The 55,543-nt window shown below is 60.3% G+C and carries 54 protein-coding genes (1 of these 54 running past the window's edge); 27 read left to right on the forward strand and 27 right to left on the reverse strand.

The window, feature by feature from the left end:
• Positions 1–105: 105 nt before the first annotated feature.
• Together ACIPL2_RS10800 and rep are read right to left on the reverse strand one after the other, a co-directional pair.
• On the reverse strand, positions 106–678 hold the full coding sequence (locus tag ACIPL2_RS10800) for a xanthine phosphoribosyltransferase (RefSeq protein WP_007934646.1): 573 nt from the start codon (positions 676–678) through the stop codon (positions 106–108).
• A 56-nt stretch (positions 679–734) separates the two neighbouring features.
• Positions 735–2,744, reverse strand: a complete 2,010-nt coding sequence (gene rep, locus ACIPL2_RS10805; RefSeq protein ID WP_059403900.1) for a DNA helicase Rep — start codon at positions 2,742–2,744, stop codon at positions 735–737.
• Positions 2,745–3,011: 267 nt separating this feature from the next.
• Between rep and ACIPL2_RS10810 the strand changes: the two genes are divergently transcribed.
• Positions 3,012–4,685, forward strand: a complete 1,674-nt coding sequence (locus ACIPL2_RS10810; RefSeq protein ID WP_401355886.1) for a putative bifunctional diguanylate cyclase/phosphodiesterase — start codon at positions 3,012–3,014, stop codon at positions 4,683–4,685.
• Positions 4,686–4,799: 114 nt separating this feature from the next.
• On the opposite strand, the gene ACIPL2_RS10815 is transcribed toward ACIPL2_RS10810, so the two are convergent.
• Positions 4,800–6,194 (reverse strand): NorM family multidrug efflux MATE transporter, encoded by a 1,395-nt coding sequence (locus ACIPL2_RS10815; protein WP_401355888.1) that lies wholly within the window; start codon positions 6,192–6,194, stop codon positions 4,800–4,802.
• 177 nt (positions 6,195–6,371) lie between these two features.
• Between ACIPL2_RS10815 and ACIPL2_RS10820 the strand changes: the two genes are divergently transcribed.
• From ACIPL2_RS10820 to ACIPL2_RS10830, 3 genes are all read left to right on the forward strand, one after another.
• Positions 6,372–7,292 (forward strand): LysR substrate-binding domain-containing protein, encoded by a 921-nt coding sequence (locus ACIPL2_RS10820; protein ID WP_401355890.1) that lies wholly within the window; start codon positions 6,372–6,374, stop codon positions 7,290–7,292.
• Between the two features lie 185 nt (positions 7,293–7,477).
• Positions 7,478–9,454 (forward strand): methyl-accepting chemotaxis protein, encoded by a 1,977-nt coding sequence (locus ACIPL2_RS10825; protein ID WP_401355892.1) that lies wholly within the window; start codon positions 7,478–7,480, stop codon positions 9,452–9,454.
• Positions 9,455–9,691: 237 nt separating this feature from the next.
• Positions 9,692–10,906 (forward strand): aldose 1-epimerase family protein, encoded by a 1,215-nt coding sequence (locus ACIPL2_RS10830; protein WP_401355894.1) that lies wholly within the window; start codon positions 9,692–9,694, stop codon positions 10,904–10,906.
• A gap of 15 nt (positions 10,907–10,921) precedes the next feature.
• Here the strand turns inward: ACIPL2_RS10830 and ACIPL2_RS10835 are convergent, their stop codons facing one another.
• The 5 genes from ACIPL2_RS10835 to ACIPL2_RS10855 form a co-directional block, all read right to left on the reverse strand.
• Positions 10,922–12,454: a Fic family protein gene (locus tag ACIPL2_RS10835; protein WP_401355896.1), complete on the reverse strand. Its 1,533-nt coding sequence runs from the start codon at positions 12,452–12,454 to the stop codon at positions 10,922–10,924.
• Positions 12,455–12,631: 177 nt separating this feature from the next.
• A complete protein-coding gene (locus tag ACIPL2_RS10840) occupies positions 12,632–14,125 on the reverse strand; it encodes a YifB family Mg chelatase-like AAA ATPase (protein ID WP_401355898.1) in 1,494 nt (497 codons plus the stop codon).
• Between the two features lie 178 nt (positions 14,126–14,303).
• Entirely contained in the window at positions 14,304–14,474 is a 171-nt protein-coding gene (locus tag ACIPL2_RS10845) for a hypothetical protein (protein ID WP_401355900.1), read from the reverse strand.
• A 34-nt stretch (positions 14,475–14,508) separates the two neighbouring features.
• The gene (locus tag ACIPL2_RS10850; protein ID WP_401355902.1) at positions 14,509–14,967 is read right to left on the reverse strand and encodes an N-acetyltransferase; all 459 of its coding nucleotides are present in this window, start codon (positions 14,965–14,967) and stop codon (positions 14,509–14,511) included.
• A gap of 573 nt (positions 14,968–15,540) precedes the next feature.
• Entirely contained in the window at positions 15,541–15,807 is a 267-nt protein-coding gene (locus ACIPL2_RS10855) for an accessory factor UbiK family protein (protein ID WP_401355905.1), read from the reverse strand.
• Positions 15,808–16,226: 419 nt separating this feature from the next.
• On the opposite strand from ACIPL2_RS10855, the gene glnK reads away from it, so the two are divergent.
• The 4 genes from glnK (at position 16,227) to sutA (ending at position 19,004) form a co-directional block, all read left to right on the forward strand.
• The gene (glnK, locus tag ACIPL2_RS10860; protein ID WP_002555808.1) at positions 16,227–16,565 is read left to right on the forward strand and encodes a P-II family nitrogen regulator; all 339 of its coding nucleotides are present in this window, start codon (positions 16,227–16,229) and stop codon (positions 16,563–16,565) included.
• A gap of 35 nt (positions 16,566–16,600) precedes the next feature.
• Complete coding sequence (locus ACIPL2_RS10865; RefSeq protein WP_401355907.1) at positions 16,601–17,938, forward strand: ammonium transporter; 1,338 nt, start codon at positions 16,601–16,603, stop codon at positions 17,936–17,938.
• A 214-nt stretch (positions 17,939–18,152) separates the two neighbouring features.
• Positions 18,153–18,578 (forward strand): secondary thiamine-phosphate synthase enzyme YjbQ, encoded by a 426-nt coding sequence (locus ACIPL2_RS10870; RefSeq protein ID WP_401355908.1) that lies wholly within the window; start codon positions 18,153–18,155, stop codon positions 18,576–18,578.
• A 102-nt stretch (positions 18,579–18,680) separates the two neighbouring features.
• A complete protein-coding gene (sutA, locus tag ACIPL2_RS10875) occupies positions 18,681–19,004 on the forward strand; it encodes a transcriptional regulator SutA (RefSeq protein WP_059403917.1) in 324 nt (107 codons plus the stop codon).
• A 199-nt stretch (positions 19,005–19,203) separates the two neighbouring features.
• Here sutA and ACIPL2_RS10880 read toward each other — a convergent pair whose 3' ends face one another.
• Genes ACIPL2_RS10880 through ACIPL2_RS10905 form a run of 6 tightly spaced genes read right to left on the reverse strand, consistent with a single transcriptional unit; the run spans position 19,204 to position 23,811 of the window.
• Positions 19,204–19,908 (reverse strand): HAD family hydrolase, encoded by a 705-nt coding sequence (locus ACIPL2_RS10880; RefSeq protein WP_401355910.1) that lies wholly within the window; start codon positions 19,906–19,908, stop codon positions 19,204–19,206.
• Positions 19,905–20,804 (reverse strand): tyrosine recombinase XerC, encoded by a 900-nt coding sequence (gene xerC / locus ACIPL2_RS10885; RefSeq protein WP_090178141.1) that lies wholly within the window; start codon positions 20,802–20,804, stop codon positions 19,905–19,907. The genes ACIPL2_RS10880 and xerC overlap by 4 nt, the downstream gene beginning before the upstream one ends.
• 2 nt (positions 20,805–20,806) lie before the next feature.
• Complete coding sequence (locus ACIPL2_RS10890) at positions 20,807–21,532, reverse strand: DUF484 family protein (RefSeq protein ID WP_401355913.1); 726 nt, start codon at positions 21,530–21,532, stop codon at positions 20,807–20,809.
• A gap of 13 nt (positions 21,533–21,545) precedes the next feature.
• Positions 21,546–22,376 carry a diaminopimelate epimerase gene (gene dapF, locus ACIPL2_RS10895; protein ID WP_401355916.1) on the reverse strand — a complete coding sequence of 277 codons (831 nt, stop codon included), beginning with the start codon at positions 22,374–22,376 and terminating at the stop codon, positions 21,546–21,548.
• 4 nt (positions 22,377–22,380) lie between these two features.
• Positions 22,381–23,628, reverse strand: coding sequence for a diaminopimelate decarboxylase (gene lysA / locus ACIPL2_RS10900; protein WP_401355918.1), 1,248 nt, complete (start codon positions 23,626–23,628; stop codon positions 22,381–22,383).
• A 9-nt stretch (positions 23,629–23,637) separates the two neighbouring features.
• Complete coding sequence (locus ACIPL2_RS10905) at positions 23,638–23,811, reverse strand: lipoprotein (RefSeq protein WP_401355921.1); 174 nt, start codon at positions 23,809–23,811, stop codon at positions 23,638–23,640.
• Positions 23,812–24,163: 352 nt separating this feature from the next.
• Here ACIPL2_RS10905 and cyaY point away from each other — a divergent pair, with 352 nt between their 5' ends.
• From cyaY to rnk, 3 genes are all read left to right on the forward strand, one after another.
• The gene (gene cyaY, locus ACIPL2_RS10910) at positions 24,164–24,496 is read left to right on the forward strand and encodes an iron donor protein CyaY (protein WP_401355923.1); all 333 of its coding nucleotides are present in this window, start codon (positions 24,164–24,166) and stop codon (positions 24,494–24,496) included.
• Between the two features lie 4 nt (positions 24,497–24,500).
• The gene (locus ACIPL2_RS10915) at positions 24,501–24,719 is read left to right on the forward strand and encodes a DUF1289 domain-containing protein (RefSeq protein ID WP_401355925.1); all 219 of its coding nucleotides are present in this window, start codon (positions 24,501–24,503) and stop codon (positions 24,717–24,719) included.
• 269 nt (positions 24,720–24,988) lie between these two features.
• Positions 24,989–25,399 carry a nucleoside diphosphate kinase regulator gene (rnk, locus tag ACIPL2_RS10920; RefSeq protein ID WP_401355928.1) on the forward strand — a complete coding sequence of 137 codons (411 nt, stop codon included), beginning with the start codon at positions 24,989–24,991 and terminating at the stop codon, positions 25,397–25,399.
• A gap of 5 nt (positions 25,400–25,404) precedes the next feature.
• Here the strand turns inward: rnk and ACIPL2_RS10925 are convergent, their stop codons facing one another.
• From ACIPL2_RS10925 to ACIPL2_RS10935, 3 genes are all read right to left on the reverse strand, one after another.
• The gene (locus ACIPL2_RS10925; protein ID WP_401355930.1) at positions 25,405–28,251 is read right to left on the reverse strand and encodes a class I adenylate cyclase; all 2,847 of its coding nucleotides are present in this window, start codon (positions 28,249–28,251) and stop codon (positions 25,405–25,407) included.
• A gap of 191 nt (positions 28,252–28,442) precedes the next feature.
• Positions 28,443–28,688 (reverse strand): TIGR02647 family protein, encoded by a 246-nt coding sequence (locus tag ACIPL2_RS10930; RefSeq protein WP_401355933.1) that lies wholly within the window; start codon positions 28,686–28,688, stop codon positions 28,443–28,445.
• A 202-nt stretch (positions 28,689–28,890) separates the two neighbouring features.
• Positions 28,891–29,175, reverse strand: a complete 285-nt coding sequence (locus tag ACIPL2_RS10935; protein ID WP_007894899.1) for a hypothetical protein — start codon at positions 29,173–29,175, stop codon at positions 28,891–28,893.
• Positions 29,176–29,299: 124 nt separating this feature from the next.
• On the opposite strand from ACIPL2_RS10935, the gene ACIPL2_RS10940 reads away from it, so the two are divergent.
• Complete coding sequence (locus tag ACIPL2_RS10940) at positions 29,300–29,959, forward strand: glutathione S-transferase family protein (RefSeq protein WP_401355936.1); 660 nt, start codon at positions 29,300–29,302, stop codon at positions 29,957–29,959.
• A gap of 127 nt (positions 29,960–30,086) precedes the next feature.
• Here ACIPL2_RS10940 and argH read toward each other — a convergent pair whose 3' ends face one another.
• Entirely contained in the window at positions 30,087–31,481 is a 1,395-nt protein-coding gene (argH, locus tag ACIPL2_RS10945; protein WP_010465079.1) for an argininosuccinate lyase, read from the reverse strand.
• 458 nt (positions 31,482–31,939) lie between these two features.
• Between argH and ACIPL2_RS10950 the strand changes: the two genes are divergently transcribed.
• The 7 genes from ACIPL2_RS10950 to rsd all read left to right on the forward strand — a co-directional run bounded on the left by ACIPL2_RS10950 (position 31,940) and on the right by rsd (position 38,476).
• Positions 31,940–32,686 carry a LytR/AlgR family response regulator transcription factor gene (locus ACIPL2_RS10950; protein ID WP_401355938.1) on the forward strand — a complete coding sequence of 249 codons (747 nt, stop codon included), beginning with the start codon at positions 31,940–31,942 and terminating at the stop codon, positions 32,684–32,686.
• Between the two features lie 135 nt (positions 32,687–32,821).
• Positions 32,822–33,763: a hydroxymethylbilane synthase gene (gene hemC / locus ACIPL2_RS10955; RefSeq protein WP_401355941.1), complete on the forward strand. Its 942-nt coding sequence runs from the start codon at positions 32,822–32,824 to the stop codon at positions 33,761–33,763.
• Complete coding sequence (locus ACIPL2_RS10960) at positions 33,760–34,527, forward strand: uroporphyrinogen-III synthase (RefSeq protein ID WP_401355944.1); 768 nt, start codon at positions 33,760–33,762, stop codon at positions 34,525–34,527. Before hemC ends, ACIPL2_RS10960 begins: the two co-directional genes overlap by 4 nt.
• Positions 34,528–34,543: 16 nt before the next feature.
• Entirely contained in the window at positions 34,544–35,698 is a 1,155-nt protein-coding gene (locus ACIPL2_RS10965; RefSeq protein ID WP_401355947.1) for a uroporphyrinogen-III C-methyltransferase, read from the forward strand.
• Positions 35,695–36,927, forward strand: a complete 1,233-nt coding sequence (locus tag ACIPL2_RS10970; protein ID WP_401355949.1) for a heme biosynthesis protein HemY — start codon at positions 35,695–35,697, stop codon at positions 36,925–36,927. Before ACIPL2_RS10965 ends, ACIPL2_RS10970 begins: the two co-directional genes overlap by 4 nt.
• Positions 36,928–37,287: 360 nt before the next feature.
• A complete protein-coding gene (locus ACIPL2_RS10975) occupies positions 37,288–37,839 on the forward strand; it encodes a disulfide bond formation protein B (protein WP_401355951.1) in 552 nt (183 codons plus the stop codon).
• Positions 37,840–38,017: 178 nt separating this feature from the next.
• Positions 38,018–38,476 (forward strand): sigma D regulator, encoded by a 459-nt coding sequence (gene rsd, locus ACIPL2_RS10980; protein ID WP_401355953.1) that lies wholly within the window; start codon positions 38,018–38,020, stop codon positions 38,474–38,476.
• A gap of 78 nt (positions 38,477–38,554) precedes the next feature.
• Here the strand turns inward: rsd and ACIPL2_RS10985 are convergent, their stop codons facing one another.
• Entirely contained in the window at positions 38,555–39,220 is a 666-nt protein-coding gene (locus ACIPL2_RS10985) for an FKBP-type peptidyl-prolyl cis-trans isomerase (RefSeq protein WP_401355956.1), read from the reverse strand.
• 193 nt (positions 39,221–39,413) lie between these two features.
• Here ACIPL2_RS10985 and ACIPL2_RS10990 point away from each other — a divergent pair, with 193 nt between their 5' ends.
• Positions 39,414–40,658 carry an AlgP family protein gene (locus ACIPL2_RS10990; protein ID WP_401355959.1) on the forward strand — a complete coding sequence of 415 codons (1,245 nt, stop codon included), beginning with the start codon at positions 39,414–39,416 and terminating at the stop codon, positions 40,656–40,658.
• On the opposite strand, the gene ACIPL2_RS10995 is transcribed toward ACIPL2_RS10990, so the two are convergent.
• The gene (locus ACIPL2_RS10995) at positions 40,655–41,122 is read right to left on the reverse strand and encodes a TIGR02444 family protein (protein WP_401355962.1); all 468 of its coding nucleotides are present in this window, start codon (positions 41,120–41,122) and stop codon (positions 40,655–40,657) included. The two genes, ACIPL2_RS10990 and ACIPL2_RS10995, sit on opposite strands and share 4 nt — an antisense overlap.
• A 50-nt stretch (positions 41,123–41,172) precedes the next feature.
• Between ACIPL2_RS10995 and ACIPL2_RS11000 the strand changes: the two genes are divergently transcribed.
• From ACIPL2_RS11000 to ACIPL2_RS11010, 3 genes are all read left to right on the forward strand, one after another.
• Positions 41,173–43,083, forward strand: coding sequence for an ATP-binding cassette domain-containing protein (locus ACIPL2_RS11000; protein ID WP_401355964.1), 1,911 nt, complete (start codon positions 41,173–41,175; stop codon positions 43,081–43,083).
• Positions 43,083–43,664 carry a mechanosensitive ion channel domain-containing protein gene (locus tag ACIPL2_RS11005; protein ID WP_401355966.1) on the forward strand — a complete coding sequence of 194 codons (582 nt, stop codon included), beginning with the start codon at positions 43,083–43,085 and terminating at the stop codon, positions 43,662–43,664. The genes ACIPL2_RS11000 and ACIPL2_RS11005 overlap by 1 nt, the downstream gene beginning before the upstream one ends.
• A 227-nt stretch (positions 43,665–43,891) precedes the next feature.
• On the forward strand, positions 43,892–44,524 hold the full coding sequence (locus ACIPL2_RS11010; RefSeq protein WP_401355968.1) for a LysE family transporter: 633 nt from the start codon (positions 43,892–43,894) through the stop codon (positions 44,522–44,524).
• 127 nt (positions 44,525–44,651) lie between these two features.
• Here ACIPL2_RS11010 and ACIPL2_RS11015 read toward each other — a convergent pair whose 3' ends face one another.
• From ACIPL2_RS11015 to ACIPL2_RS11035, 5 genes are all read right to left on the reverse strand, one after another.
• On the reverse strand, positions 44,652–45,395 hold the full coding sequence (locus ACIPL2_RS11015) for a penicillin-binding protein activator LpoB (RefSeq protein WP_401355971.1): 744 nt from the start codon (positions 45,393–45,395) through the stop codon (positions 44,652–44,654).
• A 3-nt stretch (positions 45,396–45,398) separates the two neighbouring features.
• Positions 45,399–45,986 (reverse strand): penicillin-binding protein activator LpoB, encoded by a 588-nt coding sequence (lpoB, locus tag ACIPL2_RS11020; RefSeq protein WP_401355973.1) that lies wholly within the window; start codon positions 45,984–45,986, stop codon positions 45,399–45,401.
• Between the two features lie 39 nt (positions 45,987–46,025).
• Positions 46,026–46,397, reverse strand: a complete 372-nt coding sequence (locus ACIPL2_RS11025; RefSeq protein WP_401355975.1) for a DUF1425 domain-containing protein — start codon at positions 46,395–46,397, stop codon at positions 46,026–46,028.
• Between the two features lie 15 nt (positions 46,398–46,412).
• Complete coding sequence (locus ACIPL2_RS11030; RefSeq protein WP_401355977.1) at positions 46,413–47,807, reverse strand: COG3014 family protein; 1,395 nt, start codon at positions 47,805–47,807, stop codon at positions 46,413–46,415.
• Between the two features lie 207 nt (positions 47,808–48,014).
• On the reverse strand, positions 48,015–49,415 hold the full coding sequence (locus ACIPL2_RS11035) for a COG3014 family protein (protein ID WP_401355979.1): 1,401 nt from the start codon (positions 49,413–49,415) through the stop codon (positions 48,015–48,017).
• A gap of 152 nt (positions 49,416–49,567) precedes the next feature.
• Between ACIPL2_RS11035 and ACIPL2_RS11040 the strand changes: the two genes are divergently transcribed.
• The gene (locus ACIPL2_RS11040; RefSeq protein ID WP_401355982.1) at positions 49,568–51,466 is read left to right on the forward strand and encodes an FTR1 family protein; all 1,899 of its coding nucleotides are present in this window, start codon (positions 49,568–49,570) and stop codon (positions 51,464–51,466) included.
• A 140-nt stretch (positions 51,467–51,606) separates the two neighbouring features.
• Positions 51,607–52,062 (forward strand): YaiI/YqxD family protein, encoded by a 456-nt coding sequence (locus ACIPL2_RS11045; RefSeq protein ID WP_401355984.1) that lies wholly within the window; start codon positions 51,607–51,609, stop codon positions 52,060–52,062.
• A 121-nt stretch (positions 52,063–52,183) separates the two neighbouring features.
• Here ACIPL2_RS11045 and elbB read toward each other — a convergent pair whose 3' ends face one another.
• Positions 52,184–52,852: an isoprenoid biosynthesis glyoxalase ElbB gene (elbB, locus tag ACIPL2_RS11050; RefSeq protein WP_401355987.1), complete on the reverse strand. Its 669-nt coding sequence runs from the start codon at positions 52,850–52,852 to the stop codon at positions 52,184–52,186.
• 116 nt (positions 52,853–52,968) lie between these two features.
• Between elbB and ACIPL2_RS11055 the strand changes: the two genes are divergently transcribed.
• The gene (locus tag ACIPL2_RS11055; RefSeq protein ID WP_401355989.1) at positions 52,969–54,204 is read left to right on the forward strand and encodes a sterol desaturase family protein; all 1,236 of its coding nucleotides are present in this window, start codon (positions 52,969–52,971) and stop codon (positions 54,202–54,204) included.
• Here the strand turns inward: ACIPL2_RS11055 and ACIPL2_RS11060 are convergent.
• Positions 54,185–54,808: a DedA family protein gene (locus ACIPL2_RS11060; RefSeq protein WP_401355991.1), complete on the reverse strand. Its 624-nt coding sequence runs from the start codon at positions 54,806–54,808 to the stop codon at positions 54,185–54,187. The genes ACIPL2_RS11055 and ACIPL2_RS11060 overlap by 20 nt on opposite strands.
• 208 nt (positions 54,809–55,016) lie before the next feature.
• Between ACIPL2_RS11060 and hemB the strand changes: the two genes are divergently transcribed.
• Positions 55,017–55,543, forward strand: the 5' portion of a protein-coding gene (gene hemB / locus ACIPL2_RS11065; protein ID WP_401355993.1) for a porphobilinogen synthase. The gene runs 487 nt beyond the window's last position; 527 of the gene's 1,014 nt are visible here — the first part of the coding sequence; its start codon is at positions 55,017–55,019; its stop codon lies beyond the right edge, outside the window.

The raw sequence follows: 55,543 nt of genomic DNA on the forward strand, positions 1-55,543 counted from the left end.
GTGGGCGCCGGTTTTGGCGCGATGGGCTTTTTTTATTAAATTATTTATTACACACCCCCCCCCCCCCCCCCAAGCCCGCTCCCACATTGGTTTTGCGGTGTGGCTTTATTCGATGAAGGTTACAACGCCATCCTTGAGCGACTGCACCCGCGCCAACGATTCAACCCGATAACCCTGTGCATCCAGTTCCGCACGGCCACCCTGGAACGACTTCTCGATCACGATCCCCAAGCCCGCCACTGTAGCGCCGGCCTGTTTGATGATCGAGATCAGCGCTTGCGAGGCCTTACCGTTGGCCAGGAAGTCATCGATGATCAGCACGCGGTCGCTGCTGGTCAGGTGGCGTGGGGAGATGGCCACGGTGCTTTCGGTCTGTTTGGTGAACGAGTAAACGGTTGCCGACAGCAGGTTTTCGGTCAGGGTCAGGGACTGATGCTTGCGCGCAAAAATCACCGGCACGCCCAGGTTCAGGCCGGTCATGATCGCCGGCGCGATGCCCGAAGCTTCGATGGTGACGATCTTGGTGATGCCCGAATCCTTGAACAGCGTGGCGAATTCGTCGCCGATCAGCTTCATCAGGGCCGGGTCGATCTGGTGGTTCAGAAAGGCGTCGACTTTCAGGACCTGGTCGGAAAGCACGATGCCTTCTTCGCGGATTTTCTTGTGCAGTGCTTCCATGAAGCTTTCCTCTAATGACGCCTGTGCGTCCAGGGCTGGTTAAAAAGTAGTCGATTCTAGCGCTTTAACATCGCGCGTATGTCCGCCAATGCGGTGTTGCCGCGAACGGCTTTGACTTCAACGGGGGTGTCGTCGGTGCCTTCCCAGGCCAGGTCGTCCGGCGGCAGTTCATCGAGGAAGCGGCTGGGGGCGCAATCGATGATCTCGCCGTATTGTTTACGCTTGGCGGCGAAGGTGAAGGCCAACGTCTGACGCGCGCGGGTAATGCCCACGTAGGCCAGGCGCCGCTCTTCTTCGATGGTGTCGGCTTCGATGCTGGAGCGGTGCGGGAGGATTTCCTCTTCCATGCCCATGATGAACACGTAGGGAAATTCCAGGCCCTTGGAGGCGTGCAAGGTCATCATCTGCACACCTTCGGCGCCGTCTTCCTCTTCCTGCTGACGTTCCAGCATGTCGCGCAGGACGAGTTTGCCGATGGCGTCTTCGACGGTCATCTCGCCTTCTTCGTCCTTCTCCAGCGTGTTTTTCAACGCCTCGATCAGAAACCAGACGTTACCCATGCGGTAGTCGGCGGCCTTGTCGCTGGAGCTGTTGGTGCGCAGCCAGTTCTCGTAGTCGATGTCCATGACCATGCTGCGCAGGGCCGAGATCGGGTCTTCGCCGGCGCACTGCTCGCGGACCCGGTCCATAAAGCGCTTGAAGCGTGACAGGCGATCGGTAAAGCGCGCATCCAGATGTTCGCCCAGGCCGATTTCGTCGGTGGCGGCGTACATCGAGATTTTTCGCTCGGTGGCGTAGTTGCCAAGCTTTTCCAGCGTGGTCGAACCGATCTCCCGGCGTGGGACGTTGATCACCCGCAGGAAGGCGTTGTCATCGTCCGGGTTCACGATCAGGCGGAAGTAGGCCATCAGGTCTTTCACTTCCTGGCGTCCGAAAAAGCTGTTGCCGCCGGACAGTCGGTAAGGAATCTGGTGGTGCTGCAACTTCAGCTCGATCAGCTTGGCCTGGTAGTTGCCGCGATACAGGATCGCAAAGTCGCTGTACGGCCGGTCGGTGCGCAAGTGCAGGGTCAGCAGTTCCACGGCCACACGCTCGGCTTCGGCGTCTTCGTTACGGCAGCGGATCACGCGGATTTCGTCGCCGTGGCCCATCTCGCTCCACAACTGTTTTTCGAATTCGTGCGGGTTGTTCGAGATCAGCACGTTGGCGCAACGCAGGATGCGGCTGGTGGAGCGGTAGTTCTGTTCCAGCATGACGACTTTCAGGGACGGGTAATCGTCCTTGAGCAACATCAGGTTTTCCGGGCGGGCGCCGCGCCAGGCGTAGATCGACTGGTCGTCGTCGCCCACCACGGTGAACTGGTTGCGCGTGCCGATCAGCAGTTTCACCAGCAAATACTGGCTGGCGTTGGTGTCCTGGTATTCGTCCACCAGCAGGTAGCGGACTTTGTTCTGCCACTTTTCGAGGATGTCGGCGTGTTCCTGGAACAGCTTCACCGGCAGCAGGATCAAGTCGTCGAAGTCCACCGCGTTGAACGCCTTGAGCGTGCGCTGGTAGTGGGTGTAGACGATGGCGGCGGTCTGTTCCTTGGGGTTGCGCGCATTTTCCAGGGCTTCGGCCGGCAGGATCAGGTCGTTTTTCCACGAGCCGATCATGTTCTTGATCTCGTCGACGCCGTCGTCGCCCGCGTATTCCTTCTGCATGATGTCGGTCATCAGGGCTTTGACATCGGTCTCGTCGAAGATCGAGAAACCCGGCTTATAGCCCAGCCGCACGTGTTCCTTGCGGATGATGTTCAGGCCCAGGTTGTGGAAGGTGCAGACCGTCAGGCCGCGGCCTTCGCCGCCCTTGAGCAGCGTGCCGACCCGTTCCTTCATCTCGCGCGCGGCCTTGTTGGTAAAGGTCATGGCGACGATGTACTGGGCGCGGATGCCACAATTCTGGATCAGGTGCGCAATTTTGCGGGTGATCACGCTGGTCTTGCCGGAGCCTGCGCCGGCGAGCACCAAAAGAGGGCCGCCGACGTAGCTCACGGCTTCTTGCTGCCGGGGATTGAGTCGGGACATACAGGATTGTCGGAAGTCGTTTGCGAAATGGGCCGGCATTTTAACAGGCTCAGCGAATTGTGCTGCTCTCTCCGACTTGTGACGCAGCACGCGATCTCTAATTGCCGGTTTTGTTACTTTCACGCAGGATGCGCCGTGGATTTGCATCTAATGTTCGTCATTCCTGATGCACAACGCCACGTTTGATAATTGATGTCATTTGGTCATTGGTTAGCGGCGCGGCATAATGCCCTCCGCCTACATCTTTGCAGAGTCTAGGGAGCTAGCTTGTCTACGCCTGTCGAACCCTTGCGTTTGCTGCTACTGGCCGAAGAGCCGGCGTGGGCAGCGTTGTTGCGCGAGTGTCTGGCTCCGATGGGGAGCTCGGCCGTGCTGATCAGCGCGCCGAGCTGGGAGTCGGTCAGCAGCCTGTTCGATGACAACCGCAGCGCGGTGTTGTTGACGATCCCGGCGCTCCAGCCTTTGCCTGGCCAATGCAACCTGCCGACCGTGTTGCTGCTGGAGCATGAGCCACTGACGCCACCCGACGGTGTGAGCGACTGGCTGGTGCGCGACCTGCTCGACCCAGGCATGTTGCGCCGTTGCCTGCGCCATGTGCGCGAGCGTGGCTTGCTGGAAAACACCCTGCAACGGCTGGCCGAGCAAGACCCATTGACCGGCATCGCCAACCGCCAGGGTTTCCAGACCTTGCTGGCGGCGCGCCTGGTGGAAAACGACGGTCGCGGTTTGGCCCTCGGTCACCTTGATCTCGACAACTTCCGTCACGCCAACGACGCCCTCGGTCATCAAGCCGGCGACCGCTTGATCCTGCAAGTGGTCGCGCGGCTGAAAAGCCAGCTTGAGGCCGGCGATCAATTGGCGCGGCTGGGCAGCGACGAGTTCGCCCTGCTGATCGACACCCGCCGCGCCCCGCAACGCGCCGAGTGGATGGCCGAACGCATCACCGAAGCGTTGGCCGAACCTTATTGGGTCGACGGCGAAAGCCTGTTGATCGGTTCCAGCCTCGGCATCGCCCACGCCCGCGCCCAGGCCGGTGCCGACCCGCTGATGTGGCACGCACACATCGCCATGCAGCAGGCCAAGAGCACGCAGGGCTGCACCTTTCACATCTTCAACGAACGCATCAACCGCAATGCCCGCAGCATGGCCGACCTCGAAAGTGAACTGCGTCGGGCGTTGCGTCGCGATGAGCTGGAATTGCATTACCAGCCACGCCTGAACCTTGAGGACGGGCAGATCGTCGGCCTTGAAGCCTTGGTGCGCTGGCGTCATGCCGAGCGCGGGTTGCTGCCGCCAAGCGAATTCGTGCCGTTGGCCGAGCAAAGCGGTTTGATCGTGCCGCTGGGTTACTGGGTGATTTCCCGTGCGCTGCGTGACATGCAGGCGCTGCGCGAACAGGGATTGCCGGCGCTGCACATGGCGATCAACCTGTCGTTCCGGCAGTTCCAGGACAGCCAATTGCTGTCGACCCTGAGCCGGCTGATTGCCGAGCGTGGTGTCGAGGCGCAATGGCTGGAATTCGAACTTACCGAAACCGCGGTCATGCGCCGTAGCGATCTGGTGAAGCAAACCATGGACGCCCTCGGGCGCCTGGGTGTGCGCTTCTCCCTCGACGACTTCGGCACCGGGTTCTCCTCGTTCGTGCACCTCAACAGCCTGCCGATTGCCTTGCTCAAGGTGGACAAGAGTTTTGTCGGCGGCATGGAGGGGCGCGAGGAAAATCGCAAACTGGTGCACGCGATGATCAACCTGGCTCACAACCTCAACCTTGAAGTGGTCGCCGAAGGTGTGGAAACGGCTGAGCAGCTGGAGTTGTTGCGCGGGTTCGGTTGCGATCAGGTGCAGGGGTATCTGATCAGCAAGCCATTGCCGTTGGCGGGGTTGATTGAGTACCTGACCTTCGACAGCAGCCAGCAGCCGCCACTGGAAGTCGTGGTTTAACCCCTCTGGACAGAACCTGTAGGAGCGAGGCTTGCCCGCGAAGGCGTCGTATCAGTCGACATTGTTGTTAACTGACACGGCGCCTTCGCGGGCAAGCCTCGCTCCTACAGGGGCTCATTCGGCCTGAATGGCCTCGAAGCGTTGTTGTGCCGGCTCCCGTCGAATCATCCGCTTCATCTTCCACTCAAACGCCAACGTCAGACTCACCGCCGCGCACGCCAGCCCCAGCGCCAATCCCCACCAGACACCCGTCGGCCCCCAGTGCAAATGGAAGGCCATCCACCAAGCGGCCGGTGCCCCAATCAGCCAATAGCAACCCAGGCCCACGAGGAAGGTGGTCTTGGCATCCTTGAGCCCGCGAATACAGCCCATCGCGATGGTTTGCGTGCCGTCGAACAGCTCGAACCACGCCGCCACCGCCAACAGGCTCACCGCCAGGTTGATGACGTCGCGAAACGCCGGGTCGTTATGGTCCAGAAACAAACCGATCAACTGGTTCGGCAGCAGCCAGAAGACCATCGCAAAGCCGAGCATCGCCGCCGCGCCGAAGGCGATACCGACCCGGCCGGCCAGCCGCGCATCGAGCAATTGCCCGGCACCATAGTGCTGGCCGATGCGCATGGTGATCGCATAGGAAATGCCCGCCGGGACCATGAACGCCACCGAGACGATTTGCAGGGCAATCTGGTGGGCACCCAGTTGCGTGCTGCCCATGGTGCCCATGCACAGCGCGGCGAAGGCAAACAACCCGACTTCCACCGCATAGGTGCCACCGATGGGCAGGCCCAGGCGCCACAGTTCTTTCAAGTACTGACGGTTGGGCCGCGACAGGCCCTGGCGCAATGGATAAGCGTCGTAGGCAGGATGCCGACGAATGTGCAGTGCCAGCGCCACGGCCATCAGGTTGGCAACAATCGCGGTCACCAGGCCAATGCCCACCAGACCCATTTTCGGCAAGCCGAACATGCCGGTGATCAACGCATAGTTGAGCAGGAAGTTGGCCACGGTGCCGCCGAGGCTGATCATCATCACCGGCGTCGCCCGGCCGATGGCGCTGGTGAAACCGCGCAGGGCCATGAAGCTCAGGTAGCCCGGCAGGGCGAACGGCAGGATCAGCAGGAACTGCCCGGCCGCCTGAACGTTGGTTTCGGTCTGCCCGAACAACAGCAACACCGGTTTGAGGTTCCACAGCAGCAGCCCGGCCACCAGCGCCATCAACCACGCCAGCCACAATCCGGCCTGGGTCAGCCGCGCGGCACCGACGATGTCGCCGGCGCCCTGACGGATCGCCACCAGGGTGCCGACCGCCGCGATTACGCCGATGCAGAAAATCGACACGAACGAGTAGGTCGCCGCACCCAGTCCGCCACCCGCCAGGGCTTCGGGACTCAGGCGCGCCATCATCAAGGTGTCGGTGAGGACCATCAGCATGTGCGCCAACTGCGAGGCAATCAACGGCCCCGCCAGCCGCAAGATGGCCCAGAGTTCAATACGCGCTGGATGCTTCATGATCATCACGCTCGGCTTTTTTAGAGAAGAAGGAAAGTCCAAAGAGATCTGGAAGGGTCGATTCTCGGCGCTCTGGAGGGTTTGCACAAAGGGATAAAAAGGATGGGTTGCATGATTAAAACTCATGCTGGTGAGTTTCTGATAGTTTGTGGGAATCCCGCTATAGGAGCTTTCCGAATGTCTCGTCGTCTCCCTCCCTTGTATGCCCTTCGCGCATTCGAAGCGGCGGCGCGGCATAGCTCATTCACTCGCGCCGCCGAAGAATTGTCGATCACCCAAAGCGCGGTCAGTCGGCACATTCGTACGCTTGAAGAGCATTTCGCCTGTCGGCTTTTTCACCGCAGTGGGCGCAACCTGCAACTGACCGAGTCGGCGCGGCTGATCCTGCCCGGCATTCGCGAAGGCTTCACCGCACTGGAACGGGCCTGCAATACCCTGCGTGCCGAAGATGACATCCTGCGCATGAAGGCACCGTCGACCCTGACCATGCGCTGGTTGCTGGCGCGGCTCAGTCGCTTCCGCCATCTGCAGCCGGGTAACGAGGTGCAGTTGACCAGTGCGTGGATGGACATTGATTCGGTGGACTTCAACCACGAACCCTTCGACTGCGCCGTCATCCTCAGCAACGGAAATTTCCCACTGGACTGGGAGGCGACATTGTTGTTCCCGGAAGAATTGATTCCAGTGGGCGCGCCCAATCTGCTGGACGACCAGCCGTGGGACGTTGCACGCCTGGCCAGCACTGAGCTGCTGCACCCGGCACCGGACCGTCGTGACTGGCGCAATTGGCTGGAGCGCATGGACCTGGCTGATCAGGTGTCGCTCAAGGGCGGGCAGGTGTTCGACACGCTGGAACTGGGCATGATCGCCGCCGCCCGAGGGTACGGCGTGTCGATGGGTGATCTGCTGATGGTGGCGGAAGATGTGGCGCAGGGACGTTTGAGTCTGCCGTGGCCGACGGCTGTCGCCAGTGGTGAAAAATATTACCTGGTCTGGCCGAAAACCCGCCCCGGTGGCGAGCGTATGCGTCGGCTCAGCGATTTCCTGCAGGGCGAAGTCCGGGCAATGGAGTTGCCGAACGTCGAGCACTTGAGCTGAATCGATAGAGCCGCCGCAACAGTGGCCTTGAGCTATATCCCGGTGAACGACTCAAGTATTCAGGTTTGCCGCCGAAAATCTGCACATGGAACCTTCGTGCAGGTTCGACGTATTCCCCATCATTGGAAATTTTGCTGAGTGTGCGTCTGGATCAGGATGATCCGGCCACTCGGCCAGGAGCTGTCATGACTCAACCTCGTGCCCGGATCGCCTCACAGCTTGGTTTTGCACTTGCCGTGATACTGGCGATTGTCATCAGCGGCAGCACCGTGTTCGCCCTGCGCTCGCTGGACACGGCCAACCTCGCCACCCGCGAGGAGCACCTGGCCAGCGAGGCCCGCTTGCTGGCCGATCAATTGAGCACCTTTCACGGCACGCTGCGTGAAAGCACCCAGCGCCTGGCCGGCCTGTTCGAGAAACGTTTTAGCGCGGGGCTGAGCGTGCATCCGGACGAACCGGTGGTCGTGGCCGGCGCCCAGACGCCGGGTCTGCACTTGGGCAGCGAAGTGCTGAACAACAACTTCAAGGAAGTCGACGAGTTCAAGCAAATGACGGCGGGTGTCGCCACGGTGTTCGTGCGCAGCGGCGAAGACTTTGTTCGAGTTAGCACAAATGTCAGCAAGCAGGACGGCAACCGTGCCATTGGCACTCTGCTCGACCACGCGAACCCGGCTTACGCCCGGTTGATGGCGGGGCAGAGCTACGTGGGTCGATCCTTGCTTTTCGAACGCTTCTACATGTCGCAATACACTCCCGTACGCGACAGCAGCGGTAAGGTCATTGCCGTGCTGTACGTAGGATTCGATTACACCGACGCGCAGAACGCGCAATTCGCCAACCTCAAACGCTTCCGCATCGGCCAGACCGGTTCTCTGGCGTTGCTTGATGAGCAGAACAAATGGTTGGTGCCGATCGCCGGCGTGCAAGCACTGGATCGGGCCGTCCCGGCGATCAATAGTCTGGCGAAGACGCCGGGCAAAGGTGAGTTCTGGAGCGACACGTCCGAAGACTTCTACAGCATTGCTGTGCCCTTCGAAGGCGGACCGTGGTCGGTGGTGGCAAGCATGCCGAAAACCGAAATTAGCGCCGTGACCTGGAGCGTCGGCATCCAGTTGGCGATCGGCAGTCTGCTGGCGATGTTGATCGCCGTGGGGTCGGCGGTCTGGCTGCTGCGCAGCAAACTCGCGCCGCTGGGTGATCTGGTGCGTCAGGCCGAAGCCTTGGGCGCCGGTGATTTGAGCGTGCGGTTGAACGTGTCGAGCAACGACGAGATCGGTCAACTGGCCCGCGCCTTCAACCAGATGAGCCAAGCCTTGTCGACCATGGTCGAACACATTCGCAAGGCCTCGCAAGAGGTCAACAGCCGTGCCCAGGCGTTGTCCGGCCTGTCCGGTGGCGCCTATGAAGGGATGGAGCAGCAGTCCGGCGAGATCACCAGCATGGCCGGCGCCGTGGAAGAATTCAGCGCCACCTCGTTGAACATTGCCGACAACATGGGCAGCACCCAGCGACTCGCTCAGGAAAACGCACAGCAAACCCAGATCGGTCGTACATCGATGGACGAAGCGTCCTCGTCCCTGGAACAAATTGCCGGCGCGCTGAACAGCACCGCCACCGTGATCAATACCTTGGGGCAGCGCTCACAGGAAATCGGCGGCATCGTCGGGGTGATTACCTCGATTGCCGAGCAGACCAATTTGCTGGCGCTCAACGCTGCCATCGAAGCCGCCCGGGCTGGCGAGCAGGGGCGTGGGTTCGCGGTGGTTGCCGATGAAGTTCGCAACCTTGCTTCACGCACTCGTCAGGCGACGGACGAAATTTCCGGGATGATCCAGAGCATCCAGCAGGAAACCGGCAACGCTATCAGCACCATGGAACAGGGCAATGTGCTGATGCAGGAAGGCCTGTCGCGCAACGCCAACGTCGCCACGGCGTTGGCGCGGATCGATGAGCAGAGCCGCTCGGCCGGCCAGCAATTTGCAGCGATCACGACGGCGACCCAGGAACAAAGCAGCACCGCGACCCTGCTCAGCAGCAACCTGCAAAGCATTGCCTTGGCGAACAGCGAGCAGCGCGAGGTTGTTTCCAATCTGGCCATCACCGCCAAAGAGCTGGAGAAGCTGGCGGCGGACTTGCGGCATGAGGTTGACCGGTTTCGCTAAGGTGCCTTTGAAATAGCCTTCGCGAGCAAGCCCGCTCCCACAGTTAACCGAGTCGTTGCTAAGCATGCGATCGAATGTGGGAGCGGGCTTGCTCGCGAAGGGATCGATTTGATTCCCCGGTTTCGACCCAAAAACCCGCATCACTATCAATTTGCCTTCGATGTAGTGCTTTTTAAGCTTGATGAATCGTTTCAGCAAGTCTATAAAAACCGCACAACTCCAAGAAAGGCTCCCACCATGTCCCCGCTCAAACTCGCAATAACCCTCGGCGCGCTGACCGCTGCCTCCCACGCCATGGCCTGGGATTACGTGCTGCTCGACACCGACAAAGCCGCCCAGAACTGGCAAATCACCAGCCAGCAACTCGGCGTAAAAACCGACAAACCCTTCTCCGTGACCCTGCGCACTTTGCATGGCGGTCGGCAGGAGGGCGTCAGCATCGTCGACATCGATAACGGCACCCTGAAACTCTCGGTAGTGCCCACCCGCGGGATGAACGTCCTGCAAGCGTCGGTCGGCACTGTGCGCATGGGCTGGGATTCGCCGGTCAAGGACGTGGTCAATCCGTCCTTCATCGAACTCAACGGCCGCGGTGGTCTGGGTTGGCTTGAAGGCTTCAACGAACTGGTCACCCGCTGCGGTTACGAATGGGTCGGCCACCCCGGCATGGACAACGGCGAACTGCTGACCTTGCACGGTCGCGCCGCCAACATCCCGGCCAGCACAGTCACCCTGCACATCGACGAAAAACCGCCCTACGCCATCAGCCTGCGCGGCGAGTTGAAAGAACAGGCGTTCAAGAAAGTCGACTTCTCGGTACTCACCGAACTCGTCACCGAGCCGGGCAGCGTAGCGTTTGCCCTCAACGACACGCTGACCAACAACGGCGACTACCCGAAGGAATATCAGGCGCTGTATCACAGCAACTTCAGCACGCCGTTCCTGGAGCAGGGCGCGCGTTTTGTTGCGCCGGTGAAACAGGTGTCGCCGTTCAATGACAAGGCCAAAGGGGACCTGCCGGACTGGCAAACCTATCGCGCACCGACCAAGGATTACGACGAGACGGTTTACAACGTCGTGCCGTATGCCGATGCCAAGGGCGATACGCTGACCGTGCTGCATAACAAGGCGGGCAGCCTTGGGGTGTCGGTGGGTTTCAACACTCAGCAGCTGCCGGTGTTCTCCCTGTGGAAAAACACCGACACACAAGGGCAGGGCTACGTCACCGGTCTTGAACCGGGCACCAGTTTTTCCTACAACCGCCGGTATCAACGGCCGCTGAACCTGGTGCCGACGATTGGCCCTAAAGAGCAGAAACAGTTTCAGATCAGCTACAGCTTGCTGGCGGATAAAGGGGCTGTGGATAAGGCGTTGAGTCGGGTGAAAGAAATTCAGGGTGGGCGGGAGACGGAAGTGCGACAGGCGCCGTTGGTGGATCTCACCAAGGAGTGACGCCTGCTGAGTTCTTCACCTCAACTCGCTAAAGGCTTCTTCAACGGCGCGCGCGATCCGTTCTCCCAACTCTGGTTTCTCTGTCAGCAGCGGATAACGCTTGAGTAATTTATTGGAGAGCGCGTATCCGTTTTGACGAACGGCTCGGATGATCTGATCAAGTTCATTGTCCGGAGCCTCCAGGAACTGTTTGATACTTTTGCGCGCATTGTCATTCGCCAAAAGGAATTGCGCTTCCAGGCGCATTTCCTGAGTCAACGTATCGTCGATGACCTGCGCCAGATAAATCGCATGAGCCGTCAGATCGGGATAACGCCAAGTCGGCAGTGCATCGTCATACCCCGCGAAATGGAAGTTGTAGTGAACGCCATCGTCTGCCACTACGGTTTCACCAAACCGGTACTGCGCACCGTATTGCTGCATCAGCGGCCGGGAGAAACTCTCAAGCACTCGATCGTAGGCGGCTTTGTTTTGGGGGCTATGAGTAATCGTGGCTGAAACGGGAAGTATGATCGGAGGTGGTAATGCTCCATCTCGCCGCAGTACATCGTTGATCAAGAAACGAGAGATACGTCCGTTACCGTCAGCCATCGGATGCACATAAACGAAGCCGAAGGAGGCCGCAGCCGCACGCAGTATCGATGATTGACCTTGGGTGTTTTGCAGGAATCGACTCAGGCCTGCGAGCATTGAGCATGTGTGATCCCAATGCGGTGCGATGTAGTCGACCACGGGCTGGTAACGCGCAGTGTGTCCGACATAAACGGGCGATCGGCGGATGCCATAGCGCAAAGCAGCCTTCCCAAGAATTTCGCGCTGCAAGGCTTCCAGTGTGTCTGGGTGTAGCGGGTCGTCGTGTTTACCGCATTCCGTTTCCATGACATTGGCAAAGCGGCGAATACGATCCTCTTGATCCTGCTCATGCTCGATCAGGAAGCTTGCGCGGCTTTCCTTGACTGTCAGCCACACGATACTTCGCATGATTAGGTCGATGCCGAAATCGGATTCGAGCTCGCCCAGTTTTCCGGCAATGTCATAGCGCTCTGCGGCTTTGACTTCCGCATTGCGGCGAATGACAGGGCAGTACGCGTTACTGCCCGGTAGATTATCTCGAACGCCCCAGCGTGGATTGTTAACGGCTGTTCCGACGACGTAATCCTCGGGGTTCAGCGCATCGACATAATTACCTCGTTTGACAGGCGTTACGCTCAGCTCATCCGTCATTAACCACTCGTAGAAGAAGCATGCCCTGCGAGCGAATATCCCGGTAGGTTCACGAGCAATCCACTTTTCAAGCATTTCTTTTGCCTGGTCCTGTGCAAACAAGCGCGCGAGGAACTCCAGGTGAACGCCTTCATAACGCAGGGCAAAAGCCAGGTGACCGCTCAAATCAGACTGTGGCCGATAACTCTCGGGATAGATCTCGCGACGAACATCCGCCACTTGAGTGGTTAATCGACGCCCCCCTATTTCACTGGTGACAGGGAACGGCTGCGCTGGAGTTACCTGATACTCACGGGACAGCCAGGCATAGCCGATATTGGGCATGAATTCGCTTACTCGTGTTCAAAAAAAGGTTAGAAATGCATCTTTCATTAAAAAAACGCTTACGGTAATGGCTCGTTGCGCGATAGTTATACACAGATAGAATCGAGTGAAAATCATTATTTCGTCGTGAAAGAACTTACAAAACGTAACTTTATCAAAAAAACAATTACAAACTGGCTATGCGCTCGTAGGTCGATATTGCAGCGCTTCTGCCAAATGCTCCCGCTTGATCCTGTCGGTTTGCTCAAGGTCCGCCAAGGTTCGGGACACTTTTAGCAATCGGTGAGCTGCTCGCAGTGATAACGTCAGTCGCTCACAAGCGGATTCCAGCCAGTTTTCATCGGCCGTGGATAACTTGCAGTGTTTGCGCAAGCCCGGCAGATCGAGGAAGGCGTTTGCGCAGCCTTGGCGTTTTTGCTGCCGCTCTCGTGCGTCGGCCACCAGGGCGGCAGCGGTGGCCGTGTCGTCTCCGGGTTTCGATGCGGGATTCAATGCGGTCGCTTCACGGGCGACGGTCAGGTGCAGGTCGATACGGTCCAGCAATGGGCCCGACAGTTTGTTGCGATAGCGTTGGACCATGTCGGGCGTACAACTGCATTTGCCGCTGGGTTCGCCAAGATATCCACAGGGACACGGGTTCATCGCCGCCACCAATTGAAAGCGCGCCGGGAAGCGTACGCGGTCTTTGGCGCGGGAAATCACGATGCAACCCGACTCCAGTGGCTCTCTCAGAACCTCCAACACCTTGCGATCAAATTCCGGGAGCTCATCGAGGAACAACACGCCGTGGTGAGCGAGGGTGATTTCTCCGGGTTGTGGCTGTGAACCGCCACCCACCAACGCCGGGCCGGAGGCGGAGTGATGGGGCTGGCGGAAGGGGCGCTGTGGCCAGTGGCTTAACGGTATGCAACTAGTGACGGATTGAATGGCCGCGACTTCCAGCGCTTCACTCTCGGACAATGGCGGTAACAACCCCGGCAAACGACTGGCCAACAGGGTTTTTCCTGTTCCAGGTGGCCCACTGAACAACAAGTTATGGGCTCCTGCCGCTGCTATCAGCAATGCACGCTTGGCTGCGATTTGGCCCTGCACTTCATTCAAATCGGGATACGGTTTGCTGGCGTACAACAATCCATTGGAAACGTAAGGCTCAACCGGTGTGTGTCCATTAAAGTGCGCCACGGCTTCCAGCAGATGATCCACCGCAATTACCTTCAGCCCGGAAGCCAGGCACGCCTCTTCAGCATTCGCTCGCGGCACCACTAGCGACCGCCCGGCCTTGCGCGCCGCCAGGGCCGCAGGCAACACGCCCCGAACCGCCCGCACCGCGCCCGACAGTGCCAATTCCCCAAGGCATTCCACATCGTCCAGCGTCAACGTCGGGACCTGCACGCTGGCGGACAGGATCCCCAGGGCAATCGCCAAATCGAATCGTCCGCCGTCCTTTGGCAAATCGGCGGGAGCGAGATTCAAGGTAATGCGCCGCGCCGGAAATTGCAGGCCGGAATTGATGATCGCACTGCGTACCCGGTCCTTGCTTTCCTTTACGGCAGCTTCGGGCAAACCGACCATCGTCAGCGACGGCAGACCGTTGGCCAGATGGACTTCTACGGTAACGGCGGGCGCATCCACGCCAATCTGGGCGCGGCTGTGGACGATAGAGAGGGACATGGTCGTTCCTTGAGCTGACGAGGCCGCTTCCTGCGGGTTTTTTGAAGGGTAGTTGGCGGAGGGGATTCAGGTGGAGGGGTTTAGGGTGGAAACTTTCTCTGGATGTTGCGGGTACGAGGCAGGCTAATGTCGAGGCACAAAAAAACCGCCACTCGGGCGGTCTCTTCGGTGAGCCTGGTCAGACTCGTGCGCCTGCAAGCAAGCCATCAGGTTCGAGCTCCTTGCCATACGTTGCTGCCACTTTAAAAAAACGATTCTGGCTGGTAGAAATGCTTCCGGCCAAGCGGAGCGCCTCGGCATGATATTCGGCGATCATTAACGGCTTCGCTTTTTGCTTTTTGCGTTTCATAGACACCTCGCGTGCCTGGATGAGTGGATCGATCTTATTGGTCGTCTAGCGAAAAGACAAGCCGGTCGGTTTTGTCAAAAATGAATCCAAGTTTTTGATAATAGGAAATGGCACCCGGGTCGGGTTCTTGTACCTCGATCTCATCGCAGCCCAGCATCCGAGCGTAAAATTCCGTCGTCCGCAGTGCAATTGGAGCGATCCAGCCTCGCAAAGCGTGGGTGTTTCTTGTATGTCCCTGTAAAAGCACAATTTTTATGCAGATAGTGCTTTCACGCGGAGTCGCATAGCACAAACCACAGAGCTCTTGTTCATACCAGATGGCCAGATCTAGTCCCCTCGCATCCTTTCGCTTCCAGTCCGGGATGCATTCCCATGGGTACGGGATCACTTCTTCCCAAAGATGACAGGAGTTGATTGCAGCCACAGTGATCGGATCGAGCCTGAGTGCTGAGACGTTGATACCTGCGGCATGAATGTCAGGATCATAGGACATGGCCTCGCAAGTGAGATTTCGAGCATCAGACTTAAATATTTGATTGCGGAGTTCTGTGCCTTTTCCTTTTCTTCTCATCTTTTTTGCACTGTTGAGATCGAGGCGAAGAAGGTAACGGACGCGGGTGTGGTCACGTAATCAGGCGTAGGAGCTGGCTACTGTAGGACCGTACTTAAATGAATGAAGGACGTTGTAAGCGCAACGAGATTGTGTCGGGTGAAGACTTGGGGGATTAGATAACCATCATCGCTATTCATTGATACAGCTCCTCTTGCTTAAGGGCTGCCGGCCATTGTCGCCAAACAATTGGGTGGCAGTTGTACGCGAGTTGGCGAACCGGAGCAAAAGGAACCCGGCAGACCCGAAGGTCTCCCACGCACAACCGCCATGACTCAATAGGGCGGGAATAAAGCTCCGCCATCGGACGGCGGTGTGATCTTTGTAGGACGATGCCGAGATGGTGGCGGGCTGTAGATGAATGACCGTTCCCACGCTCTGCGTGGGAATGCATCTCGTGACGCTCTGCGTCACATCTGTCGCGGAACGCGGAGCGTCCCTGGCGGTAACGATCAGTTACTCGGCGTCAGCAGGTGGATTGAGCTTCGCTTCCAGCTCCGCCACTTTCGCCTCAAGACTCTCCAGCCGAGCCCGGGTGCGTGCGAGCACGACCATCTGGCTATCGAACTCTTCCCGGCTCACCAGATCCAGTTTGCTGAAGCCGCTTTGCAGCAAAGCCTTGAACTGGCTTTCGATTTCGCTTTTCGGCAGTGGGGTGTCACCGCTGAAGAGGCGGGAGGCGGTGCCGGTCAGGGCGTCGAGGAAGTCTTTGGGCGCGAGCATGGGAAATGTCCTGTCAACAATGGCGGGCAGTGTATCACGCAGTGTCTATAGTCAATCCCGAGCGCAGGCCGTGCACGCTTTTCGCGCATGCGGACGGACGGCATCGCACTGTTGTTGTGCGTAACACGGCAGGCGTGGCGACGAAGTGGTTGGCATCTGCGGTCAAAGGCTTGAAAACAAAGTGTTTTGTGGAGATGGCAAGCTTTCTGCTTAGTCGGTAGTGACCCATGCACTGATGCAGTCGCTGTGACGAATGCAGTGCGCCAAGCGGAACGGGGGATGCGTTTCGTGCGGAGTGGTTAGCAGGCGTCGGACGGGCAAGTAAGGCCGACGATGCGTTACAAAGCCAGGCACTGCGCTTAGACTTGAGTCGGGTTTGTTTTCCTGGGGCAAGTCCACCAATTCGGGAGAGAGTTTTCATGAAGCTAGTCACTGCCATCATCAAGCCGTTCAAACTGGACGACGTGCGCGAGTCGCTGTCCGAGATCGGCGTGCAGGGCATTACCGTTACTGAAGTCAAAGGCTTCGGGCGGCAGAAGGGTCACACCGAGCTGTATCGCGGCGCGGAATACGTGGTCGATTTCCTGCCCAAGGTGAAGATCGATGTCGCCATTGACGACAAGGATCTTGATCGGGTTATCGAGGCGATAACCAAGGCTGCCAACACCGGCAAGATCGGTGACGGCAAGATCTTCGTGGTCAATCTGGAACAGGCGATTCGCATCCGTACCGGCGAAACCGATACCGACGCAATCTAAGCCGCCACAAACCCAACGCCCCAGGAGAAAACAATATGACTCTGCGTAAATTCGCAGGGCTAGGAGCCCTGTTGTCCCTCGTAATGCCCAGCCTGGCTATGGCGGCAGACGAAGTGGCGGCCCCAGTCCTCAACTCCGGCGACACCGCCTGGATGATGACCTCGACAGCCCTCGTGCTGTTCATGACCATTCCCGGCCTCGCGCTGTTCTACGGCGGCATGGTTCGCTCCAAAAATATTCTTTCCGTGATGATGCAGTGCTTCGCCATTACCGGTCTGATCAGCATCCTGTGGGTCATTTATGGCTACAGCATCGCGTTCGACACCACCGGCATGGAGCAGGGCGTCGTCAACTTCAACTCCTTCTTCGGCGGCATGGGCAAGGCATTCCTCGCCGGTGTCACGCCATCGAGCCTGACCGGGCCCGCGGCACTGTTTCCTGAGGCGGTGTTCATCACCTTCCAGATGACCTTTGCCATCATTACCCCAGCGCTGATCGTCGGTGCCTTCGCCGAGCGGATGAAGTTTTCCGCGATGCTGATCTTCATGGGCGTCTGGTTCACCCTGGTGTATGCACCGATTGCGCACATGGTCTGGTCCGGCAACGGCGGCCTGATGTGGGACTGGGGCGTGCTGGACTTCGCCGGCGGCACCGTGGTGCACATCAACGCGGGTGTGGCCGGTCTGATTGCCTGCCTGGTACTGGGCAAGCGCAAAGGTTTCCCGACCACCCCGATGGCGCCGCACAACCTCGGTTACACCCTGATGGGCGCCGCGATGTTGTGGGTGGGCTGGTTCGGCTTCAACGCCGGTTCCGCCGCTGCCGCCAACGGCACGGCCGGTATGGCGATGCTGGTTACCCAGATCGCAACCGCCGCTGCTGCACTGGGCTGGATGTTCGCCGAGTGGATGACTCACGGCAAGCCAAGTGCACTGGGTATCGCTTCGGGTGTTGTGGCCGGCCTGGTTGCCATTACGCCAGCCGCTGGCACCGTGGGCCCGATGGGCGCCCTGGTGATCGGCCTGGCAGCGGGCGTGGTGTGCTTCTTCTGCGCCACCACGCTGAAACGCAAACTCGGCTATGACGACTCCCTGGACGCCTTCGGCGTACACGGTATCGGGGGTATCCTCGGCGCGATCCTCACCGGTGTGTTCGCAGCACCGTCCCTGGGTGGCTTCGGCACCGTCACCGACATCGCCGCACAAGTCTGGATTCAGTGCAAAGGCGTGGGCTTCACGGTGATCTACACCGCGATCGTCACCTTCATCATTCTCAAGGTCCTGGACGCCGTCATGGGGCTGCGTATCACGGAAGAAGAAGAGGCTGTCGGCATCGATCTGGCACTTCACAACGAACGCGGCTACAACTTGTAAGCACGCGCATAAAAAACTTGCCCGGCTTGCCGGGCATTTTTTTGTCTGGCGTTTGTCAGTGTAGGAACTGCTGAAAGGTTTTTTCGTACACGTTTAGTGGCGTTTACGACGGGCGATTTTCTGCGGCCAATCGCTTACATGATTGAAGGAATATTAGGGCCTTTGTTTTTTCCCAGAGCGCGCTAGAATGCGCCCCGAACGTGCGGAGAACTGTATGTGGCAACAGACTCTGATTACCCTTCGGGCGAGGCCCCGGGGCTTTCATCTGGTAACGGACGAGTTACTCGCCGCCCTGCCTGAACTCAAGGCATGTCGGGTCGGTCTGTTGCATTTGTGGCTGCAGCATACCTCGGCGTCGTTGACCATCAACGAGAACGCCGATCCGGCGGTACGTCGCGACTTCGAACGATTTTTCAATCGTCTGATCCCACAAGGAACAGACGGCTATGAGCATAACGACGAAGGCCTGGACGACCTCCCGGCGCACTTCAAGGCCAGCGTACTTGGCTGTCAGCTCAGTTTGCCGATTTCGGCAGGCCGACTGGCGTTGGGGACCTGGCAAGGCGTTTATCTGGGCGAGCACCGTGATCAAGGCGGTGCCCGTAAAGTCCTCGCCACCTTGCACGGTGAAGGGGCATAAGCCGCTGGTTACCAGCGGTTGTAGAATTTTTTCCGGCGGCCTTCGACAGACGGCGAAGCTGGGCTATAACTAATCTGCTTTTCGCAAGTCATGAGGTAGAACATGAGCGACGATGATCTGGAAAACGACGACCTCGAAGTAGGCGACGACGACGAAACCGAAGAAGGTCTGGAAGCAGCGGCGGACGACGTCGTTGAAGACGACGGCGGTGAAGCGCCCGTTCCGACCGCCAAAGGCAAAGCCAAGGCAGCGGTATCGGTCGATGAGCTGCCGAGCGTTGAAGCCAAGAATAAGGAACGTGATGCCCTGGCCAAGGCCATGGAAGAGTTCCTGGCCAAGGGCGGCAAGGTGCAGGAAGTGGAGGCCAATGTGGTCGCCGATCCGCCCAAAAAGCCTGATAACAAGTACGGCAGCCGGCCTATCTAAGGCTGCTGCTTGCTTGCTGAAAAAGCCCGCCGTCGCTGCGGGCTTTTTCATGGGTGCAATAACACGCGTGGATGTGGCGCGATTCAATGTGGGAGCGGGCTTGCTCGCGAAGAGGCCGTGTCAGTCGACATCACTTTGACTGACATACCGCTATCGCGAGCAAGCCCGCTCCCACATTGGATTTGTGTACTACTCAGGATCAGTGTTGGGCGTTCCACCGGGCCAGCAGCGCCGGCAATTCGGTCAGGCTGCGTATCTCGGCATCCGGTGCCTTCTCGGCTTCCCAGGCTTTGCCCGCCGGGTTGAACCAGATCGCGCGCATCCCCGCCTGCTGCGCACCGGCAATGTCATCACCCGGATGATCACCAACGTGCACCGCCGTCGCGGCCGTCGCGCCACCCCTTTGCAATGCTTCATGAAACAGTCGCGCATCCGGCTTGGCAATGCCGATGTCTTCGGCGCACAGCGCAAACTTGAAGTAATCCGCCAGCCCTAAACGGCGCACATCGGCGTTGCCGTTCGTGACCACGCCCAAGGCGTAATGCTTGGCCAATGTCTCCAGCGTCGGTTCGACTTCAGGGAACACCTCGATCTGATGCCGAGCATGCAGGAACACTTCAAAACTCTTGTCGGCCAGGTCCGAAGCCTGGCCGTGGTCGTAACCGGCCTCTTCCAGCGCATGGAACAGCACTTTGCGGCGCAAGGCACTGATGCGGTGCTTGAGGCTCGGTTCGCTGCTGAGGATTCGTTCGCGAATGGCCCACAAGTGTTCCACCGGCACGGCACCGAGGTTCGGCGCGTGTTCGGTCAGCCATTCACGCAAGATGGCTTCGGCGCTGACGATTACCGGGGCGGTGTCCCACAGGGTGTCGTCGAGGTCGAAGGTGATCAATTGAAGAGTCATGAATCATCGCCCTTAATGCGTTTGGCCCGTGGATGGGCGCTGTCGTACACCGTGGCCAGGTGCTGGAAGTCCAGGTGGGTGTAGATCTGGGTGGTCTTGATGTCCGAGTGGCCGAGCAATTCCTGCACCGCCCGCAGGTCCTGTGAGGATTCCAGCAAATGGCTGGCGAAGGAGTGACGCAGCATGTGCGGATGCAGGTTCTGCCCCAGCTCACGCTCGCCGGCAGCCTTGACCCGCACCTGAATCGCGCGCGGGCCGAGGCGCCGGCCTTGCTGGCTGACAAACACCGCATCGTCCGCCGGGTTGGTCATGGCCCGCAGCGGCAGCCACAGTTCCAGGGCTTCGCGTGCTTTCTTGCCCACCGGCAACAGTCGAGTCTTGCTGCCTTTACCGAGTACCTGGACCATGCCGTCAGCCAAATCCAGCTGATCGAGATTAAGCCCGGTCAGCTCCGACAGCCGCAACCCGGAGGAATAAAACAGCTCCAGAATCGCCTGATCCCGCCGCGCCAGAAAATCATCTTCCACCGCGCCTTCAAGCAGCTGCAGCGCGCGGTCGGTGTCGAGGGTTTTCGGCAGGCGTCGTTCGCCTTTGGGCGGCGCCAGGCCGTTGGCCGGGTCGTGGTCGCAGAGGCCTTCGCGGTTCAGATAGTGATAGAGCCCGCGCACCGCCGACAGCAGCCGCGCCAGGCTACGGGACGATTGACCTTGTGAGTGCAGGCGAGCGATCAGGCTGCGCAGGCGCTGGATGTCCAGGGCGGCCCAACTGCTGATGTTCTGTTTGACGCACCAGCCGAGCACTTTGTCGAGATCGCGGCGGTAGGCGTATAGCGTGTGGGGCGACACCTGCCGCTCACTGCGCAGGTGTTCGCAGTAAGCGTCCAGTTGCCGTTCCACAATCAGCGTACCGAGCGCAGGGAGTTGTTGACCCGTGGCAGCACGCGGCCCATGACTTCGGCGATGTAGCTGAGGAACAGCGTGCCCACCGAACTCTTGTAGTGCTGCGGATCGCGGCTGGCGATGGCCAGCACGCCGTGGATGCCCTGGTAGCTGATGGCGACGACGGCGGTGGAGCCGATCTGCTTGCGTTGTTCTTCGCCGAACAGGAAGTCCAGTTCGTGTTCACGCAGGCTGCCGCTGACGCTTTTGTCTTCCGAGAGCAAGCCGCCAATCGCCGTTTGCGCGTCGGCGTGGGTCACCCAACGGCCGACCGGCATCGGGTTGTCACCGAGCAGGATGAGGCTGACAAAGGGCACCTGGAAGTCCTGGCGCAGGCTGTCTTCGACGCTGATCACCACGTCTTCCAGGCTGTTGGCGTCCATCAGCGCGAGAATCAGGCGGCGGGTCTTGTCGAACAACCGGTCGTTGTCACGGGCCACGTCCATCAAGTGCGAGAGCCGATGACGCAACTCGATGTTGCGGTCGCGCAGGATGGTCATCTGGCGCTCGACCAGCGAGATGGTGTCGCCGCGCTGGTGCGGAATGCGCAAGGCCGGGAGCAGTTCCTGGTGCTCGACGAAGAAATCCGGATGAGCCTCCAGGTACGCGGCAATCGCCGCCGCCTCAAGGCTTTCGGAAGGGGATTCGTCGGGCTGTAGGACGGGGACCTGAGGCTTATCTTTCATGGATTTGACTCTCTCAAAGACGCACTTGTCCTTCATATACGCGCACTGCCGGGCCGGTCATCATGACCGGCTGGCCAGGGCCTGCCCATTCAATGGACAAGCGCCCGCCAGGCAGGTCGATCAATAGCGGCGAATCCATCCACCCCTGGCTGATCGCGGCCACTGCGGCGGCACAGGCGCCGGTTCCGCAAGCCTGGGTTTCCCCGGCCCCGCGTTCCCAGACGCGCAACTGCGCGCGGTTGCGGTCGATGACCTGGAGAAAACCGACATTGACCCGCGCCGGAAAGCGCGGGTGATGTTCGATTTTCGGCCCCAGTTCATGCACCGGTGCATTGTTGATGTCGCTGACCCGCAGCACGGCATGGGGGTTGCCCATGGACACGGCGGCCAGCTCGACCGGGGTGCCGTCGACGTCAATCTGATAGCTCTTGGCCTGTTCCGGCGCGTCGAAGGGAACGTCGGCCGGCACCAGGCGCGGCGCCCCCATGTTCACACCAATCTGGCCGTCGCTGCGGATATCCAGTTCGATAATGCCACTTTTGGTTTCGACGCGAATCTGCCGTTTTGCGGTCAGGCGCTTGTCGAGCACGAAGCGGGCGAAACAGCGCGCACCGTTGCCGCACTGTTCCACTTCCGAGCCGTCGGAGTTGAAGATCCGATAGCGGAAATCCACGTCCGGGTTGCTCGGCGCTTCGACGATCAGCAACTGGTCGAAACCGATGCCGGTGTGCCGATCGCCCCATTGCTTGGCGTGCTTGGGCAGAATATGCGCGTGCTGGCTGACCAGGTCGAGGACCATGAAGTCATTGCCCAGGCCGTGCATCTTGGTAAAACGCAGCAGCATGGTTTTACTCCGGCAGCAGGCTTTCGCCAGCAAACAACTCGGCTACCGTCTCACGGCGACGCACTTCAATGGCCTGATCACCGTCCACCAACACTTCAGCGGCACGGCCGCGGGTGTTGTAGTTGGAACTCATGACAAACCCATAGGCACCGGCCGAATGCACGGCCAGCAGGTCGCCTTCTTCCAGGGCCAGTTCACGGTCCTTGGCCAGGAAATCGCCGGTCTCGCAGATCGGCCCGACGATGTCGTAGGCACGCGCGGCGGTAGTGCGCGGGCGCACGGCAGTGACGTCCATCCAGGCTTGATACAGCGCTGGGCGGATCAGGTCGTTCATGGCCGCGTCGACAATGGCGAAGTCTTTGTGCTCGGTGTGCTTGAGGTACTCGACCTGGGTCAACAGCACGCCGGCGTTGGCGACGATGAAGCGCCCCGGCTCGAACACCAGCGCCAGGTCGCGACCGTCGAGACGCTCGCGCACGGCTTTGATGTAGTCGGCAGCCAACGGCGGTTCTTCATCGCGATAACGCACGCCCAAGCCGCCACCGAGATCGATGTGGCGCAGGTAGATGCCGCAATCGCCGAGGCGGTCGACCAGGCTCAGCAGGCGATCGAGCGCGTCGATGAACGGCGGCAGGGTGGTCAGTTGCGAGCCGATGTGGCAATCGACACCGACCACTTCCAGGTTAGGCAGTTGGGCGGCGCGGACGTACACGTCTTCGGCGTCGGCGATGGCAATGCCGAACTTGTTCTCTTTGAGACCGGTGGAAATGTACGGGTGCGTACCGGCATCGACGTCCGGGTTCACGCGCAGCGAAATCGGCGCGCGAACGCCCAGCTCGGCAGCGACAATCTGCAAGCGTTCCAGCTCGTCGGTGGATTCGACGTTGAAACAATGCACGCCGACTTCCAGGGCACGACGCATGTCGTCACGGGTCTTGCCGACACCGGAGAAGACGATCTTGTCGGCGCTGCCGCCAGCGGCCAGTACGCGTTCCAGCTCGCCACGGGAGACGATGTCAAAACCGGCGCCGAGACGCGCCAGGACATTCAGAACACCCAGGTTGGAGTTGGCCTTGACCGCAAAGCAGACCAGGTGCGGCATGCCGGCCAGCGCATCGGCGTAAGCCAGGTACTGGGCTTCGATGTGCGCGCGGGAGTAGACGTAGGTCGGTGTACCAAAGCGCTCGGCGATGGCAGACAGGGCAACACCTTCCGCGAACAGCTCGCCGTCACGGTAGTTAAAAGCGTCCATGGCATTCCCTTATTGGTAGACGTCGTGCTTGTGTGCTTTGGACGGCGACTGTTGCGAGGACTTGGCCTGCTCGGCAGGGTCCTGGTTCTCGTCAGGCAGGTACAGCGGGCCTTTTTGACCACAGGCCGACACTAGGCAGGCAACCGCGACGGCCGCAGCAAGGGAAGAGATCAGGCGCTTCATGGCGAAATCCTTGAAAATACGTTAATTGCGCCGGAGTATACCGGCCACCCGGCAGCTTGCCTATGTAACGAGGGTCCCGTCCGGCGGGGCTTCGCCGTAAGCCCGCTGCCACATTGGGTCACAGGGTTTACTCGGTACTGTGGCCGCTGAAGATCCCTGTGGGAGCGAGCCTGCTCGCGATGGACGTCAACGATGACGGGCCTTGTCTGAAAGTTCGCGGTGTCTGGACGTTTTTCGCCAGCAGGCTGGCTCCCACACGGAACGCGTTTGGTCGTTATTCTTTGCAATCACCGGGGCTCGCCCGTATCTTGCGGCGCTTGAGCGTGAGTAGACACTTTTTGAGGTTGCCGTAATGAGTTTGACCGAAGCCCGTTTCCACGATCTGGTCGATGCCACCCAGCAGACGCTGGAAGACATCTTTGACGACAGCGACCTGGATATCGACCTTGAGAGCTCGGCCGGTGTGCTCACCGTCAAGTTCGAAAACGGCAGCCAGTTGATCTTCAGCCGTCAGGAACCCTTGCGTCAGCTGTGGCTGGCGGCCGTGTCCGGTGGTTTCCACTTCGATTACGACGAAGAGAGCGAGCGCTGGATGTGCGACAAGAGCGAAGAGCAGTTGGGCGAAATGCTTGAGCGCATCGTCATGCAGCAAGCGGGCGCCGAATTCGATTTCGAAGGCCTGTGAGACCGTGACCCAGCCTGTCCCCGTTCGTCCGCCGAAGCCGCTCTACAGCAATGTCAGCCCGGCGGTGCCTTCGCCGTGCAGCGGCGTGTGTCGGCTGGATGAACAGAAGGTCTGCCTCGGGTGTTTTCGCCATGTCGAAGACATCCGCGAATGGCGCTCGGCGGACGATGATCGCCGCCGGGTCATCTGCGCCGAGGCGGCCAGCCGCAAGCATACCGGTTGACCCGACCTCCTGTAGGAGCGAGCTCGCTCGCGAAAGACTTGAATGCGCCGCGTTCATCAGGCAGACCTCGTCATCGTTAACGCCCTTCGCGAGCAAGCTCGCTCCTACAGAAGTGGCGGCAAATGCAGGCTGTCCGGTGCTGACTTGTATATTTATTGAGCTGTGATAGTGTCCGGGTACGCCTCAACCCATCGAGGCTCGTGAAAACCCCGCCTTTTTCTGGCGGGGTTTTGCTTTTTTCGTGCAGAAGAAAGGAGTCTGCCCTGATCATGACCGCACCTTCCATCACCCTTACCCGTCTGGACGTGCAACGTCTGGAACGCCTGATCGACAGCCTGGATGACACGCTGCCGGGCGTTATCGCGCTGCAAACCGAACTGGACCGCGCCGATACACTGGTTAGTCACGAAGAGGTGCCAGCCGATGTCGTGACCATGAATTCCACAGTGCATTGCCGTGAAGAAAGCAGCGGCAAGGACTATCACCTGACGCTGGTTTACCCCAAGGACGCCAACGCCGACGAAGGCAAGATTTCCATTCTGGCGCCAGTGGGCAGTGCACTGCTGGGCCTTAAGGTTGGCCAGCACATTGACTGGCCGGCACCGGGTGGCAAAACCCTGAAGCTGACCCTGCTGGAAGTTGAATCGCAGCCGGCCGAGGGCGGCCACTTTCCGGAATAAACCCGTCAGACCTGCTCGAGCGCCTCATTCAATGCGCGCTCCAGGTCGGCCTTGTAGCGCAGATAGCTATTGCTTGAACTCTGGCCATCACCGAGCAGGCCCGACAGATCCAGGTCGGTGATGTAGCAACGGTAGCGCTCGGTCTCGCGGCGTTGCCCGACGATTTCCCGAGCGACTGCGCTGAACAGTTGCTCGCCATGCTCCAGCTCTGAAAATTCCCGCTGATTGCAATACAACGTGACCTGCACCTCGCCCGGCGCGGCTTTGCCGACGATCGCCTGCACGTCGTAGAACGGTTTGTTGACCGGGGTTTTCGGCGCCGGCCTGGCCTCGACCCGGCGCGCGCGACCGGGGCCGGAGGGCAGCAGTTGGTAATACAAGGTTTCCAGGCTCATGGGCTGGGTCGCGTCCATTGGCAGCAAGGCGTCGCGCCGGTACTGGATCGATTGCAGGAACCGTTGCAACGGCACCAGCAGGCTTTGTTCGTCGTGCCAGGGCAAACGTTGCTGCCACAGGGCGTTGAACTCATCGAGAACGTACAGATCGGCCTGGTCGTCGCTGATTCGGTAAAACACCTGAATACAGTCGGGCTGACCCATGGGCAGGAGCAGCGCCAGGTCGTGGTCTTCCAGTGCCATCGGGTCCAGGTGCAGGGGACTGTAGCTGGCCAATTCTTCGCCGAGGTAATCGACCAGCGCCGGGAGTGTGGCGAGGGCGACGTGGTTGACCTGGCCGGGCACCAGTTCCAGCACGTGGTAATGCTGCTGGACCTGGATCAGGTAACGATGATTGAGTTTGCTCAGCAGCAGGTTCTGCGCGGTGTCGAGGATTTCTTCGACCCGCCGGGCAATGAACTGCGCGCGGTTGTGGCAGAAACAACGGACTCGCAGCTTTGGCTGTTTTAACCCGCTGGGCAGCCCGTTGAGGTAGTCGCGCAAGCAGTCGAGCAGCGCGTGGGGCCCGTCGAAGCGGTTGACCAGCACCTCGTTCCAGCTGTTGAGCGTGACCTGGTCGAGGGTCAGCACCAGGTTTTCCCTGACGCCGGCGTAACTCAGGGAGTCGGTGCGCTCGGTGGTCATCAGGATATTCAAGTCGCGATGATGTTTGAGCGGGTCGACGCCGACGTTCACCAGAATCAGCACTTCGCTCGGCACGCTGGCGCGCAACAGCGGCTCTTCGGCAACGGTCGTCAGGGGCAGGGCGATGCTCTGTTGCAGGCTGCCGAGCAGGTTGAACAGTTCGAACTCGCTCAGGTCGCTGCTGCCGGGGTGCAAGGCCAGGCGGGTGCTGCTGTCGATCACGCCATTGCGGTGACACCAGGTCAGCAGTTCGAGCAATTGGCGGCTGCGCTTGATCGGCGCGAAATGTTCCCACTCGTGGGCGGTCAGGCTGCCGTTATACAAACCCCATTGGGTTTGCCCCGATTCCTTTTTGTTCGGCGCCTGCACCAGGGTCAGCGTGTCTTCGGCCAGGTCCGGGGCGATGCCCGGATTGATGAACTCGACCTTGTCTGCCTTGCGCTCGAAAGCCGCGTACAGCCGCCGACCCAGCACATTGAGGTCGCGCTTGTTGATCAGGCTGACTGTCTGCTCAGTGCGGGCGAACTGGGTGAGGAAGCGGTAGCTGTAATTCAGTTCGTTAACCAAGGCCCGACGTTCAGCGCTGACCTGGCGGACCTTCCACTGGCTGCGGCTGTCGAGCAGGGCCAATTGGCGATGGTCCCAGTGCCATTCGCGGGCCAGGCGTTCAAGCAACGAGCGTTGCCAGCTCTGGGTACGATTGCCGCTGCCGGTGAGTTTGCGGTTGACCTTCAGGTACAGCGCCCGACGTACCAGTTCCAGGCGCTCAGGCTCGCCACGGCCGATGAGGTATTCCTCGATGCGCCGGTAGACCACGACGTACGGGTCCAGCTCATCGAGGTCCAGTTGATTGGCGAACACGGCGTGCTTGAACCGCAGGCTCAGGCAATGAACCTTGGGGTGTTCGCTGGCGTAGACCTCGATCAACAGCAGCTTGAGCACCGATTTGTACGGCGACTCGATACCCTTGAACAACTGCCAGAGCCCGGCGCCGATGAATTCGCCTGGCGGAATGAACGCCAGATGCCCCAGGTCCAGGGTTTCGTCAGCACGAATAAAGCGCTTGGACAGCAGTGTGTGGGTGTAACGGTCGTAAGCCGATTCTTCGTAAACCGGCACCAGCCACCAGATCGGCGTGCGCCCAGCCAGCCAGATCGCGGTGCGGTAAAACTCGTCCAGCAGCAAATAGTGCTGGGTAGTGCCGCAGTCTTCCGAACTCAGTTGATTGTCCCGCTCGCCCAGTACAAACCGCGCCGGGTCGATCAGGAAAAAATGCGCCTCGGCGCCCTGGCTGGCGGCCCAGACTTCGAGCAGCTGGCACTTTTTGCGCAGCTCGATCAGCTCGTTTTCGCTCAGGTCTGGTGCGTGACACACCCACACGTCCATGTCGCTCTGGTCGGCCTGCGCCAGGGTGCCAAGACTGCCCATCAGGAACAGGCCGTGAATGGGCCGCGGCGGATTGTTGCGGTGGCGGGGTTTGTAGGAAAACGAGCGGGTCAGGCGTTGGGCTTCGGCGAGAGTGTTGGCGTCGGGCTCGTAGTTCGACAACCCGGCCGGCGTGCTGCCCGACACGTAGCCTGGCAACAGCGGATGATTGACGTGGAAAAACAACGGCAGCAGGGTCAACACCCCTTGCTGGCGGGTCGACAGCCCTTCCATGGCGCGGGCCATGCGGCCTTCGTTGAGCTTCAGAAATCGTGAGCGCAGTTGGCTCAGCACCTTGCGGTCGATTCCTTCGTCCAGGTCGGGGCGGATTTCGTGGGTGCGGGTCATGTCAGCTCAAACCGGCTCGCAGGGCTCGGACGTGGAGGTCTCAGGATGAGGGGCAGTTTAGCGCCTCAATCGCAGGACTTTTTAGCTGATTTTGTTTTTTGGCGTCAGATTTATAACGCCTGGCGACAGCAGGTGCCCGAACTGCCCGCGGAAATCCCGTAGTTGGGTTTCCGAGGGCGATGCAGTGATGTTCAGGCTGTTTCCTGGACGCTCAGAATGGTCAGGAGGGTTTGCACATTTTGCGCGGCGTCGCGACCCAGGCTGGTCAGGTAACCGCCATCGGGCTGGTCGATCAGTTCTTTCTCATACAGGCGTTGGGCGGCGGCAATGGCTTTCGGGGCAGCGGTCTGATGAATTTTCAAACCTTCCTGGGAACTGTCCAGGTTGAAGAGGGCAAGGATTTCCAGTTCGGCAACCAACTCAGGGGTAAGCGACATAAGGACTCCAGACTTTCTAGGAATTGGACGACAGCGCTCCTAAGGTGAGCCCACTCGTGCGCCATGTCCAGTGCTCGCGACAGGGTTTTTTCACCTTTGTAGGAGCGAGGCTTGCCCGCGAAGAACGATGACGCGGTTTTTCGGATAGACCGCGGTGAATCTTTCGCGGGCAAGCCTCGCTCCTACAGGGTCGGGTGTTGCTTTATTTCTTTTCTGGCGGCAGCTCTGGCAAGGCACGCAGGGCGGTTTCGTACCATTCGGTGTTGAACGCGCGGTCTTCTTCGAGGATCGCGTCGATTTCTACCGCCAAAACGTGGGCCATCAGGTTGAGGATTTCTTCACGCTCGTAACCCACCAGGGTCAACTTGTTGAAGGTCGCCTTGGCGGCCGGCGGGTTGTCGCTTTCGATCTGGTTTTCGATGGCTTCGATCAGGGTGTTTTCGGCGAACTCTTCTTCGTCGATCTCGATATCCGTTGGCTCGCTCATGGCAGGCTCCTCAAGTTAAGACGGGCAGTTTACCTGCATTCAGCGCTGTGATGCTGCTGGCGAGAAGCGCCGGGGCGTTCTATAACTGGCGCTGCCAACCCCTGCACGGCCTGGAGGCTATGTGATGCTCAAGCTTTATGGATTTTCGGTCAGCAACTACTACAACATGGTCAAGCTGGCATTGCTGGAGAAGGGACTGCCGTTCGAAGAAGTCCTGTTTTTCCCCGGGCCAAGCCCCGAGGCGCTGGCGATCAGCCCGCGCGGGAAGGTGCCCGTGCTGGGTGTCGATCAGGGGTTCGTCAACGAAACCAGCGTGATTCTCGAATACCTCGAGCAAAGCCAGGCAGGCACGCCGCTGCTGTCGAGCGACCCTTTCGAGCGGGCGCAGGCTTTGGCGCTGGCCAAGGAAATCGAGTTGTACATCGAACTGCCAGCGCGCGCCTGTTATCCCGAAGCGTTTTTCGGTGCGTCGGTGCCGGAGGCGATCAAGGACAAGACCAAGGCTGAGTTGCTGCTGGGTTTCGCGTCGTTGAACCGCCACGGCAAATTCTCCCCGTACGTGGCTGGGGACAGTTTGAGCGTTGCGGATTTGTATTTCCTGTACAGCGTGCCGCTGGCGTGTGCGGTGGCGAAGAAGCTGTTTGACCTGGATGTGTTGGCGCAAATGCCGGCGGCCAGGGCGCTGCTGGAGCGTTTGGAGCAGAACCCGAATGTGCAACGGATCGCGGCGGACAAGGAAGCGGCGATGCCAGCGTTTATGGCGATGGTCGCGTCCAAGAAGTAGGTGTGTAGCGTCCTTTAGGCCGCTTTCGCGAGCAAGCCCGCTCCCACATTGGATCTCAGGTGTTCACAGGTTTTGTGTTCACCCAATCAAATGTGGGAGCGGGCTTGCTCGCGAAGCTTTTGGCGATTTAACGGCTTGCGAGCAACGCCTGACCGCGAGCCACGGCTTTCTTGACCTGCGCCGGCGCTGTGCCGCCGATGTGGTCACGGGCGTTCACCGAGCCTTCCAGGGTCAGCACGGCAAAGACGTCCTGATCGATCTGGTCGCTGAACTTGCGCAGTTCTTCCAGGCTCATTTCCGCTAGGTCCTTGCCGCTTTCCACGCCGTACTTCACGGCATGGCCAACGATTTCGTGGCAGTCACGGAACGGCAGGCCACGGCGCACCAGGTAGTCGGCCAGGTCGGTGGCGGTGGAGAAGCCGCGCAGGGCCGCTTCGCGCATCATCGCGTGCTTGGGTTTGATCGCCGGGATCATGTCGGCAAAGGCCCGCAGCGAGTCGCGCAAAGTGTCGGCGGCGTCGAACAGCGGTTCCTTGTCTTCCTGGTTGTCCTTGTTGTAGGCCAATGGCTGGCCTTTCATCAGGGTCAGCAGGCCCATCAGTGCGCCGAATACACGGCCGGTCTTGCCGCGAACCAGCTCCGGCACGTCCGGGTTTTTCTTTTGCGGCATGATCGAGCTGCCGGTGCAGAAACGGTCCGGCAGATCGATGAACTGGAACTGCGCGCTGGTCCACAGCACCAGCTCTTCGGAGAAGCGCGACAAGTGCATCATCGCGATGCTCGCGGCGGAGCAGAATTCGATCGCGAAGTCACGATCGGAGACGTTGTCCAGCGAGTTGCCGCCCACGGCATCGAAGCCCAGCAGCTGCGCGGTGAACTCACGGTCGATCGGGTACGTGGTGCCCGCCAGCGCGGCGCTGCCCAACGGCATGCGGTTGGTGCGCTTGCGGCAGTCGACCAGACGCTCGTAGTCGCGGCTGAGCATTTCGAACCAGGCCAGCATGTGGTGCCCGAAGGTCACCGGCTGCGCGGTTTGCAGGTGGGTGAAGCCCGGCATGATGCTGCCGGCTTCGCGCTCGGCTTGCTCCAGCAAGCCTTTTTGCAGGCGGGTGATTTCGCTCAGGATCAGGTCGATCTCGTCACGCAGCCACAGGCGGATGTCGGTAGCGACCTGGTCGTTACGGCTGCGGCCGGTGTGGAGTTTTTTACCGGTCACGCCGATGCGGTCGGTCAGGCGCGCCTCGATGTTCATGTGCACGTCTTCGAGGTCGATGCGCCAGTCGAACTGGCCGGCCTCGATTTCACCCTGGATGGTCTTCAGGCCATCGGTGATGCTGTCGCGCTCGGCATCGGTCAGCACGCCGACCTTGGCCAGCATGGTGGCGTGGGCGATCGAGCCCATGATGTCGTGGCGATACAGGCGCTGGTCGAAAGTGACGGAGGCGGTGAAGCGGGCGACGAAGGCGTCGACGGGCTCACTGAAGCGGCCGCCCCAGGACTGATTGGTCTTGTCAGTGCTCATGAATTCGCTCGTATCGGTTGAAGAAAGATGGCGTTGAAAGCTGTCGCGGATAATAACAGGGATGCCAATCCTGTCGCTGACACTGGTCGATACGTTTTTTTCTCATTGCGAGACCCATACTCGGGGCAAGGCTTGGCGCAATTGCGCAACGATATTTTTCAATTGAGCAATATCGTCCCGGCAACCGTCTACAGTTGGACAGTAGGATCAGCGCACTTCTTGACGCTGCAGCTGACTATAAGAAGAGGGGTGTTCGTATTGTGTATCAGCAAACCCTACGGCGATGCCTCGCAATTGCGGGCCTGGGCCGCCAAACGCCCGACAGATGAAAATTTAGCCGCCCGACCAGCGGCACTTTTTGGCCTTCGCGCTAGTCTTAGCGTGGATCGCGGTGACGGACGTCACTTCACCTGTCTACGCTATCCTTGTGCGAGACTCACGCAGGAATCCAGCGCAATATGAATGTCCTGATCGTTGATGACGAACCCCTTGCCCGCGAGCGCCTGAGCCGAATGGTCGGCGAACTCGAGGGATACAGTGTCCTGGAGCCCAGCGCCACGAACGGCGAAGAAGCGTTGGCACTGATCGACAGCCACAAGCCGGATATCGTACTGCTCGATATCCGCATGCCAGGCCTCGATGGCCTGCAAGTGGCTGCACGGTTATGCGAACGCGAAACCCCGCCCGCCGTAGTGTTTTGCACCGGACCCGATGAATTTGCCGTGGAAGCCTTACAGGCCAGCGCCGTAGGCTATCTGGTGAAACCTGTGCGTACAGAACATCTACACGAAGCGTTAAAGAAAGCCGAGCGGCCCAACCGCGTCCAGCTCGCCGCCCTGACCCGTCCCGCCGCCGAAAGTGGCAGCGGCCCACGCAGTCATATCAGCGCCCGAACCCGTAAAGGCATCGAACTGATCCCGTTGGGTCAGGTGGTCTACTTTATTGCCGACCACAAATACGTGACCCTGCGCCACGAAGGCGGCGAAGTGTTGCTGGATGAACCGCTCAAGGCCCTTGAAGATGAATTCGGCGACCGTTTCGTGCGCATCCACCGCAACGCACTGGTCGCCCGCGAGCGCATCGAACGCCTGCAACGCACGCCTCTGGGGCATTTCCAGCTGTTCCTCAAAGGCTTGAATGGCGACGCGTTGATCGTCAGCCGCCGCCATGTGGCCGGTGTGCGCAAGATGATGCAGCAGCTTTAATTCGCCGTTCGCTGCGAATCTCACACCCGATTGCCGGACATCCGGGGCCAGGGAGGCCATGCAGTATCATACAAGTCAAAGTGGATTTGGCTGAGCTGTTATTATCCGTCATATCTATTCAGTACGGATTGATCCATGTCCTCTCGCGAAATCCGCATCGCCACCCGTAAAAGTGCGCTCGCCCTGTGGCAGGCCGAATACGTCAAAGCCCGTCTGGAGGAGGCCCATCCCGGTCTGCTTGTGACATTGGTGCCCATGGTCAGTCGCGGCGACAAGTTGCTCGACTCGCCGCTGTCGAAAATCGGCGGCAAGGGCCTGTTCGTCAAGGAGCTGGAAACGGCGCTGCTGGAAAACGAAGCCGACATCGCCGTGCACTCCATGAAGGACGTGCCGATGGACTTCCCCGAGGGCCTCGGTCTGTTCTGCATCTGCGAGCGCGAAGACCCGCGTGATGCCTTCGTATCCAATACCTATGCAAGCCTGGATGAATTGCCCCAAGGCAGTATCGTCGGCACCTCCAGCCTGCGCCGCCAGGCGCAATTGCTGACCCGTCGCCCGGACCTGGAAATCCGCTTCCTGCGCGGCAATGTCAACACGCGCCTGGCCAAGCTCGATGCCGGCGAATACGACGCCATCATCCTCGCCGCCGCGGGCCTGATTCGTCTCGGCTTTGAAGATCGCATCACCTCGGCCATCAGCGTCGACGACAGCCTGCCGGCCGGTGGCCAGGGCGCGGTGGGGATCGAATGCCGCAGCGTCGACAGCGAAATCCACGCCTTGCTCGCGCCGCTGCATCACCAGGACACCGCCACCCGCGTCACTGCCGAGCGTGCGCTCAACAAACACTTGAATGGCGGCTGCCAAGTGCCGATCGCCTGCTACGCCGTGCTTGAAGGCGAGCAGATCTGGTTGCGCGGGCTGGTGGGTGACCCGAGCGGCGGCCTGCTGCTCAGCGCCGAAGCCCGTGCGCCGCGCAGCGATGCCGAAGCCTTGGGTGTGCGAGTGGCCGAGGACCTTCTGGGTCAAGGCGCCAACGACATTCTCAAGGCGGTCTACGGCGAGGCAGGTCACGAGTGACTGGCTGGCGCTTGCTGCTGACGCGCCCTGCGGAGGAGTCGGTGGCGCTGACCAGCGTGTTGGCCGAGCAGGGGGTTTTCAGCAGTAGCTTGCCGCTTTTGGACATAGCGCCGATCCCGACCTCTGACACAATGCGTGAAGTGATTCAGGGCCTGGATCGCTACTGCGCGGTGATCGTAGTCAGCAAGCCGGCCGCCAGGATTGGCATCGATCTGCTCAGCCAGTATTGGCCGCAGCCACCGGCTCTCAAGTGGTTCAGCGTGGGCGCGGCGACCGCACAGATTCTCGAGGATCACGGCTTGGAGGTGAGCTTCCCGGCGGAAGGGGATGACAGCGAAGCCTTGCTTGAACTTCCTCTGCTGCGCGAGGCTATCGCCCGGCCCGATCCACGCGTGCTGATCTTGCGCGGGGAGGGCGGGCGCGAGTTGCTGGCTGAGCGTTTGCGCGAGCTTGGTGCTAGTGTCGAGTATCTGCAGTTGTACCGCCGCGAGTTGCCACAGTACCCGCCAGCGGCGCTGCCCGAGCGGATCCAGGCGGAACGCTTGAACGGGCTGGTGGTCAGCAGTGGACAGGGTTTTGAGCACCTGCACCAATTGGCCGGCGATGCCTGGCCGATACTGGCGCGGTTGCCGTTGTTTGTTCCAAGCCCCAGGGTCGCCGAGCTGGCACGTGCCGCCGGGGCCCAAACAGTTGTGGATTGTCGTGGCGCGAGTGCCACGGCTTTGCTGACGGCGTTACGGGAGCATCCCGAACCCGTTCTCTAATGCAAAGGATGGATACGTGAGCGAAACAGCCTTGCCTAAAGATGACGTCCAGCCCGTGCTTGATGCGCCGGTTGAAGCACCGGTTGAAACCGCGCCACCTGCTGCCGTGCAGCGCCGAGGCAATGGGTTGGCAATCGTCGCGCTGTTGCTCGGCGCTGCCGGGGTAGCCGTCGGCGGTTGGGGTGTCTGGCAGGTCCGTCACCTGCAAGCCAATACCCAGCAGCAGCTGAGTCAGGTCCAGGCGTTGAACGATCAGGCGCAGGACCTGAAGCTCAATGAACAGCGCCTGACCGCGCGCCTCGAACAAATGCCGGCCGCCGACGTGCTCGACGCGCGCAGTCGTTTGGTCACACAACTTCAAGGCGATCAACAGCGCTTGAATCAACGCCTGGAAACCGTCCTCGGTGCCAGCCGCAAGGATTGGCGTCTGGCCGAGGCCGAGCACTTGCTGCGTCTGGCCAGCCTGCGCCTTTCGGCGTTGCAGGACATCAGCAGCGCCCAGGCCCTGGTGCAGGGCGCCGATGAAATTCTTCGTGAACAGAACGATCCGGGTTCCTTTGCCGCTCGCGAGCAAGTGGCCAAAACCCTGGTGGCGTTGCGCAGCACCGAGCAGCCGGATCGCACCGGATTGTTCCTGCGCCTGGGCGCGCTGCGCGATCAGGTCATCAGCCTCACCGAGCTGGCGCCCGAGTACAAAGACCGTGGCGAATCCTTGTTGGGCCTGACGGCCGATGGCGACGGCGCCAGTCGCTGGTCGCAGTGGTGGGATCAGATCTCGCGCTACATTCGCATCGACTTCAACGCCGACAAAAATGTTCGTCCGTTGTTGGCCGGGCAGAGTTTGAGCCAGGTGCGTCTCGCTCTGAGCCTGGCGCTGGAACAGGCGCAGTGGGCCGCGCTCAATGGTCAGGCAGCCGTCTATACCCAGGCGCTGGCTGAAGCTCGGGATGTGCTCAAGGGCAACTTCAACCCGGACAACCCGCAGAGCAAAGTGATGCTCGAGCAGGTTGGCGAGTTGAGCAAGCAACCGGTCACCGTCGTCACGCCGGATCTGACCGCCACGCTGAGCGCGGTCCAGGGCTATCTGGAGCGACGTAACGTCAACGCCGAGGACTCGATCAAGCCGCTGCCAAAACCTGACGCGAGCACCGCGCAGGAGGCGACGCCATGAAACGCCTCTATGTGATCGTGTTCCTGGTGATTGCCGCCGCCGCTGCGCTGGGTCTGGCGATTGCCGAGCATTCCGGCTACGTGCTGATCGCCTACAAGAGCTTCCGTTTCGAATCGAGCCTGTGGGCAACCCTGGCGTTGGTGGCCGTGCTCTGGCTGGTGTTCTGGGGCATCAAGGCGCTGGTCGAACTGGTGGCGACGTCCAGCGGCGTGGTCAATCCCTGGTCGCGACGCAATCGCAGTCGTCGGGTGCAAGTGGCAATCGAGCACGGTCAGCTGGATCTGGCGGAGGGTCGCTGGGCCAGTGCGCAGCGTCATCTGCATCGGGCCGCCGAAGCCGAGCGTCAGCCGCTGCTGTACTACCTCGGCGCTGCCCGCGCGGCGAACGAACAAGGTCACTACGAGGAAAGCGACAACCTGCTGGAGCGCGCCCTCGAGCGCCAGCCCCAGGCCGAGTTGGCGATCGCCTTGAGTCACGCACAGTTGCAGACAGACCGTGGCGACACCGAAGGCGCCCTGGCGACCCTGCAAGTCATGCACGAGCGTCATCCTCATAACGTCCAGACCCTGCGCCAGTTGCAGCGCCTGCATCAACAGCGCGGCGACTGGTCGGCGGTGATTCGCCTGTTGCCGGAATTGCGCAAGGACAAGGTGTTGCCGCCAGCCGAACTGGCCGAACTGGAGCGCCGGGCCTGGGGTGAGAACCTGTCCCTGGCAGCGCATCAGGAAGAGGACGGAACGGTCGGTTTGCAATCGCTCAATCGCGCCTGGCAACAGCTCACCTCGGCTCAGCGCCAGGAACCTCAACTGGTGCTCGCCTATGCCGAGCAACTGCGGCAACTGGGGGCTCAGGTCGAGGCCGAAGAAGTTCTGCGTACGGCCCTCAAGCGCAGCTACGACAGTCACCTGGCGCGACTTTACGGTCTGGTTCGCGGCAGCGACCCGGCACGCCAACTGCACACCGCCGAAGGCTGGCTCAAGGACCATCCGGCCGATCCGAGCCTGTTGCTGACACTGGGTCGCTTGTGTTTGCAAAGCAGCCTGTGGGGCAAGGCCCGGGACTATCTGGAAAGCAGCCTGCGCGTGCAGCGCAACCCGGAAGCGTGCGCGGAACTGGCACGGCTGTTGGCCCAGTTGGGCGACACCGAGCGCAGCAATCAGCTGTTCCAGGAAGGGCTGGGCCTATTGGACGAACGCCTGCTGGCGGCCCCGTTGCCGGTTCCCGCCTGACACCGCTCCTTGTAGCAGCTGCCGAAGGCTGCGTTCGGCTGCGAAGCAGTCGCCAGTGCTAATTCGGTCTACCTGAAACACCGAGGTGACTGGATTTGCGACTGCTTCGCAGGCGAACGCAGCCTTCGGCAGCTGCTACATGAACGTAGTCTGCAAGTGCTGTGCACAGCGTCGAAATTCGTGGGGTTTTGACCGTCCTATGTCTTCGTCGGAGACGTCCTACAGAGGACTACATCTGATCCTCTCGCTTCTGTCGGGAATTCCCTACATCGCTGTTGAAGTGTCCCTGCTGGCCCGCCTTGAAAGGCTGGCGCACTTTCCTCTACCGTAACCACTTGTCTCTACTGGTACGGAAAAGCCATGTCTTTGGCCTGCTCACGCTCCTTGTTTTTCATGGTTTTCATTGCGGGTGCCCTGGTCCTGGGCGTTTCCTATTACCTGGAATATGCGGTCGGCCTCAAACCTTGCGGGTTGTGCCTGCTGCAACGCTTTTTCCTGGCGCTGCTCGTCGGTGTCTGCCTGCTGGCGTCGGTGCATGGCCCCGGTCGCTTCGGCTCATTCCTGTATTGGCTGCTCGGCCTGTTCTGCAGCCTGGCAGGTACCGTCACGGCGTGGCGGCAGGTGTTGCTGCAGAGCGATTCGGTGGAACAGCTGTCGACCTGTTCGGCCAATTTGACGGAAGTGTTCGCAAACACACCCTGGGAATTCATCGTGCAGCGGCTGTACGAAGGCACTGCAGACTGTGCCCAGGTTTCATGGACGCTGTTCGACCTGAGCATCCCGGAGTGGAGCCTGCTGTTCTTCGTCGCGATGATGATCGTGGGGGTTTATCAGTTGCTGCGGCTGGTCTGGATTGCCTGTCAGCGACCGCTCAGCGGCGAGTCGTCGCACCGGGTATTGGCGGGTGATTAAACACTTGTATGAACTTTATCTCCTGCGTACCTTGAAGCCATTGTCGCGCGGGCATAATCTGGCCCGCACGTGTCATTGGAATTATGTTGCTCGAATGACGCTCTGCCTGGCCGACATTTGACCTTCAAGTGTGCGACAGGTGTAGGGCAGCATGACCCACAAGGGAAGAGAGATCACCATGCTCGAAAGTTGTCAGAATGCTCAGGAACGTTGGGGTGGAGTGCATCTGCTGATCGATCGCTGGTTGCAGGAGCGTCACGAACTGGTTCGGGCCTACGATGCTCTCGGCGCCAAGCCTGAGGCACTGGGCGCAGACCGAAAACCTTTGCAGGAATTCTGCGGAGTGTTGGTCGATTACGTGTCTGCCGGACACTTCGAGATCTACGAACAGCTGACTGGCGAAGCCAAGGCGTTTGGCGACACTCGCGGATTGGAGCTGGCCGAGACGATCTATCCGCGCATCGACGTCATCACCGAGAAGCTGCTTGCGTTCAATGACCTGTGTGATGCCGGCAAATGCGTCGCAGAGAAGTTCAAGGAGCTGGGTGGCCTGTTGCATGAACGCTTCGAACTGGAAGACTGCCTGATCGAAGTGCTGCATACCGCTCACAAGGAAGAAGATCCGGTTCAAGCCTGAACCGTCTCCCCGCAAGACCCGCTTCCTGCAGGAAGCTAAAAACGGTGCGCATTGCGCGCCGTTTTTCGTTTGTGCTGTTCAGCCGGTGGCGCCGCGCAATTCGACTTCGAATACCAGCGGCGTGAACGGCTCGATCAAGTCTCCGGCACCGTCGGCGCCATAGGCTTGGGCCGATGGAATCACCAGCCGCCATTTCGCACCGACCGGCATGTTTTGCAGTGCGCTGCGCCATCCGCTGATCACGCTGTCGAGGCTGAACCACTGCGGCTGAGTGTTCTGATCGAACACCGTGCCGTCGGGAAGGCGACCGATATACAGCACCTGGACTTTTCCGTTCGGGCCGGCTTTCGCACCGTTACCTGCAGCCAGTTCCGTCAGCAGGATTCCATCGGCCAGTTCTCGAACGCCGGGCTTGGCTTTTTCCTCGGCGAGAAAACGCCGCTCTTTTTCCAGCGCTGCTTCGCTCTGCGGCATGGCCGGTTGCAAGGCAACCTGAGCTTCGTGCTCGTTCAGAATCTGTTCGATCCGCTCATCTTTCAGCGCCAGGGGTTTGCCTTGATAGGCTTGTTGCAGACCTTCCACCAGCGCTTTCAGTTGCAGGTCGGGAACCTCCTGACGCAAGCGTTCACCGAGGCTGGCACCCAGGCTGTAAGCGAGATCGTGAGCGTCATTTTCGTTGGTTTTTTCGGCGGCCTGGACCGCGGAAAAAAACACGCACAGCGATAAAAAAAGGTAACGCGACATGGGCACTCTCCGGCCTGAGATGCGGCGGATTATGCCAGTGTGAATGCACTCAAAGGTGAACTGGTTTTCGCACCTGCGCAGAAGAATTTAAATCCTTTGCAACGCAGCGCTTTGGATACTGTCAACATGCCCTAGCGGCGGTAGCAGCAGAGGTCTAGTATGAGCCGCACCCACGTCAGCCAGGAGGTAAACCATGTCGGCCACCAAGAAGCCTGTAAATACCCCGTTGCACTTACTCCAACAACTCTCGGGCAGCTTGCTCGAGCATTTGGAAACCGCTTGTTCCCAAGCCCTGGCTGATGCTGAAAAATTGCTCGCCAAACTGGAAAAGCAGCGCGGAAAAGCACAGGAAAAATTGCACAAATCCCGTACCAAATTGCAGGACGCTGCGGCGGCCGGCAAGGCCAAGGCTCAGACCAAAGCCAAGGGTGCGGTCAAAGAGCTTGAGGACCTTCTCGATGCCCTCAAGGATCGTCAATCCGAAACTCGCAGCTACATTTTGCAACTCAAGCGCGATGCTCAAGAAAGCCTGAAATTGGCCCAGGGCGTCGGTCGTGTACAAGAGGCTGTCGGCAAGGCGTTGTCCCTGCGTTCGGCCAAGCCTGCTGCGGCCCCTGCGAAGAAAGCCGCGGCCAAACCGGCTGCTGCAAAAGCACCGGCCAAGCCTGCTGCCAAAGCCCCGGTGAAAGCCGCAGCCAAGCCAGCAGCAAAACCTGCGGCGAGAAAACCAGTCGCTGCCAGCGCTGCGAAACCGGCTGCTAAAACGACGGCTGCCAAGCCTGCCGCCGCCAAGCCAGCCACTGCAAAAACGGCTGCTGCAAAACCAGCCGTGGCAAAAACTGCCGCTGCCAGACCAGCAGCAAAACCCGCTGCGAAAACGGCCGCTAAACCTGCAGCCAAACCAGCTGCCAAAACCGCTGCGGCGAAACCTGCTGCCAAGCCAGCTGCCAAACCTGTCGCGGCTAAAGCTGCTGCAAAACCAGTAGCCAAACCTGCTGCAAAAACGGCCGCTAAACCTGCAGCCAAACCAGCTGCCAAAACCGCTGCGGCGAAACCTGCTGCCAAGCCGGCCGCCAAACCTGTCGCGGCTAAAGCTGCTGCAAAACCAGCTGCAAAACCAGCGGTGAAAACGGCTGCAAAACCAGCCGCTAAACCGGCAGCAAAACCTGCTGCAGCAAAACCTGCCGCTGCTGCCAAGCCGGCCACCGCCAGCGCCGCAAAACCTGCTGCAGCAAAACCTGCCGCTGCTGCCAAGCCGGCCACCGCCAGCGCCGCAAAACCTGCCGCAGCCAAACCGGCCGCCGCGCCAGTTGCCAAGCCAGCCAACCCGGCTCCGGCGGCTACATCCGCTTTAGCAGCCGCCACCTCGACCGCCACGCCAGCGCCAACGCCGGCCGCCGCGTCGATCGCAGCAACCACCCCAACCAGCGCTTCCTAAGAAGTGCCGGTTACCGCGACGCGCAGCTCAAGCAGCGCGTCGCGGTCCAGGTGGACGGCGCCCGCCGTCACACCTTCCAGCCAGGCCGATAGATCGGCCGCGTCACCCTGCGGCCAACTCTGTGCCGATCGCTCCAGCCGCAACAACAGATGTCGCTCGGCTTCCAGCTCCAGTGTCTTCACTTGCTCACGCAACGTATTCAGTTCGGGATCTTCAGTCGCGAGGGCTTTCCATTGCGTGCGCAAGGCTCGCAGCGGTCGAACGACATCGGCGTCCCAAGGCTCGGCGACAGTGCGAAGTAGCTGCAAACGTTGCTCGTTGCAGGCCACGCCACGCTGTCCCAGCCACAATCCACACAGCAGCAGGCAGACATTGCTGCCCGCCGACTGCAATTGCAGGCACGCGTGTTCCACGCCGGGACGGGCGTAAGTGGTCAGGGAAAAGCTCCACAGGTCAGAGGACATAGTGCTACTCGCGCCAGTTGCGAGCGAAGCTGGTAGACTCCGCCGCCATTATGATTCGACTTCAGAACCTGACTTTACAGCGTGGCCCGCAACGTCTGCTAGAAGACGCCGAGCTGACCCTGCACGCCGGCCACAAAGCCGGCCTCATCGGTGCCAACGGCGCCGGCAAATCGAGCCTGTTCGCCTTGCTTCTGGGCGATCTGCACCCGGACTCGGGTGATTGCTTCTTGCCGGCGGACTGGCGCATCGCCCACATGCGCCAGGAGATCGACACCCTCGATCGCATCGCGGTCGACTACGTGCTCGATGGCGACCTGCGCCTGCGCGAGGTGCAACGCGACCTCGCCGCAGCCGAAACGGCCCACGACGGTGCCGCTCAGGCCCGCCTGCACGCCGAACTCGACAGCGCCGACGGTTACACCGCCGACGCCCGGGCGCGCAAGCTGCTGGCCGGCCTCGGGTTCACCAACGATCAGATGGACCGTCAGGTCGGAGATTTCTCCGGTGGCTGGCGGATGCGTCTGAACCTGGCGCAGGCATTGATGTGCCCGTCGGACTTGTTGCTGCTCGACGAACCGACCAACCACTTGGACCTCGACGCCATCATCTGGCTCGAAGAATGGCTTAAAAGCTATCCCGGCACCTTGATGCTGATTTCCCACGACCGGGATTTCCTCGATGCCGTGGTCGATCACGTAGCCCACGTCGATCAGCGCAAGATCACCCTCTATCGTGGTGGCTACAGCGCCTTCGAACGTGCCCGCGCCGAACGCCTGGCCCAGCAACAACAGGCCTACGAGAAGCAGCAGGCGCAACGTGCGCACATGGAAAGCTACATCGCCCGCTTCAAGGCCCAGGCCACCAAGGCCCGTCAGGCCCAGAGCCGGATCAAGGCGCTGGAGCGGATGGAAGAGCTGTCCGCCGCCCACGTCGATTCGCCGTTCGACTTCGTTTTCCGCGAGTCGCACAAAATCTCCAGCCCGTTGATTGATATCTCCGACGCTCGACTGGGCTATGGCGAGCGAGCCGTGCTGGAGAAGGTCAAGCTGCAACTGACCCCCGGCGCGCGCATCGGCTTGCTCGGCCCCAACGGTGCCGGTAAATCGACCCTGATCAAAAACCTCGCCGGTGAACTCGAGCCGTTGTCCGGCCGCCTGACCCGTGGCGAGAACACCGTCGTTGGCTATTTCGCCCAGCATCAGCTCGACTCACTGGATTCCAAGGCCAGCCCGTTGCTGCACATGCAGCGTCTGGCGCCAACCGAGCGCGAACAGACCTTGCGCGATTTCCTCGGCGGCTTCGATTTCCGTGGTGCGCGGATCGACGAGCCGGTGCTGAATTTCTCCGGTGGCGAGAAAGCGCGACTGGCCTTGGCGTTGATCGCCTGGGGCCGGCCGAACCTGTTGCTGCTCGACGAACCGACCAACCACCTGGACCTGGAAATGCGCCTGGCGCTGACCATGGCCCTGCAGGAATTCAGCGGTGCGGTACTGGTGGTCTCCCACGATCGCCATTTGCTCAAGAGCACCACCGACAATTTCTATCTGGTAGCGGACGGCAAGGTCGAGGAATTCGACGGCGACCTGGAAGACTACACCCGTTGGCTGGTCGACTATCGTCAGCGCAACGCCCCGGTGAGCAACACGCCGGTCAATCCGGACAAGACCGACAAGAAAGCCCAGCGCCAGGCCGCCGCTGCGTTGCGTCAGCAACTGGCGCCGCACAAGCGCGAGGCCGACAAGCTCGAAGCCGAGCTCGGCAAGCTGCACGAGAAACTGGCGAAGATCGATGCCAGCCTTGGTGACAGCGACATTTACGAACCGGCGCGCAAGAACGATCTGCGCGATCTGCTGGCCGAACAGGCCAAGTTGAAGGTGCGTGAAGCCGAACTGGAAGAAGCCTGGATGGAAGCGCTGGAACTGCTTGAAAGCATGCAGGCGGAGCTGGAGGCGTTGTCCTGATGGAAGCGTTCCGGCTGCCATTGCCCGCCGTGTGGGTCGAGCCGATCTGGCTGGTCGCGCAAATCCTGCTGATTCTGTTGGCCGGTTACTTCGCCCAGCGCTTCGTCGCTAAATGCCTGACCCGCCTGGGCGAGCGCTATCCGTTTCCGCCGCAATTGCTGATGCCGCTGCGCGGTGGCCTGCGCTGGCTGATCATGGGCAGCGCGCTGATCTTCGTGCTGGAACGCCTCGGGGTTTCAGCGACGGTGCTCTGGACGGCGTTGTCCGGTTTTGTCGCGGTGGCGGCGGTGGCATTTTTTGCCATGTGGAGCGTGCTCTCCAATCTGCTCTGCGCGATCCTGATTTTCACCGTCGGCCCGTTCCGCCTCGGCGACGTGGTCGAACTGGTGGACACCACCGACAAGCCCGGCGTCAAAGGGCGGGTGGTGGCGATCAACCTGCTCTACACCACGTTGATCGAGGCCGAAGAGCTCGGCACCGGCAGCGCCATGGTGCAAGTGCCTAACAGCCTGTTCTTCCAGCGCTCGGTTCGGCGGTGGCGGGGTAGCGATGTATTCCCTTCGAGCGGTTTCGAAAAGTAAGCCTCTTGTTGCCTGACATACCGCTTTCGCGAGCAAGCCCGCTCCCACAGTTGACCGCGTTCTTAATTAACGACTCGGTCGAATGTGGGAGCGAGCTTGCTCGCGAAGGGGCCCTCAAGCCATAAAACGCTGGTCGGCGTTTACTCTGTCCGACAAAAAATCGATAGTCATCCGCCCAAAGCCGCATTAGCTTAGACGTCTGTCACGAGTCTGAGTCGAGGTGTGCAATGGAGCTTCAAACATGGCTGGCGTTTTTTGCCGCCTGCTGGGTGATCAGCTTGTCCCCCGGTGCCGGCGCCATTGCGTCGATGTCCAGCGGTCTGCAATACGGTTTCTGGCGCGGTTACTGGAACGCTCTGGGCCTGCAATTGGGCCTGGCGGTGCAGATTGCGATTGTCGGCGCCGGTGTTGGCGCGATTCTCACGGCTTCGGCCACGGCCTTCTACGCGATCAAATGGTTCGGCGTGGCGTACCTGGTTTACCTCGCGATCAAACAGTGGCGAGCGCTGCCCAGCGACATGAGCGACGACGCGGCCATACGGCCGATCGGCAAACCACTGGTTCTGGTGTTCCGTGGTTTCCTGGTCAACATCAGCAACCCCAAGGCGTTGGTGTTCATGCTGGCCGTACTGCCGCAGTTCATCGACCCGCACGCGCCGCTGCTCGTTCAGTACTTGATCATCGGTGTGACCATGGTCTGCGTCGACCTGATTGTCATGGCCGGCTATACCGGGCTGGCGTCGAAGGTGCTGCGCCTGTTGCGCACGCCAAAGCAGCAAAAACGCATGAACCGCACCTTTGCCGGGCTGTTCATCGGCGCGGCGGCCTTCATGGCGACGCTGCGCAAAGCGACAATGTAAAACCGCTCCCTCTGTAGGAGCGAGCTTGCTCGCGATGGACCTGAGGGCAATGTGTTTATCCAGCAAACACGCGTTACCGTTAACGTCCATCGCGAGCAAGCTCGCTCCTACAGAGTCAGAGACAGGGTCAGCGCAGAATAACCGGCGCTGTATCCTGCGGCAGGTTATTGCGCTGCGGGGCTTGCCCCGGCTGCTCATACCCACCGCCACCAAGCTGTTGGCTCAGTTGCGCGGCCACGTCTTCGCCCAACGCTTTGGACACATCACGCACCACCCGTGGGCGGTTCAGTGACACCTTGATATCCCGGCCATTCAGCAATTTGGTGTCCTGACCTTCGCCCATCGCCGTGAACGCCGAGGTGATTTCGTACGTCCTGGTGTTGATCAGGCTGAAATCCGCCACCAGAGTCAAAGCCAGCACTGCCGAATAGCTGTCGGTATTGGCCAGTTCGTTGATGTCGCGGGTGAAGTCGATGTCCGATACGGTACCGAACAGCACGTAATCCGCGCCCTTGAAGTTGCCGGCCTTGATCCGCTTGATCACATCATAGATGTCACCCTTGGACGAGGCGGTGTAAGGCGTGCCCTGAATCAGCTGGAACATGCCGGTGCGCAGGATTTCACCCTTGATGTCGCCAGTGAATTTGCGCAGTTCGGTCTGCTCGATGTAGCTGGTCGTGGCTTCGATCTCGTTGTAGTTCGACGAGCCGCTTGCCCCGTAGTAACTGTGGTTGTAGTTGTTCTGGGCCGAAACGATGTGGATGTACTGCTCCACCCGCTCCTGATACGCCAGGTCGGTCACTGCAACTTTCGGCGCCGCCTGCGCGCTGAGCGCGCAAGCCAGGGCCATGATGCCAATCCATGCGCGCATCGATTAACGCTCCGTGGTTTTGCGGATCTCTTTTTCGTCCATCCACTCGGCCAGACCGCTTTCAACGTCGATCAATTGCAGGCTGAATTTGTAGAAGACGTCCTTGTAGTCGCTGCTGCGCTTGACGATCGAGCTGATCGAACCTTCAAGACGGTACTGAGCGGCGATCATGTTGCCAGTCTTGGCCACCGTACTCTTCTTGTACAGACCGCTCTGGTTCTGCAGTTTGAGCTGGTCGACCTGGCTTTGCATCGCGGTGTTGTCGCTGGCAAAACGGGCCACGCCCGTCTTCATCAGCTGAGTCTTGATGCTGGTGGTGATTTCGCGGGTGTCGATGTATTCGCTGGTCTTGTTCTTCACGTCGTAGACCTGAACCACCGGACGGCCGTGCAGAATGCCGGACTGGGCCAGGGAGCGGGTCATCGACTCGGCGATCATCTGCAGGTCGGTGGAGCCGAACTCGTTGGTCACGGTTTCCACCGCCTTGGTGTCGCCGTAGCTGATGTTTTTGCTACCCAGCGTTGGCGAAGTGTTGGCGCAACCGCTGGCCAGAAGGGCGACAACGGCGATGAACGAAAAGCGTGCAAACATGGGAATGCTCTCTAGAACTGAACGAATAGGGTGTCAGGCTTAAGGCGTTTTGATTTCGAGACGGAAATCCACGGCTTTGGCGGTTGGCGCGATCGCCTGGATAAAGCTGGTCTGCTCGCCATACATCATCTGGCTCTTCCAGACTTCCTCTTCGGCGACGGGAAAGCCTTCAGGGCCGAGCCAGGCAAAGCGGTAGTAGAAAGTCTTGTTGTTGTAGCTGGTGTTGCTCAGCTGCACATTGGCCGTCATGAAGCCGTTTTCCCGAGCGACGCGCATGGCGCCGACCACGATGTTCTTCAGCTTACCCATGGCCACGACTTTGCTGGCGGCAGTGCCAGGTTCGGGCGGTGGCGGGGTGGCGCAGCCGGCCAGCAAGGCCAGGGCGACGACAGCGAATAGTTTGAAGCGCATGTAAAGACTCCGTTCTTAAGGGTTGAGGCTGGCGACGGCGGTCGGGTTGGTGCTCGGGATCACGTGCGCGGCCAGGCCACCGGCGAACACTTGATTGCCCACGGCGCGCAGGCTGACTACCTGGTAACGCTGGTCGACGGTGACCTTGACCACCGAACCGCCCACGGCGCTCGGCAGCGTGACTTGGTGCTCACCTTTCTTCAAGCGCAGACGCACCACTTGGGTGTTGTCCGGCAAGGTGCGCCATGTACGGGTATCGGCACCTTCGAGCACGGCTGAAGTGATACCGACGGCCAGGCCCGCCAGCGGGTTGGTTTCGTTGATTTGCTTCTGCGCCACGCCACGGGTGATCGCCCGTACGGTGGTGCGCACGATGATCCCCGGCATGTCGTCACGCAACGCGCGGCGAGACATGGCGGTGGTGCTGTTGAGTTGCGTCAGGTTTAGCTGCTGGCCGTCCACGCCGATCTGGGCGAAGGTCGCGGTGGAGGCGTCAGCCTTGATGATCGGGAACGACAGCGGGGTGATCACCACGTTGTTGCTGATCGGCAACGGCAGCGGAATGCGGATCGAATCACGTGCCGGTGCCAAGCCGCTTTGCACGACAATCAGGATGTCGCTGTCTTCTTCCTTGCCACTTGGCTTGTCGAGGTTGACCAGTGCCTGTTCCAGCAGTGGGGTGTTGGGGCGCAGTTCGGCGGCTTTGCGATAACCCGGTGCGGCCAGGCCTTTTTCGCCCAGGGCCTCATACACAAACCCGGACAGGTAATGGCTGAACGCACTCTGGTAGCTGTTTTTCAGGCCAACCACTTCGGGTGCATCGAGGCTGGCGACCGGGTAACCCTGCAAATCCTTGTACTGGGTTTTGACGCCTTCTTTCTCGGCTTCCTCTTCGCTCTTGAGGTATTCCTTGTCGCGCAGCTCGGCGATCAGCGCTTCCCGTTCGTGAGTCTTCTTGATGGCGGTGCGCGCACCGTCGAAGTCGTTCACCGCCAGCAGGTTGAGCGCCATTTGCGTGGTCAGCATGACTTTTTCATAGTCATAACCTTCGTAGCGACGGACTTTGTCGTTGACCACGAAGCTGCCGAATTGAGCGAGGTACTTGCCGGTGTCCAGCTTGACCGAATCCTCCCACTTGCCCACCACTTGATCGGCGCTACCCCAGGCATTCTGGCTGCCGGACAAATCGCCTTTGGCGCGCAGCAGTTCACCTTTCTCAAAGTAATAGAGCAGGTCTTTGTCTGCGCCGGCGTTGTTCTTTTCCAGCAGGGTCAGTGCGGCGTCGACGTTACCAGCGGCGAGTTGCTGGTTGGTCTGGGCCAGTTCGGAGTCGTAATTGCGAAACGCCGAACAGCCGGAAAGCAAGGTGACGGCGCTGAGCGCGATCGACGTAAGGGCGCGGGATGCCATAGGGGTGTTTCTTCCCTGAATGAAAGCAGCCGCAAATGCTGGTCGGGCTGATAGGACCTACTGGCGGAAAGCTGGCCTCCTGCCAATTCCTCACTACTAGAGGAGCTTCAAATGCCGCATCACACAAGCGAGGGCGCGGCATTATAAGCAAGAATGCTGGCTAAGTAGTGGCTTTTTGATCCCTCTTTTAAGAAGTGGTGCCATTACTTATTTCAAGCCGGAAACCACGCGGCTTTCAGGCGCGTTGGAGGGCTCGAAGGCCACTCCATTGTGGAAAATCTGCTGACCTAGGGCCCGTAGACCGATGACTTGATGGTTCTGGTCGACGCGGAATTTCAGCGGCTCGGCGCCCGGCGTATTGGGCAGACTAATCAGGTGTTGGCCTTTTTTCAGGCGCAGGCGCGTCACCAGGGTGATGTTGGGCAACGTGCGCCAGGTGCGGGTGTCCGCATGCTCAAAACCATCGTGCTGGGTCACGTACGAGGCTTTGCTCGGATCGCGTCGGTTGTCTGTGCCCTGGACGGAAGCCGCCAGGAAGGCGCGATAGGCCGTGCGTTGAATGATGCCCGGCATGTCGTCCCGCAACGTGCGCAGCGACATATCGGTGATGCTGTTGACGGCAATCAGTGGCTGTTTGCGACCATCAATATTCACCTGCGTGAAGGCCGGCGTCGAGGTGTCGGGAACCATCACCGGAAACGACACGTTGGCGACAATCACTTGGTTATCCTCCAGACGCACCGGATAAGGCACGCGGACTGAGCTGCGTGCCGGCGCCAGACCACTTTGCACGATGATCAGCACGTCGCTTTCATCAGCCTTGGCCCTGGGTTTGTCGAGGTCGCGCAACGCCTGTTCGAAGAAGGGCATGTCGGGCCGCAACTCGATGGCCTGGCGATAACCGGGGGCGGCGAGATCCCGCTCACCCAGCGCTTCATAAGTAAACCCGGCCAGGTAGTGGCTGAACGCACTTTGATAGCCGTTTTTCAGCGCGATGACGGCAGGTGCATCAAGGGTGGTCACCGGGTAGCCCTGAAGATCCTTGTAATGAACCCGAGCACCCTGCGCCTTGGCTTGTTCTTCGAGGCGCTCATATTCCTTTTCCCGTTGACGGGCAATGAGCGCTTCACGTTCGTGGGTTTTTTTGATGTCGGCCCGTGCGCCATCGAAGTCATTGAGCGCCAATTGGTTCAAGGCCATCTGCGTGGTCAGCATGACTTTTTCGTAGTCGTACCCGTCATAGCGACGCAATTTGTCGTTGATGATGCTGCCCCAGTGATTGCCCATCGCAGCCAGCAATTGGTCGCCGGTGGTCTCGAGGGTGTCCTGGCGTTCAATTATCCGTTGTTCGGCACTGCGCCAAGCCACCTGACTTTGCGGCAGCGCCCCTTCGGCGCTCAGCACTGCGCCCTTTTCGAAGTAATAAAGCAGGTCCTTTTCTTCTCCAGGATTGTGCAGTTCGATCAAGGAAAGCGCGCCAGCAGGATTGCCCGATTTCAACTGATCGGTGGTTTGCTGCAGTTCAAGGTCGTAGTCGCGGTAGGCGGCGCAACCGGTCAGTTGCAGGACAAGGTTTGCCAGCAGTAAAAATCGGACGCGTGCATGCATGAGCAATGATTCTTCCGTGGATGGAGGCAGTGGATAGTGGCAAATGGCTGCTAACTGTACACGCCGTTACGCAGGAAACTCCAACAAAGCTTGAGTGAAAGTCATTGGAAGTGAACAATGTGTTACTTCGTATTTCCAATTGAGATTCATTCATGACTGCCCCGTCCCGTTTACTGGCCTGGCTGGTGTTCCCGCTGTTTGCCTTGTGCAGTTTCAACCTGCTGGCCGACACCGTGGAAGGCGCGCCGCAAGCGCTGCATTTGCTCGATTACATTGGCGCTGACTATCCGGAGTCGGTGCAAGCGGGCACGGTTATCAACGAGACGGAATACCGCGAGCAGCTGGAATTCATCAAGGTGCTGCAAGGCTTGATCGCTGCCCTGCCGGCCAAACCGGAAAAGCCCGGGCTGGAGCAGGGCGTCACTGCGCTGCGCAACGCGATCAGCGCACGTCAGGACGGCGCTGACGTCGCCCGTCAGGCCCGTCAACTCGGCGCGAAGCTGGCCGTCGCCTATGAAGTCAGTCAGGCACCGATCATTACCCCGGACCCGACGCGTGGCGCGCCGTTGTATGCCCAGCACTGTTCGGTTTGCCACGGCGATGCGGGGGCCGGCGATGGCCCGGCAGGTGTCGGCCTGACGCCGCCACCGGCCAATCTGCGTGACACGGCGCGTCTGGACCACCTCAGCCTCTACGCGATCTACAGCACCTTGGGCCTCGGCGTCGAAGGCACCGACATGCCGGCCTTCGCCGATCAACTCGACGACCGCCAACGCTGGGACCTGGCGACTTATATCGCCAGCTTCAGCGCCGACCCGGCTGCCGCACCGTCCGAAAAGGCCTACAACATCGCAGACCTCGCCCGTCAGACGCCGGCCGAAGTGCAGGCCACCGACGGCCCGCAAGCGGCGGCGACGTTCCGTACCCAGCGTGCGCAACCGCCGCAGGTCAAGCGTGGCCCGGCGCAATTGCTCGACTATACCGCCGCCACGCTGGACAAGAGCGTCGCGGCCTACCGTGCCGGCGACCACGACCAGGCCTACGACCTGTCGGTGGCGGCGTACCTGGAAGGTTTCGAACTGGTCGAAAGCTCCCTGGACAACGTCGACGCCAACGTGCGCAAAGACACTGAAAAATCCCTGATGGCTTACCGTCAGTCGTTGCAGGACGGTTTGCCGGTGGCTCAAGTCCAGGAACGTCTGGACGCGGCCAAGGCCAAGTTGAAAGCGTCTGCCGGTTTGTTGGGCAGCGATGGCTTGAGCTGGTCGCTGAGTTACATCTCCGGCCTGCTGATTCTGCTGCGCGAAGGCCTGGAAGCGATTCTGGTACTGGCGGCGATCCTTGCGTTCCTGCGCAACACCGGCCAGCAATCGGCGGTACGCAGCGTCAACGTCGGTTGGGGCCTGGCGCTGTTGGCCGGTCTGGGGACCTGGGCGCTGGCGGCGTATGTGATCGATGTCAGCGGTTCGCAACGCGAGTTGCTCGAAGGTGCCACAGCGTTGTTTGCGGCGGTGATGGTGCTCTGGCTCGGCGTGTGGATGCACGACCGCCGTCACGCCGCGGCCTGGCAGGATTACATCAAGAGCAGCCTGGTGGGTGGCGGTGGTCGATTAGGCTTTGCGACCCTGGCGTTCTTCTCGGTGTATCGCGAACTGTTCGAAGTGATCCTGTTCTACGAAACCCTGTGGTTGCAGGCGGGCCCTGCGGGTCATAACGCGGTGCTGGCCGGCGGGGCGACGGCGTTGGTGTTGCTGGTTGGTCTGGCCTGGGTGATCTTGCGCGGCTCGGCGAAACTGCCGCTGTCGTTGTTCTTCAGCATCAACGCCGGTTTGCTGTGCGCGTTGTCGGTGGTGTTCGCCGGGCACGGGGTGAAGGCGTTGCAGGAAGCCGGGATCTTCGGCACCCGGCCGGTGCAGTTCTTTGACTTCGACTGGCTGGGGATCCACGCGGATGCGTATTCGCTGAGTGCTCAGGCCGTGGCGATCATAGCGATCATCGTGCTGTATAGCCGCAGTCGCATGGCGGAGAAGCGCCGGGTGCAGGTTTCCTAACAGCATTCGCTGCGCTCACATTCGCGGGCAAGTCGAATCGTCGCACCGCTCGCTCCTACAGGGTTTACGTATAACCTGTAGGAGCGAGCGGTGCGACGATTCGACTTGCCCGCGAAGCTTTTTGAACCGAGGAAAACACAATGCGTGTCTGGATCGATGCCGACGCCTGCCCGCGGGCGGCCAAGGATCTGGTGGTGAAGTTCGCCCTCAAGCGTCAGTTCGAAGTGGTGCTGGTGGCCGGGCAGCCGCAAATCAAACCGGGGCTGGCGCTGGTGAAGTTGATCGTGGGGCCCAGTGGCCCGGATGCGGCGGACGACTACCTGGTGGAACACGCCGTGCCCGGTGAACTGGTGATCTGCAGCGACGTACCGCTGGCCGATCGACTGGTGAAGAAGGGCGTTTCAGCGCTGGACCCTCGGGGCAAGGAGTTCGATGCGCAGAACATGGGGGACAGGCTGGCCGTGCGTAACCTGTTCACCGATTTGCGTGAACAGGGTCAGATGAGCGGCGGCCCGGCGCCGTTTGGCGAACGCGAGAAACAAGCGTTTGCCAATGCGCTGGACCGGATTCTCACCCGGCTATCGCGCAAACCCTGATCTCCAAACCCTGTAGGAGCGAGCTCGCTCGCAAAAAACCCGAGACCACCTCGGGGTGTCAGGTTTCCAGCGTTATCGTTAACGACCATCGCGAGCGAGCTCGCTCCTACAGTAAGCCGTGTTACACGTCGTTTTCGTGGGTCAGTTCGAGCACGCGGTCGACCAGTTTGTTGATGCCCGACGCCGCTTCGCTGATCGATTGCGCCAGCATGTAAGCCGGGGTGCTCACCAGTTTGCGCGCCTTGTCTTCGACGATCTCACTCACCGCGCAATCGGTGTGAGTGGCGCCCATTTTGTTCATGGCCGCAGCCGTGTCGGCGTCGTTGCCTATGGTGCAGGTCACGCCCGGCCCATAGATCTTCGCTGCCAGCGCCGGCGAGATGCAGATCAGCCCGACGGGCTTGCCAGCTTCGGCAAACGCTTCAGCCAGTGCCAGCACTTCCGGTTGCACGGTGCAGCCAGCGCCTTCGATGGCGAAGTTCGACAGGTTCTTGGCCGCGCCGAAACCACCGGGCACGATCAACGCATCGAAGTCTTCGACGTCCGCTTCGCGAATGTCCTTGATGTTGCCCCGGGCGATCCGCGCCGATTCCACCAGCACGTTGCGCGACTCCGGCATTTCTTCGCCGGTCAGGTGATTGATCACATGCAGCTGCGCAATATTCGGTGCGAAACACTGCACCTGAGCGCCGCGTTGGTCCAGGCGCAGCAGGGTAATCACGCTTTCGTGGATCTCTGCGCCGTCGTAGACGCCACAGCCGGAAAGGATCACTGCAATTTTTTTGCTCATGGGCTTTTCTCCAGATTCATGGCGTTAAATGTCCACTAATTTGTCACTCGTTGCCATAGGGTTAATTCACGGCTACACCTAGCATCTGTGCTCAAGATTCCGACTCAGGGCGTGTCATGGACTTCATTCTGTATGCGGTGCCGTTTTTCTTTGTGCTGATCGCCGTCGAACTGCTGGCGGATCGTTGGCGCGGGGTGAGCAATTATCGCGTGGCCGACGCGATCAACAGCATCAGCACCGGCGTGTTGTCCACCACCACCGGCCTGTTGACCAAGGGCGTGGGTCTTGTGACGTATGCGTTTGCCCTCAAGCACCTGGCGCTGTTCGAACTCTCGGCCGACCGTGTTTGGGTCTGGGTATTCGCCTTTGTCCTCTACGACTTCTGCTACTACTGGCTGCATCGCATGGGGCACGAGCGCAACATCCTCTGGGCGGCGCATTCGGTGCATCACCAGAGTGAGGACTACAACCTCTCCACGGCCCTGCGCCAGACCAGTACCGGGTTCCTGCTGAGCTGGATTTTCTACCTGCCGATGGCCGTACTCGGTGTGCCGCTGCTGGTGTTCATCAGCGTTGCGTCGCTGAACCTGCTCTACCAGTTCTGGGTGCACACCCGGCACATTCCCAAGCTCGGCTGGTTCGAGTGGTTCTTCGTCACGCCGTCCAATCATCGGGCTCACCATGCACAGAACGCTCTCTACATGGATCGCAACTACGGCGGGGTGTTCATTATTTGGGACCGTCTATTTGGCTCGTTCCAGGAAGAGGACGATAACGAGCCGGTGATTTTCGGCGTCACCACGCCGCTGGCGAGCTGGAACCCGGTGTGGGCGAACGTGCAGTTCTACGCGCAGTTGTGGGCCGATGCGCGACGTGCCGAAAGCACCTGGGACAAGCTGCGGATCTGGTTCATGCGCACCGGTTGGCGGCCGGCGGACGTGGCGGCCAAGTACCCGATGAACAAGCCGGACCTGAGTCAGTTCCGTAAATTCGAAGTGCCGCTGGATGGGCGTCAGCAGCTGTATGTCGCGCTGCAGTTTTGCGTCTACATCGCGCTGGGCAGCTATTTGATGAACCTGGAGCCGAGCCTGCCGACCGCCGCATTAGTGCTCGGCTGGAGTGCAGTGGCGCTGGGGTTGTTTGTGCTGGGCGTGGCCCTGGAGAATCGCCCGTGGGCGTTGAAGCTGGAGCTGCTGCGGCTGGCTTCGAATGTGCCGCTGGTGTGGCTGGCGCCGGTGGTCGGGCTGTGGCCGGCCAGCGCGGTGGGCTGGGTCGGCCTGATCAGTTACAGCCTGCTCAGCGGTATCGCTCTCTACTGTTGCAGAAACCGTTTCACTCGGTTGGCGTCTTAGTCTCGGCGGCTTTGGCCAGCTCGGCCTGCTCCTCGGCGTAGATCTTCTTCGCCAGACGGGCATTCTTGAAGCGCCGACGCAGCCACAACACAAAACCCAGCACCAGCAGGGCGCCGAGCACCCACAGCTCGTATTTCTTGACGCTGCCGAGCATGCCTTCCAGCACTGCCCCGAAGTGATAAGCGGCGGCCGCCAGCGCACTTGCCCAGATCGCCGCGCCAATCCCGTTCAGCAGCAGATACCGGCCCGGCGGATAGCCCGACAAACCGATCGCCACCGGCATCACCGTGCGCAGGCCATAGACGAAGCGGAAGCTCAGCACCCAGATGTCCGGGTGCTTGCGGATGTGTTCCAGCGCCCGGTCACCCATCATTTGCCAGCGCGGTTTGCGTGCCAGCAACTTGCGGCCGTGCTTGCGTCCCAGGAAGTACCAGAGCTGGTCGCCGGCATAACTGCCGCAAAACGCCACGACCACCACCAGGTTGATGTCCATGTATCCACGGAACGCGAGGAAGCCTGCGAGCACCAGAATGGTTTCGCCTTCGAAGAACGTGCCGAGGAAAAGGGCAAAGTAGCCGAAGTCATGCAGAAATTGTTGGAGCATTGTCTGGGTGCTGGCGAAATGAACGCGCAGCCTAACCCTTCGTGCACATTCATGAAAGTGTCCAAATGTGTCTCGACGTGAACATTTCCTACAAGGACAATGGAAAGCGGCTACTTGCCGCAGGGGTGCACATAACTGTCATGTGTTAGTCATAATGGTCGCTTATAACTGTCACGCTCGCCCGCCAGCGCGGGCTCAGGAGTCTGCCGTGAGCTTTACCCCCGCCAATCGTCTGTTTCCAGCAACCCGCCTGCGCCGCAACCGCCGTGATGATTTCTCGCGTCGATTGGTCCGTGAAAACGTTTTGACCGTTGATGACCTGATCCTGCCGGTGTTCGTGCTGGACGGTGAAAACCGTCGTGAAGCGGTGGCCTCGATGCCCGGTGTTGAACGCCTGACCATCGACCTGTTGCTCGAAGAAGCGGCCAAATGGGTCGAGCTGGGGATTCCAGCGTTGGCGCTGTTCCCGGTGACGCCGCCGGAGCTGAAGTCGCTGGACGCCGCCGAAGCCTGGAACCCCAACGGTATTGCCCAGCGCGCCACCCGCGCCTTGCGTGCGCAGTTCCCTGAACTGGGTGTGATCACCGACGTCGCCCTCGACCCGTTCACCACCCACGGCCAGGACGGTATCCTCGACGAAGAAGGCTACGTGCAGAACGACATTACCGTCGACGCACTGGTCAAGCAGGCCCTGTCCCATGCCGAAGCCGGCGCTCAGGTGGTGGCCCCGTCGGA

The organism is Pseudomonas sp. NPDC086251 (assembly GCF_044746405.1).
Taxonomy (GTDB): Bacteria; Pseudomonadota; Gammaproteobacteria; order Pseudomonadales; family Pseudomonadaceae; genus Aquipseudomonas.

Excerpts from the sequence above, each read along its gene's own strand:
- ACIPL2_RS10800 (WP_007934646.1), bottom strand. The coding sequence starts at position 678 with ATGGAAGCACTGCACAAGAAAATCCGCGAAGAAGGCATCGTGCTTTCC.
- rep (WP_059403900.1), bottom strand. The coding sequence starts at position 2,744 with ATGTCCCGACTCAATCCCCGGCAGCAAGAAGCCGTGAGCTACGTCGGC.
- ACIPL2_RS10815 (WP_401355888.1), bottom strand. The coding sequence starts at position 6,194 with ATGAAGCATCCAGCGCGTATTGAACTCTGGGCCATCTTGCGGCTGGCG.
- ACIPL2_RS10820 (WP_401355890.1), top strand. The coding sequence starts at position 6,372 with ATGTCTCGTCGTCTCCCTCCCTTGTATGCCCTTCGCGCATTCGAAGCG.
- ACIPL2_RS10825 (WP_401355892.1), top strand. The coding sequence starts at position 7,478 with ATGACTCAACCTCGTGCCCGGATCGCCTCACAGCTTGGTTTTGCACTT.
- ACIPL2_RS10830 (WP_401355894.1), top strand. The coding sequence starts at position 9,692 with ATGTCCCCGCTCAAACTCGCAATAACCCTCGGCGCGCTGACCGCTGCC.
- ACIPL2_RS10835 (WP_401355896.1), bottom strand. The coding sequence starts at position 12,454 with ATGCCCAATATCGGCTATGCCTGGCTGTCCCGTGAGTATCAGGTAACT.
- ACIPL2_RS10840 (WP_401355898.1), bottom strand. The coding sequence starts at position 14,125 with ATGTCCCTCTCTATCGTCCACAGCCGCGCCCAGATTGGCGTGGATGCG.
- ACIPL2_RS10845 (WP_401355900.1), bottom strand. The coding sequence starts at position 14,474 with ATGAAACGCAAAAAGCAAAAAGCGAAGCCGTTAATGATCGCCGAATAT.
- ACIPL2_RS10850 (WP_401355902.1), bottom strand. The coding sequence starts at position 14,967 with ATGTCCTATGATCCTGACATTCATGCCGCAGGTATCAACGTCTCAGCA.
- ACIPL2_RS10855 (WP_401355905.1), bottom strand. The coding sequence starts at position 15,807 with ATGCTCGCGCCCAAAGACTTCCTCGACGCCCTGACCGGCACCGCCTCC.
- glnK (WP_002555808.1), top strand. The coding sequence starts at position 16,227 with ATGAAGCTAGTCACTGCCATCATCAAGCCGTTCAAACTGGACGACGTG.
- ACIPL2_RS10865 (WP_401355907.1), top strand. The coding sequence starts at position 16,601 with ATGACTCTGCGTAAATTCGCAGGGCTAGGAGCCCTGTTGTCCCTCGTA.
- ACIPL2_RS10870 (WP_401355908.1), top strand. The coding sequence starts at position 18,153 with ATGTGGCAACAGACTCTGATTACCCTTCGGGCGAGGCCCCGGGGCTTT.
- sutA (WP_059403917.1), top strand. The coding sequence starts at position 18,681 with ATGAGCGACGATGATCTGGAAAACGACGACCTCGAAGTAGGCGACGAC.
- ACIPL2_RS10880 (WP_401355910.1), bottom strand. The coding sequence starts at position 19,908 with ATGACTCTTCAATTGATCACCTTCGACCTCGACGACACCCTGTGGGAC.
- ACIPL2_RS10890 (WP_401355913.1), bottom strand. The coding sequence starts at position 21,532 with ATGAAAGATAAGCCTCAGGTCCCCGTCCTACAGCCCGACGAATCCCCT.
- dapF (WP_401355916.1), bottom strand. The coding sequence starts at position 22,376 with ATGCTGCTGCGTTTTACCAAGATGCACGGCCTGGGCAATGACTTCATG.
- lysA (WP_401355918.1), bottom strand. The coding sequence starts at position 23,628 with ATGGACGCTTTTAACTACCGTGACGGCGAGCTGTTCGCGGAAGGTGTT.
- ACIPL2_RS10905 (WP_401355921.1), bottom strand. The coding sequence starts at position 23,811 with ATGAAGCGCCTGATCTCTTCCCTTGCTGCGGCCGTCGCGGTTGCCTGC.
- cyaY (WP_401355923.1), top strand. The coding sequence starts at position 24,164 with ATGAGTTTGACCGAAGCCCGTTTCCACGATCTGGTCGATGCCACCCAG.
- rnk (WP_401355928.1), top strand. The coding sequence starts at position 24,989 with ATGACCGCACCTTCCATCACCCTTACCCGTCTGGACGTGCAACGTCTG.
- ACIPL2_RS10925 (WP_401355930.1), bottom strand. The coding sequence starts at position 28,251 with ATGACCCGCACCCACGAAATCCGCCCCGACCTGGACGAAGGAATCGAC.
- ACIPL2_RS10930 (WP_401355933.1), bottom strand. The coding sequence starts at position 28,688 with ATGTCGCTTACCCCTGAGTTGGTTGCCGAACTGGAAATCCTTGCCCTC.
- ACIPL2_RS10935 (WP_007894899.1), bottom strand. The coding sequence starts at position 29,175 with ATGAGCGAGCCAACGGATATCGAGATCGACGAAGAAGAGTTCGCCGAA.
- ACIPL2_RS10940 (WP_401355936.1), top strand. The coding sequence starts at position 29,300 with ATGCTCAAGCTTTATGGATTTTCGGTCAGCAACTACTACAACATGGTC.
- argH (WP_010465079.1), bottom strand. The coding sequence starts at position 31,481 with ATGAGCACTGACAAGACCAATCAGTCCTGGGGCGGCCGCTTCAGTGAG.
- ACIPL2_RS10950 (WP_401355938.1), top strand. The coding sequence starts at position 31,940 with ATGAATGTCCTGATCGTTGATGACGAACCCCTTGCCCGCGAGCGCCTG.
- hemC (WP_401355941.1), top strand. The coding sequence starts at position 32,822 with ATGTCCTCTCGCGAAATCCGCATCGCCACCCGTAAAAGTGCGCTCGCC.
- ACIPL2_RS10970 (WP_401355949.1), top strand. The coding sequence starts at position 35,695 with ATGAAACGCCTCTATGTGATCGTGTTCCTGGTGATTGCCGCCGCCGCT.
- ACIPL2_RS10975 (WP_401355951.1), top strand. The coding sequence starts at position 37,288 with ATGTCTTTGGCCTGCTCACGCTCCTTGTTTTTCATGGTTTTCATTGCG.
- rsd (WP_401355953.1), top strand. The coding sequence starts at position 38,018 with ATGCTCGAAAGTTGTCAGAATGCTCAGGAACGTTGGGGTGGAGTGCAT.
- ACIPL2_RS10985 (WP_401355956.1), bottom strand. The coding sequence starts at position 39,220 with ATGTCGCGTTACCTTTTTTTATCGCTGTGCGTGTTTTTTTCCGCGGTC.
- ACIPL2_RS10990 (WP_401355959.1), top strand. The coding sequence starts at position 39,414 with ATGTCGGCCACCAAGAAGCCTGTAAATACCCCGTTGCACTTACTCCAA.
- ACIPL2_RS10995 (WP_401355962.1), bottom strand. The coding sequence starts at position 41,122 with ATGTCCTCTGACCTGTGGAGCTTTTCCCTGACCACTTACGCCCGTCCC.
- ACIPL2_RS11000 (WP_401355964.1), top strand. The coding sequence starts at position 41,173 with ATGATTCGACTTCAGAACCTGACTTTACAGCGTGGCCCGCAACGTCTG.
- ACIPL2_RS11005 (WP_401355966.1), top strand. The coding sequence starts at position 43,083 with ATGGAAGCGTTCCGGCTGCCATTGCCCGCCGTGTGGGTCGAGCCGATC.
- ACIPL2_RS11010 (WP_401355968.1), top strand. The coding sequence starts at position 43,892 with ATGGAGCTTCAAACATGGCTGGCGTTTTTTGCCGCCTGCTGGGTGATC.
- ACIPL2_RS11015 (WP_401355971.1), bottom strand. The coding sequence starts at position 45,395 with ATGCGCGCATGGATTGGCATCATGGCCCTGGCTTGCGCGCTCAGCGCG.
- lpoB (WP_401355973.1), bottom strand. The coding sequence starts at position 45,986 with ATGTTTGCACGCTTTTCGTTCATCGCCGTTGTCGCCCTTCTGGCCAGC.
- ACIPL2_RS11025 (WP_401355975.1), bottom strand. The coding sequence starts at position 46,397 with ATGCGCTTCAAACTATTCGCTGTCGTCGCCCTGGCCTTGCTGGCCGGC.
- ACIPL2_RS11030 (WP_401355977.1), bottom strand. The coding sequence starts at position 47,807 with ATGGCATCCCGCGCCCTTACGTCGATCGCGCTCAGCGCCGTCACCTTG.
- ACIPL2_RS11035 (WP_401355979.1), bottom strand. The coding sequence starts at position 49,415 with ATGCATGCACGCGTCCGATTTTTACTGCTGGCAAACCTTGTCCTGCAA.
- ACIPL2_RS11040 (WP_401355982.1), top strand. The coding sequence starts at position 49,568 with ATGACTGCCCCGTCCCGTTTACTGGCCTGGCTGGTGTTCCCGCTGTTT.
- ACIPL2_RS11045 (WP_401355984.1), top strand. The coding sequence starts at position 51,607 with ATGCGTGTCTGGATCGATGCCGACGCCTGCCCGCGGGCGGCCAAGGAT.
- elbB (WP_401355987.1), bottom strand. The coding sequence starts at position 52,852 with ATGAGCAAAAAAATTGCAGTGATCCTTTCCGGCTGTGGCGTCTACGAC.
- ACIPL2_RS11055 (WP_401355989.1), top strand. The coding sequence starts at position 52,969 with ATGGACTTCATTCTGTATGCGGTGCCGTTTTTCTTTGTGCTGATCGCC.
- ACIPL2_RS11060 (WP_401355991.1), bottom strand. The coding sequence starts at position 54,808 with ATGCTCCAACAATTTCTGCATGACTTCGGCTACTTTGCCCTTTTCCTC.